This window comes from Brasilonema angustatum (assembly GCF_059505445.1).
Genome location: NZ_JCACKO010000133.1, coordinates 57,672 through 115,342 on the forward strand (window position 1 = coordinate 57,672; position 57,671 = coordinate 115,342).

The 57,671-nt window shown below is 42.4% G+C and carries 24 protein-coding genes and 2 pseudogenes (2 of these 26 cut by a window edge); 18 read left to right on the forward strand and 8 right to left on the reverse strand.

Features of this window, described 5'->3' with window-relative positions; genetic code table 11:
* Nucleotides 1-49: the 3' end of a UDP-N-acetylmuramoyl-L-alanyl-D-glutamate--2,6-diaminopimelate ligase gene (locus tag AC5JM2_RS23710; RefSeq protein WP_495837279.1), read on the forward strand. It extends 1,445 nt beyond the left edge of the window; only the last 49 of its 1,494 coding nucleotides appear in the window; its start codon lies off the left edge, out of view; its stop codon occupies nt 47-49.
* Nucleotides 50-121: 72 nt separating this feature from the next.
* Here the strand turns inward: AC5JM2_RS23710 and AC5JM2_RS23715 are convergent, their stop codons facing one another.
* A complete protein-coding gene (locus tag AC5JM2_RS23715; protein WP_495837280.1) occupies nt 122-1,339 on the reverse strand; it encodes an FG-GAP repeat domain-containing protein in 1,218 nt (405 codons plus the stop codon).
* 455 nt (nt 1,340-1,794) lie between these two features.
* Complete coding sequence (locus tag AC5JM2_RS23720) at nt 1,795-3,045, reverse strand: FG-GAP repeat domain-containing protein (protein WP_495837281.1); 1,251 nt, start codon at nt 3,043-3,045, stop codon at nt 1,795-1,797.
* Nucleotides 3,046-4,331: 1,286 nt separating this feature from the next.
* Between AC5JM2_RS23720 and AC5JM2_RS23725 the strand changes: the two genes are divergently transcribed.
* From AC5JM2_RS23725 to AC5JM2_RS23740, 4 genes are all read left to right on the forward strand, one after another.
* Nucleotides 4,332-4,499, forward strand: coding sequence for a hypothetical protein (locus tag AC5JM2_RS23725; RefSeq protein WP_495837282.1), 168 nt, complete (start codon nt 4,332-4,334; stop codon nt 4,497-4,499).
* Between the two features lie 163 nt (nt 4,500-4,662).
* Entirely contained in the window at nt 4,663-9,297 is a 4,635-nt protein-coding gene (locus AC5JM2_RS23730) for an nSTAND1 domain-containing NTPase (RefSeq protein WP_495837283.1), read from the forward strand.
* Between the two features lie 174 nt (nt 9,298-9,471).
* Entirely contained in the window at nt 9,472-10,950 is a 1,479-nt protein-coding gene (locus AC5JM2_RS23735) for a hypothetical protein (protein ID WP_495837284.1), read from the forward strand.
* 62 nt (nt 10,951-11,012) lie between these two features.
* Nucleotides 11,013-12,134, forward strand: coding sequence for a DUF1822 family protein (locus AC5JM2_RS23740; protein WP_495837285.1), 1,122 nt, complete (start codon nt 11,013-11,015; stop codon nt 12,132-12,134).
* 46 nt (nt 12,135-12,180) lie between these two features.
* Here AC5JM2_RS23740 and AC5JM2_RS23745 read toward each other — a convergent pair whose 3' ends face one another.
* The 6 genes from AC5JM2_RS23745 to AC5JM2_RS23770 form a co-directional block, all read right to left on the reverse strand.
* Nucleotides 12,181-13,065 (reverse strand): sugar phosphate nucleotidyltransferase, encoded by an 885-nt coding sequence (locus AC5JM2_RS23745; RefSeq protein WP_495837286.1) that lies wholly within the window; start codon nt 13,063-13,065, stop codon nt 12,181-12,183.
* Nucleotides 13,066-13,122: 57 nt separating this feature from the next.
* Nucleotides 13,123-14,133 (reverse strand): ferredoxin family protein, encoded by a 1,011-nt coding sequence (locus AC5JM2_RS23750; protein ID WP_495837287.1) that lies wholly within the window; start codon nt 14,131-14,133, stop codon nt 13,123-13,125.
* Nucleotides 14,134-14,184: 51 nt separating this feature from the next.
* Nucleotides 14,185-15,483: an MFS transporter gene (locus tag AC5JM2_RS23755; RefSeq protein ID WP_495837288.1), complete on the reverse strand. Its 1,299-nt coding sequence runs from the start codon at nt 15,481-15,483 to the stop codon at nt 14,185-14,187.
* A 49-nt stretch (nt 15,484-15,532) separates the two neighbouring features.
* On the reverse strand, nt 15,533-16,672 hold the full coding sequence (locus AC5JM2_RS23760) for a PepSY-associated TM helix domain-containing protein (protein ID WP_495837289.1): 1,140 nt from the start codon (nt 16,670-16,672) through the stop codon (nt 15,533-15,535).
* 89 nt (nt 16,673-16,761) lie between these two features.
* Nucleotides 16,762-16,998: a hypothetical protein gene (locus tag AC5JM2_RS23765; protein WP_495834327.1), complete on the reverse strand. Its 237-nt coding sequence runs from the start codon at nt 16,996-16,998 to the stop codon at nt 16,762-16,764.
* On the reverse strand, nt 16,958-19,549 hold the full coding sequence (locus AC5JM2_RS23770; protein WP_495837290.1) for a TonB-dependent siderophore receptor: 2,592 nt from the start codon (nt 19,547-19,549) through the stop codon (nt 16,958-16,960). Before AC5JM2_RS23770 ends, AC5JM2_RS23765 begins: the two co-directional genes overlap by 41 nt.
* 883 nt (nt 19,550-20,432) lie before the next feature.
* Between AC5JM2_RS23770 and AC5JM2_RS23775 the strand changes: the two genes are divergently transcribed.
* From AC5JM2_RS23775 to AC5JM2_RS23835, 13 genes and pseudogenes are all read left to right on the forward strand, one after another.
* Nucleotides 20,433-23,939 (forward strand): condensation domain-containing protein, encoded by a 3,507-nt coding sequence (locus AC5JM2_RS23775; protein ID WP_495837291.1) that lies wholly within the window; start codon nt 20,433-20,435, stop codon nt 23,937-23,939.
* 61 nt (nt 23,940-24,000) lie between these two features.
* Nucleotides 24,001-24,891, forward strand: a complete 891-nt coding sequence (locus tag AC5JM2_RS23780) for a hypothetical protein (RefSeq protein WP_495837292.1) — start codon at nt 24,001-24,003, stop codon at nt 24,889-24,891.
* 103 nt (nt 24,892-24,994) lie between these two features.
* On the forward strand, nt 24,995-26,044 hold the full coding sequence (locus AC5JM2_RS23785; RefSeq protein ID WP_495837293.1) for a TauD/TfdA family dioxygenase: 1,050 nt from the start codon (nt 24,995-24,997) through the stop codon (nt 26,042-26,044).
* Between the two features lie 21 nt (nt 26,045-26,065).
* The gene (locus tag AC5JM2_RS23790) at nt 26,066-34,981 is read left to right on the forward strand and encodes an amino acid adenylation domain-containing protein (RefSeq protein WP_495837294.1); all 8,916 of its coding nucleotides are present in this window, start codon (nt 26,066-26,068) and stop codon (nt 34,979-34,981) included.
* Between the two features lie 198 nt (nt 34,982-35,179).
* Nucleotides 35,180-35,503: a hypothetical protein gene (locus AC5JM2_RS23795; protein ID WP_495837295.1), complete on the forward strand. Its 324-nt coding sequence runs from the start codon at nt 35,180-35,182 to the stop codon at nt 35,501-35,503.
* A 216-nt stretch (nt 35,504-35,719) separates the two neighbouring features.
* Entirely contained in the window at nt 35,720-36,592 is an 873-nt protein-coding gene (locus AC5JM2_RS23800) for a TauD/TfdA family dioxygenase (RefSeq protein ID WP_495837296.1), read from the forward strand.
* A gap of 211 nt (nt 36,593-36,803) precedes the next feature.
* On the forward strand, nt 36,804-40,046 hold the full coding sequence (locus tag AC5JM2_RS23805) for a non-ribosomal peptide synthetase (protein WP_495837297.1): 3,243 nt from the start codon (nt 36,804-36,806) through the stop codon (nt 40,044-40,046).
* A gap of 78 nt (nt 40,047-40,124) precedes the next feature.
* A pseudogene (locus AC5JM2_RS23810) lies at nt 40,125-44,576 on the forward strand (type I polyketide synthase); the annotation flags it as partial.
* Nucleotides 44,577-44,765: 189 nt separating this feature from the next.
* A pseudogene (locus AC5JM2_RS23815) lies at nt 44,766-46,124 on the forward strand (zinc-binding dehydrogenase); the annotation flags it as partial.
* Nucleotides 46,125-46,187: 63 nt separating this feature from the next.
* A complete protein-coding gene (locus AC5JM2_RS23820) occupies nt 46,188-46,898 on the forward strand; it encodes a phosphopantetheine-binding protein (protein WP_495837340.1) in 711 nt (236 codons plus the stop codon).
* Nucleotides 46,891-51,534: a type I polyketide synthase gene (locus AC5JM2_RS23825; protein ID WP_495837298.1), complete on the forward strand. Its 4,644-nt coding sequence runs from the start codon at nt 46,891-46,893 to the stop codon at nt 51,532-51,534. The genes AC5JM2_RS23820 and AC5JM2_RS23825 overlap by 8 nt, the downstream gene beginning before the upstream one ends.
* A gap of 76 nt (nt 51,535-51,610) precedes the next feature.
* The gene (locus AC5JM2_RS23830) at nt 51,611-55,027 is read left to right on the forward strand and encodes a non-ribosomal peptide synthetase (protein ID WP_495837299.1); all 3,417 of its coding nucleotides are present in this window, start codon (nt 51,611-51,613) and stop codon (nt 55,025-55,027) included.
* Nucleotides 55,024-57,671, forward strand: partial view of an SDR family oxidoreductase gene (locus tag AC5JM2_RS23835; protein WP_495837300.1) — the start only. Its footprint extends 3,220 nt past the window's final position; 2,648 of the gene's 5,868 nt are visible here — the first part of the coding sequence; the start codon lies at nt 55,024-55,026; its stop codon lies beyond the right edge, outside the window. Before AC5JM2_RS23830 ends, AC5JM2_RS23835 begins: the two co-directional genes overlap by 4 nt.

Sequence of the window (57,671 nt, forward strand, 5' to 3'; positions counted from 1 at the left end):
TGATCGAGAACACGCACGAGAAGCCTTAGAAGAAAGGATGAAAAGATAAAAAAACATGCACGCAGATGATAACTCGATCATCTACGTGTACATTGTTTATAATCTGCATCACCACAAATTTCTAGAAAACAGACCACTCTACCGGAACAGCATCTGTAGAAGATGCAGAAACTGTAGTACCATTCATCTGCCAGATACTATTCTCACCAGTGTCGTATCTACGCCAAAAGATGTCACTCTTGCCATCACCATTGTAATCGCCAATGCTGGGTTGCCAAGCTGGATCAGTTGCGGGCAGAAAAGCTGCAGTCTCAACGGATGTGCCATCCATCAACCAAGCAGTGTTTTCACCAGTTTGAGCATTATGCCAGAAGATGTCACTCTTGCCGTCACCGTTGAAATCACCAATACTAGATTTCCAGGAAGAATCTTTCTTGTCCAGAGAACCTGAGCTGACGAAAATACCATTCATCAGCCAAACAGCATTTTCATCCGTTTGATTATTGTGCCAGAGCAAGTCGGTTTTACCATCACCGTTAAAATCGCCAAGGCTATAATTCCAAGACGGATCTACTTTCGATAGAGAATATTCTGATGTGTCGGTACCATTTACAAACCAAATAGCATTTTCTCCCGTTGTTTGATTACGCCAAAAGATGTCGCTTTTGCCATTACCATCGAAATCAACAATACTGTAAGACCATTGTGAATCAGTTTTGGGCAAAAAAGCTGCACTGGTTACTGTTGTGCCATCCATCAGCCAAGTGGCATTTTCACCAGTTTTGGAATTGCGCCAGAAAATATCGCTTCTACCATCGCCATTAAAATCAGCAATGCTAGCAGTCCACGATGGATCGACTTTCTCCAAATTAACCGCAGAAGCTATTTTTGTGCCATCCATCAGCCAAATGGAGTTCTCACCCGTAGTCTTATTGTGCCAAAAGATGTCAGTTTTGCCATCACGGTTAAAATCGGCATAAGCAAAGTCCCAAGATGAGTCTACCTTCGGTAAGGATCCGGCTGTCGGCTTTGAGCCATCCATAAGCCAAACAGCAGTTTCACCTGTTTGAGAATTGCGCCACAATCTGTCAGTTTTGCCATCACCGTTAAAATCGGCAACAATTCCCGTACTACTGAACAAACGATTAGGATTAGAATTTGTTTTTGTAGTGACAGTATCTACAGGCTGCATCGAATCTTCTAGCAGTGATGGCAAAGAAGAGCGTCCAATGCCTATAACAGAATTCAAACCATCCGTGTTTATAAAATTATCGGAGGTTGGGAGAGATTGGAGTGCACTAGTACTTTTAGAAGAGTCCAAGATCCCAGATGCAAACATAATGTTTGTTTATGACTAGTGTTCATTATTTTTTTAACTGTTTTTTTTGCATGTTTCTGTTAAGACATAACATCTGTTATTTTTGTTATTTGTGATCAAACTGTATTTGCTAATAACAAATATGTTGTTAATAACACAGATGAGCGTAGTAGTTATCAATTGCGTGTAATATAGCCTCGAATTAAATAGCTATCATCGGCTACAGTGAGCATGCCAGAAAACCAGACATATTTATACAGAAGATGCATTCTACTACTTCTATATAAAGTTGCTATAGCAGTCTTAAATCCTGAGCCGCTACGGGCACGCACTCGCGTGTGTCAACAACAAAATTCCCGACTTTTATAAGAAGTCGGGAATCTGAACATTTCAGTTAAATCTCAAATAATTTGTCATTGATGACTTGCAAGAACAAATCAATTACGAATCACAAATTACGAATTATACAAAAATTCTTAGGCAGTCTGCCACGCTTTGTCAACTGTCGGTAGAGCAGATTCAGTAGGGGTAGAACCATTCATCTGCCAAACCTTGTTCTCACCTGTTTGGTAATTGCGCCAGAAGATATCAGTCTTGCCATCTCCATCAACATCGCTAATACTTGGTTTCCAAGCTGCACTTTGTGTCGGTAAAGCAGTGTCACTGACAACATTTGCACCATCCATGGTCCAAATCTTGCTCTCACCTGTCTGCTGATTAGACCAAAGCAGATCTGTCTTACCATTACCATCAAAATCACCAACACTGGATGTCCAACCTGCACTTTGTGTCGGTAAGGCAGTCTGAGAAACAACGTTTGAGCCATCCATTAGCCAGGTAGAGTTCTCACCTGTTTTATCATTACGCCAGAGGATGTCGGTTTTACCATCACCATTGAAATCTGCAAGACTAGGCTGCCAATCTGTACCAAGGGTTGGCAATGCAGTTTTAGTAACGGTGTTACCATTGGTTATCCAAAGAGTGTTTTCACCTGTTGTTTTATCACGCCATAAGGTGTCAGTTTTACCATCACCGTTGAAATCACCAATAGTCCCTGTCCAGTTTGGATTAACCGCCTCCAAAGCAGACGAAGCCAGAACCTGTGTTCCATCCATCAGCCATACAGCATTCTCACCGGTTTTTGTATTGTGCCATCCAAGGTCGGTTTTGCCGTCACCATTGAACTCACCAGGACTGAAAGTCCAGTCTGTAGGGACATTCGCCACAGCTGCCTCTGAGGCAATATTTGTGCCATCCATCAGCCAAATGGTGTTATCACCCGTTTTGGTATTGCGCCAGATGACGTCAGTTTTGCCGTCACCGTTGAAATCTGCAAATTTAGCGTCCCAATCTGAACTCATTGTTTTCAACGCAGCCTGAGAGGCAACATTTGTACCATCCATTAGCCAGATAGCGTTTTCACCAGTTTGAGGGTTACGCCAAAACTTGTCCTTCTTTCCATCACCATTAAAATCAGGAAAAATTGCTGCGCTTGTAAATATGGGATTAGGATTAGGATTAGGATTAGCAATATTCGGAAGGGTTATTGCTGTATCATAAGACTCTTGATCTGCATCTAATAAAGATTGTGAAGAGGCACTCAGGCTCGAAGTATTATTTAAAAGACCATCTTTCTCAAAACTATTTGTGGGTTGAATATTTAATGCCCTAGAAGAATTTGCCGCTCCTAAAGTTGAAGAGCTTAAGGTATTTTGAGATTCCAACATGGTGTTTATCTATCACTAGTGTTGATCAATGTTTTAACGCCTTTTTTGATTTCGTTTTGTCATCATTTAACAAAAATGATGTTTTAATTCTGTTTCTTTCATACTTTGTTGAATCCGTGCTTATTATAAGAAAATACGACATTCAAACTGTTATTGAATAACAGTTTGAATATTTGATAAAATAGTTATAGCAATCCGTGCAGGAGTTGTGAAATTACTCGTTGAGGTAGGGAACGCTTAACGCTTAACAGGGAAGAAGAATCTACAAATTTACTTTGTTTTTTCACAAATGAAATAGGACTGCTATATTAGCCCTGAATCACTACTTATGAGTTTTTTCGGTAAATACATCAATACAGTTCAGTTAAGTAGGTGGGTGGAAAAATTTATAAGTATCTAACGAAAAATTAACCAGAGCAATTAGAGTTAAATTTAAGACGTTGCGTAATGTAGGAGTCAAAAGCGCACCTAAGCCATAAACTATTTAAGACGTTGCGTAATGTAGGAGTCAAAAGCGCACCTAAGCCATAAACTTTAGTGCCGTACTCTGTTGCTAATGCACACCATACACAGATTTTATGTTTCAATACGGTTCAGTTAAGGGTAATTTTAGGTTGGTTTGAGGCTTTGCGAAACCCAACAAATGCTTGAAGGGGAGTTCCCCCCGTTGTAGCACGTGCCGTTCCATTTTAATGGACTTTACCTATTAGCCTGGGACTTATACCCTTTCACAAAAATCTTGATACATTTGACTCCCCCTACTTCCCCCTTCGGGTTCCCGATAGCCTTTTGCCGTGGCGGAGCGCCATAGGGCGTTGGAAACCCTACCAAGAGCGCTGTCTCACCTACTCCCCCACTTACCCGCGTTTGTTCTAACTTTAAAGTGAAACGGTATTACAGTCCTAGGCGGACAAAACGGAGTGAAATAAAATGTAATACTTTTGACATTTTTGACCAGGTGCAAGATATAAATTGACCTACTACGCACTGGTGAAGTTGTATTATGAAAAGTTTTATCAAGGAGAAAAAATGAAATCATAATATGTTATTATTTCGTTACTATAGAATTCCTATTTGATTTTTGAACGGAATTCAGTACAGTTTATGTTAAGCGTTCGGGTGTTCCCTATTAAGCTTTCCCTGTTAAGCGTTAAGCGCGATGCACTGAGCTTGGTCGTTGTGTTCCCTACCTCTACTTTGTCAATTCACACTCATCAAACCGGATTCCTATAGTAGGAATAATAACTGTATCCGCTAACTATGCAGAGACACATAATTTATTGCTCTTGCAAAATACACCTCGAACCGTCAAAACTATTAAACAGAATCAGATACAAGCTCGAATACCACCTAATCGCGGGGTTCCAACTCGTCGTGAGAGTAGTGATGCTCGCAGCATCAAGCAGGCTGAATTTAATATAAATCAGCAACAATTAATAGCAGCGGATAAATAGAAAAGCAGGGTTGCATGCTACCTTAAAAAAAGACAAGGATAAAAAAAGTAATAGTATTTTCTGCAGTTTGTTAATCTTTTTTTGTTTTTAATTATTGATTTTAGGATTTTTTTTAGAACAAAAATAGTCATGCTTTAAGTCAACTAATTTAGGCTGGTTGTTTATGGAAATATGGGTAAACTTGGAGTTTGGTGACGGAAACTTTGAGTGCGGGTTTGGTAATCTCAATCTTGAGGTGATGATCGCAAACGCACAGCGTAACATCACACAACTAGAAGTACAATTACCCCCAAATCCGGAAATTCCAGTTTCCTATCAACGTTGGAAAGAGCAATACTACTTGTTACTACAGCATTCTAGAGGTGGTTTTAAAAAGAACCAAGTTACTCATATTTCCAATACAGATTGTTACGATTCTGCCCAGCGTTTATGTAGTCACCTTCATCAGTGGCTTTACCCTATTCAATCAGAATTAAAACAAGCATTGCCAAAACACCCCCAGCCAGAAATTCGTTTGGTTATCAACACACAGAAAGTTGGCTCACAGACAACCAAGGATATTTTACATCGACTGCCTTGGCAGGAATGGGATTTTTTGGCTCAAAATTTCTCTTGTGAAGCGGCTGTTCGTTTTCACTCGTGTGTTGCAAGTTCTACCACGTCTAAAAAATCATCGACTGCTAGTAAAATTAGAAGAGCTAGAATTCTCAGTATTTTTGGAGATAGTACAAACATTGATACTAATGTAGATAAGGAATTGCTCCAAAAATTGCACAAACGAGCAGCGGAACTTATTGTTCTTACTGAACCAAATCGTTCAGAATTTAACGCCCTCTGGGAAGAACCTTGCGATATTCTGTTTTTTGGCGGTCATAGTGAAACTCAAGCTGATGGTCAAATAGGTGTCATCAATATTAATCCTAATGATAGTTTAAGTTTAGCAGAAATCAAAAGAACCCTCTCGACAGCAATTAACAAAGGTTTAAAATTAGCCATCTTCAATTCTTGTAATGGTTTAGGTTTAGCAAGGCAATTAGCTTCTTTAAATCTTCCCTACATTATTGTCTGGCGCGAAGAAGTACCAGATAAATTAGCACAAAAGTTTCTCCAATATTTTTTAAGCTCTTTTTCTCAAGGGGAATCTTTATTTAATTCCGTCCGCCAAGCCAGAGATAAACTCTCTGAACTTGCAGATGAGCGAGATATTGCAAAGCAGCTACCAGGAGTAAACTGGTTGCCAATTATCTGTCAAAATACCACTGAACCGCCACCGAGTTGGGAAGATTTAGGAGGACTTTCTGGTGAACTTCCTGAATGTCCTTATCACGGTTTATCTGCGTTTGGGGAGAAAGACGCAGACTTCTTTTTTGGTAGGGAGAAATTTATTGCTTCTTTAGTGGAAGCAGTAAACAGCAAACCGCTAGTTCCTGTAGTTGGTGCTTCTGGGAGTGGAAAGTCTTCTGTAGTGTTTGCAGGGTTGATTAAGCGTTTAAGATGTGTTGAAAATGTGGGGATAGTCAGTTTTCGTCCGGGGAAAAATCCGTTTGATTCTTTGGCGATCGCCCTAAACAAATATTGCCAGTCTTCAGTACAACGACAACCAAAAGTATCAGGAGAAGCTAATAGTAGGTTAGCAGAATTAGAATTTGAAGTAAACCTGCGACATGATGAGACAGCATTATGCAATTTTCTCGAAAATATCATTCACTCCTCAGGGTATCAGCGTTTGGTGTTAGTGGCAGATCAGTTTGAAGAACTTTACACTCTTGCTACCCAGGAAGAACGTGACAGTTTTTTGAATGTACTACTTTTGGCTGTAAAATCTGTTCGAGCGTTGACGCTGGTATTGACGCTGCGAGCAGATTTTTTGGGAATTGTGCTTGATTATCAACCAATGGGGAAGGCTTTGCAAAAATACACTCCATTGTTATTGACTCCAATGGACAAAGAGGAATTGCGAGATGCAATTGAAAAACCTGCTTTAAAAATGAAGGTGGAATTGGAGGAGGGGTTAACAAGTAAACTTATTAATAGTGTGGGCGAATGCCCCGGTCGTTTACCTCTTTTAGAATTTGCTTTAACTCAGCTTTGGTCAAAACAGAAAAATTGGTATCTGACTCACAAGGCTTATGAAGAAATTGGCGGTTTAGAAAAAGCTTTAGCAAAACACGCTGATGAAGTTTTAAAAAACCTATCTGAGGAAGAGAAACAACAAGCGCAAAGAGTTTTTATTCAGTTAGTGCGTCCAGGGGAAGGGACGGAAGACACTAGGCGTGTGGCGACTCGCAACGAAGTGGGGAATGAAAATTGGGGTTTGGTGCAACGTTTAGCTGATGCGCGTTTGCTGGTGACTGGGTGGGATGAAACTGAGCAAATAGAAACAGTAGAAATTGTCCATGAAGCGTTGATTCGGGAATGGGGAAATCTGCGTGGGTGGGTGAACGCTAACCGTGAGTTTCGTATTTGGCAAGAAAGACTCAAGCAAGAAATACGTGACTGGGAAAATAGCAATCAAAACCCAGAAGCCTTATTACAACGAACGCAGCTAGCAGTAGCAGAAGATTGGTACAAACAACGGAGAGACGAACTAACACCACGAGCACGACGCTTTATTAACGCTAGCATTAAATGGCGCAAACAAGAGCAGCAAAAACAGAGGCGCAGACGACAGCTAACTGTTTTTGGGCTTACTGGTGGTTTGGTGGTAACCTTAATACTAGCTGGGGCAGCTTGGTGGCAATGGCAGAATTCAGCCAAGAGTGAAATCAAAGCGATTAGTGAATCCTCAGCAGCCCTGTTTGCTTCAAATCAAAAGTTGGACGCGCTTAAAGAAGCAATTAGGGCGAGGCGAAAACTACAAAAGTTAGTAGCGGTAGACGCCGACACTCAGAATAAGGTTGAATCGGTGCTGCGGCAGGTAGTTTATGGGGCGATTGAGTACAACCGCTTGTTAGGGCACAACGGTGAAGTTAAAAGTGCAGTTTTCAGCCCAGATGGTAACATAATCGCCTCGACGAGTGACGACAGTAGCATTAAACTATGGAGCAAAGATGGCACATTGCTGAGAACCTTAGAGGGGCATGGGGCTACGGTTTACAAAGTTGCAATAAGCCCGGACGGTCAGACTCTAGCTTCAGCAAGTGCAGACAAGACTATTAAATTATGGAAGCGTGACGGCACGTTGATAACTACTCTTAAGGGACATGAAGCTGGGGTTTTAAACGTTGCCTTCAGCCCTGACGGTAAGACAATTGCTTCGGCAAGTGACGACAGTAGTGTCAAACTCTGGAGAGTGTCGGGCAAGGTATCTGCCTTATTGACTACCTTAAAAGGACATGGATCTTCAGTTCAGGCAGTTACTTTTAGCCCCGACGGAAGTACCATCGCCTCGGCTAGTAAAGACAGCACCATCAAACTATGGAACAAAAACGGCACGTTGCTGACCACGCTTGCTGGGCATAAAAGTATAGTTTGGGATGTTGCAATAAGCCCTGACGGTAAGACTCTAGCTTCGGCTAGTGGGGACAGCACTGTCAAATTGTGGAACAAGGACGGCACGTTGTTAAAAACTCTTGAAGGACATCAAGGTTCAGTTTCGAGTATTGCTTTCAGCCCTGATGGTAAGACAATTGCTTCGGGAAGTTGGGATGATACTATTAAACTGTGGAACAAAAACGGTGAGTTGTTAACTACGCTTAATGGACATAGCGATAGAGTGTGGGGAGTCGCTTTTAATCCTGACAGCAAAATTCTAGTTTCGGTCAGTGGGGACAAGACTATCAAACTCTGGAAACTAGATAGCGCGTTGCTGACTACCTTCAGAGGTCATAGTGCAGCAGTTATCGGAGTTGCAATCAGTCCTAACGGTAAGGCAATTGCCTCGGCAAGTGATGATGGAACGGTTAAACTCTGGAAGCAGGATAACATTTTACCTGTGACGCTGGATCACAAAAATGCAGTTTATGGAGTAGCTTTCAGTCCTGATAGTAATACAATCGCGTCGGTGGGCTTGGACAGTCCAGTCAAATTGTGGAATAAAAACGGCACTTTGCTAAATACTTTTAAGGGACACAAAGCTGGGGATTGGGGAGTTGGTTTTAGCCCCGATGGGAACACTATCGCTTCAGCGGGTTGGGAGAGCACGGTGAAACTGTGGAACAAAAACGGCACTTTGCTGAAAACTCTTGAGGGGCATCTACAACCGATTTGGGATGTTACTTTTAGCCCTGACGGTGAGATGATTGCCTCAGCAAGTGCAGACAAAACGGTGAAACTGTGGGACAAAAATGGTACATTGCTGAAAACTCTTGAAGGGCACAAAGCTGGAGTTTGGGGAGTTGCAATCAGCCCCGACGGCAATACAATCGCCTCGGCAAGTGAGGACAAGACGGTGAAACTCTGGAAGCCAGACGGCACTTTGCTGACTACTCTTGAAGGACATGGGGCTACGGTTTTTGGAGTTGCAATCAGCCCTGACGGCAAGATGATTGCTTCGGCGAGTGCAGACAACACGGTGAAACTCTGGAAAATGGAGACAGGCAAGTTACCTGTTTTACTGGTTACTCTCAATGGACATAACAAAAGGGTTTGGGGAGTTGCTTTCAGCCCTGACGGTAAAAAGCTCGCTTCGGCAAGTGACGACAAGACAGTGATTTTGTGGAATTTGGATCAAGTCGTTGATTTAGATAAGGTAATGGCGTATGGTTGCGACTGGGTGCGTGATTATCTGAAGAATAATCGTGATGTTAGTGAGAGCGATCGCACTTTATGTGACGGTATCGGCACTCAGAAACGTTAACCAATATCTTGCACTAGTCGCCGACTCTCGCCAAGGGTTATAAATATAGCTGCATATCTTCCCAAAATAAAAACCTATATGTAAATATAGCCCCCAGAAGATGAATCAAAAAATAGTCTCTGGTGCTGCTTCGTAGTATCGTGTTTTACCAGGCGTTAAGTAATTTAAATTACTATGGCATCACCAACTAAATATTGGCAAATGCAGATACTTCCTATAGGGGAAGATGTTCATCTAAAACACCACAGGGAAATCTCTAAAGCTAAGGAGTTTTTTAAAACACAATTCCCTCATTTCAGCACTAAACCCACGCTATCGACAGAAGAAAATAAACAAGTTCAAACAGTTTTGTGGAACATTTTTCGTTTAGATGACGACATTTACCAACGTGCGATCGCCGGACTTTGTCTACGCTGCTATGTTTCACACAAAATTCTCATCACCTGCAAAACCATCCCTCACATCTACAACGTCAGTGCAGAAAATCTTTTTAAGTACACGGATTTACTTCCCTTCGTTTTAAACGACGATGGTAAAGCACTGGTGGTTTTAGATAGTGAGGGTAAAACTCAACATATCTTGAATAACCATGATGGCACAACTCGACCCATTGCAAAAGGCGGAAAATTTTTTAGCGTTGACATTTTGCGCAGCTTTAATCCCAACTTAGGTTCTAACGAAAGCTTAGATAATTGGATTCACAGACTCACCCGTCAAAATGAAGACATCAAGTCATTTTTGTGGGAGTTTGGGTTAGCGACTCCTAGTGATTGGGGACTACTATGTAAATCTATAACCCGTTCTTTGTCTGGGCTTCTTTTAACAGAAGACTATGAAATTGTAAATGCTTTTAAAACAGTGTACCAACGAGACAGACTAAAAACACGCCAAAAAGGACGCTGTTCTGAACCAACAGCAAGCCAACTGCAAGAAATGCAGTATTTGTTGCAGCAAAAAAATATTATGATTTCTCATAATACATTAATTTATCATCTCAAACGCATAGCAGAAATCTTGCGTCAAGACTGGCTTTACAAAAAAACAGGTAGTACCAAAACTGTACCTATGGAAGTGTATGATAATTCAACCAATGATTATTTTCCTAATCCAGAATTACCTTATCACACAGACCGTGAGCCAGAAGACGTAGAATTAGAAAAATTACAAGAAATCTGTAAAGACTTGTTTGAACAAGTGTTATCTCAAACAATCAAAGAGGTGATTCACCAGCGGATTGAAGATTTGAAAAAAAGTAGAGGTTACAAAAATTTTGCTCAACGATTACCAGAAGGCTTGCGACTTTATTACCAAGAGAGTATATCCTTAAGTGAAATTGGTAAACATTGGGGAATCGAATGGAGTAAAGCCAGACGTATTATGCAGTTAGAAAATTTTTTGGAAATTGTCCAGTATCGAACAGAGGAGATTTTTTTAGAGAAACTTTTACAATCGCTGAATCAATCTCAGTCAACAAGAATTTCTCAGGAACCTGAATATCTAAAAAATCTTGTTGCAGAAATTAGAGATTTTGCCTGGAATCAAACATTCAAACAGGCAAAAGCAGAATTACTTAGTGGTAAAAAACAAAGTAAAAATAGCTTATTCGCTAAAAAAATCTGCGTTTATCTTAGTGATTCATCCTACGCAGCATAAACCAGATATATGCTAACAAATATACATTGCTTTTTCATGAGATAATCAATGGGGGAGAAAAGATGAATATATCTGAAAAATCTATACTTAAAACACAAAATAGGAGAATAATATTTTCCCCAAAAGTTGTTTTGCTAGAAGCAGATTTTTTTGAGGAAGCACAAGTCATCAGCGAGAATCATTTTAACCAATTCGGCGATATAAGCCAATGGAAATTTTATTTAAACGCATTAGCACGACTTGGGTTTGAAAATTACCTGAAAGAACGAAATCCAAATCTCAAAATTAATCAAGACAGTGGTGCTAATCTAATTGATGAATTTTGTTATCTCAATCTTGGTGAATTTCGGCTTTGCTTAATTATCATAGATAATCTGATTGATGATTTTGTCACTGTACCAGAAGAAGTCATCACTTCACCAAAAAGGGTTGCTCACTTCTATGTATTGTTGGAAATTTTAGAAGAGGAAGAACAATTAAATATTCATGGTTTTTTGCGTTACGACGAACTCGTAAAATATTGCCAATCAATTAATTTGGAGCCAAAATCTGATAGTTATTATCAGCTACCGCTTTCTTGGTTTGATTCTGAAATAAACAATCTCTTGTTATACTCACGTTTCTTGTCACCAACTGCTATTCCTTTACCATCAGTAGTTGAAGTCAATAATACAGCGACACAAAATCTAACTCAGGCTACAAGCATTCCTACTAAAGTAGTAGTTAACCTAACCAATTGGTGGCTTGAAGTTTTTGAAGAGGGTTGGCAATCTACCAAAAATATTCTGAAAATGCTTGATAATAACTATGTTTGGGGTTATGCAAGAAGTCACTCAATAGCTGATCATTATTCTGGGGCGAAAAAATTAGATTTTGGACTACTACTAAATGGTCAAACCTTAGCTTTAATTCTCAATCTAAAACGGTTGGAAAATAATGAAGTCGATGTGCTTGTACAGGTTATTCATTGCTATGAGGAACATCGCAATGAGGAATCTCTACCGCCTGGTTTGAAGCTGAAAGTGACTCTTAATCCCAACACATCTGAGTCAGAAAGTCAGGAAGTCACTGCGAGGGAAGCTGATAAAGTCATTCAGTTAGAATTTAGTGAAGCCTCAGGCAAACTATTTAAGGTTGAAGTCAGTTTCAACAATCTTGTGGTTACTGAGGATTTTTTGTTGTAAATTTCATCACTGGTGTTTCGCCTAAAGTAGGCGAATCGCCAAATATCTAAATTCTAAAATCAATGATTGTCTGCCGATACGCATCTGGCAATCCCGTGTCAAAGCACTTTCCTTTGATAACATATCCTGTCATTCCCTCTTGTTGACGCACTTTATCCAGACAGGATGTTAACTGAAATTCCCCTCTTTCCCGAAAATTTTGATGAATATGTTCTTCCAAAAAGTCAAATATTTTAGGTGTCAGTACATACAACCCAAAGATACAGAGAAACTCATCATCTGTCATTCCCTCTACACGCAGATGTTGACGGGCATAATCAATAGAAGGTTTTTCATAAACTTGGGTTAGTGAAAGCAGGGAGTTAAATAAGTGCCAAACTCCTGTCACACAGCCAGCTTTATGGATAATGTCTGCTGGCATAACTGTCAACCCAACAACGCTTTGATTGACTTGTTTGTAAACATCTAGAACTTGACTTGTGCAAGATTTTTCAGCATCTGATGAGTAAATATGGTCACCTAACATCAGCAAAAATGGCTCATCTTTCACCCATTTCTTAGCACAAAAAACGGCATGACCATAGCCTTCTTGTTCTTCCTGCGTCAAAATTGTGATTCTGCTGCCTAATTCTTGAAGATATTTGCTGTATTCTTGATTTTGGGGTGAAAGTTTGTCGAAAAGTTCTTTTTTAGGTGGACTTTTAAAAAACTCTGCAAAAATTTCTTTATCTGGTGGTTGCACCACAATCCCAACTTCTTCGATTCTTGCACTCATAGCTTCTTCAACAATCGCCAGAATCACAGGTTTTGCCCTGCCATCTTTATCGATAATGGGGAAAAGTTCTTTTTTTACGACTTTAGTCGCTGGAAACAACCGAGTCCCAAAACCAGCGGCTGGAATCACGGCTTTTCTTACTTTATTTTGTTGCATAAATCGTCAGTTTTAAAGATTGCATCTGTGGAAAATTATATTCAATTTGGCGCAGAGCTACCTCACTTTGACCAAACGACTGACGCGATACTGCTTCACCTCTTCTAAGGGTTGCTTATCCCCTGAATTCCAAGCTGTCATGACAGAACCGTTTACTTCCACTCTAGCTTCATAAGCACCTTTAATACTTCCATCTTCTGCCGAGAAATTAATGCGTACTTCAGCCCACTCTTCATCTGCTTCATCTATTGCTATTACTTGACCAGCTTTGTGATAATTGAGCCAGTCCCAACCCTCTTGCATCCAAATCTCCCGTTCCACGATTTGCTCAAACTTTGATAAACCAGCCCAACCTCGGTAGAACGGGTATAGCCCTGTGACAGAACCATTGCGCCAAACCAAGAGTTCCAATATTTCTGGCTGCAAATGACCCCAGTACTGTCCATAAGGCAAGTCAATGAGGGTAGGTGCGAACTGGTGTCCTCCGAAATGGCTGCATCGCCACACACGCAGTTTTCCATTAGAAGTAGTAGCAAACTCAGAACGCAACTTACGATAAATAGGATAACCAAACCTGGCACAGGCAACATCAACATTACCATCAGTACAGACCATTAACTCACGAATCTGACTGGATTGTTGCTGATACTGCTCCCAATCAGGCAGCACAGTTGGCGAGTGAAGCAATGTTTCCAATAACGCCATCACAAAAGAGCCAACTTCAGAATCAGGGATGAGAAACTCATACTTTTCAAACTTCGCAAAAAGCTTTGTGGGTCGGCGGTAATACATCACGCGAGTATAACCAGGACGAGAGTATTCCCTATCTGGGACGAGCAACTGACCTCGAATCTTGATCCCATGCTCAACAATTAGCTTTTCGATGAGAGCGATCGCCCTCGCGAGCAAGGGATTTTCCTGCAAATATTTTTCAGTCCAAGGAAGTCCTATCTCCATCGCCACCCAGTGTTCGTAAGTGGATGCCGAGCCAATCGGATCTTCGCCATTAGCTTTAGAGACAATACAGCAGAAACGGCAATTATTGTCCAGGGAATTTTGGGTAACCATGTTCACTTCCGAATGAAAGGATTCAAAGCTCGTTTGATACGCCGCCACCAACTATTCAGCACTGGGATCATAGTCTGGCAAGATGATTTCCACATCACGCAGTGTGCGGAAGGCGTATCCACTTAAACCAACAACTAATAAACCGAGTGAAGAGATAACATACAACACTGCCATGCCCGCGCCTTTTCCCGTGCCAAATATCCAACCCAAGATCGGTGCCAGACTCCCGCCAGACATCATTGCCGGTTCAAAAACGTAGTCGGCTAGTGGCCCAGCTATCAAGTATGCTACTGTTGAAGCAACTCGCTCAACTAGGGAGTGGGTAGATAAAACACGCCCCTGCACGTTAGGTCTTACCTTCCTCAGCCATATAGCCTCATCGGCACTGCCAAGTATTGGAAAATTGAGAGATGAACAGAATTGGGCAGGAAACCAAATCAACGGTACTCTCCCCAGACCAAACAGTGTTTGGCTCAAGCCAGCACCCACCATACTCAGCAGCACTCCATGTATTCGACGCTTGAAACCACCCCAAGTGCTGACGAGCAAGGCTCCAATAATGCCGCCCAACCCTGCTGCTGAAGCTACAGTACCTAATACTTTGGCATCATTACCACTGCGTGCCAAAATCAGAGGAGAGGAAAGTGAATTGCCAAGATTATAGGTAAACCAAAACAGCGACATCAATGCTAGCATAGCAAGCAGACTGGGGCGTGCGGTAATATAGTGCCAGCCAAAGTAAAGCTCCTGCTTCAGGTTTGTGTGACTTTGCGTTTCTGCTTGTGCAATAGTAGGTTGTGGGATACGTACTAGTAGCAGTGTGCTGACAGCAATCACAAAAGTCGTGATATCGATAATTAAAATACCAGCAAGACCAATGACTACGTAGAGAACACCTGCCAATGCTGGTGCAATGATAGCAGAGCTGGAATCTGCCAGGAAGGCAATGCTGCTAGCGCGACTATACTGCTGTTTGGGCACGATCATTGATACTGATGCCAAGTACGCCAGTTCTTGAATTTGCACAAATGTGCCCTGAACTGCTACAGCCAAGTATAAATGCCATAATTGTAAATTATGACTTAAGTAAAGTAGTAAGACAGTGATGGTCAACAACCCGCTGACCGTGTCGCCAAGCATCATTAAGTATTTACGGTTCCAGCGATCCACAATCACCCCAGCTATGGGAGTGATTAAGACTTGCGGCACTTGCGTAAATAAACCAAACAATGAAAGTGCTGTAGCTTGACCTGTTAGTTCCCACACCCAGAGAGTGAAAGCAAATGCGGTCATGCTACTACCAATTATGGAAACAGCCTGACCAAGCCAGATAATAATGAAAGTACGCACTTATATAATTTTGGATTATAGATTTGCAGTGGTCAGTTATTAATTCAATTCAAAGCTTGTGTGATAATTCCTTTGCACGGTCGCCTCTTTTAGGTTTAGCCCAGTATCGATACCACGACATCATAAAGGCAGTAAGAAATAGAACTAACGGTGCAAGTCCGACAAATACGTAGAGAATGCGAGTAGGTAAGCCACCAAAAGTACCATAGTGTAGGGGAACAAAGGAGTTGAGGACGCGATCGCCCAACGGCAATTTTAAAGCATTATCAACTCTTAAAATCTCACCCGTATACTGGTCAAGATAAACATTACTGTTACCATAATCTGAACTTTCCTGCGGCAGCTTCATGCGAATTTGTAGGGCATCTTCTGGTTTTCCAGGGAAGTAAATGCTTTTGGTAACAGCACTCGGTAAAGCAGCATTAGCAATTTTTAGTTGTTCTGTTAGATTTAAAGTCGATTTACCAGGAATTGACTTAGATACAGGTTCGGATGGTTGTGGGGTGAATGTCACGGCGTAGATAATCGGTGAAGTGAAGCTGAAGTTCCAACAAAAACCAGTAAAGCCAGTAAAGAATATAAACACCACAGTGATCATCCCAGCCACTTTGTGAATATCAAAGTTTGCCCTTTGGGGATGAGCATCAAGCTTGATTTTGAAGCCTGCAATTAGCTTACGCCAACCAGGCCAAAGAATTAAACCTGTGATGCTCAGCATACACATTAAAAAGGCAGCAATGCCAACGATAATAACTCCGGTTTCACCTGCCATCAAGCTGTAGTGCAGACTCAACAGTATACCGATTAGGGTGTTATTCGATATACGCTCACCCATAATTTTGCCTGTATAAGGATTGAGAAAAACTTCTGTTCTTTGATCATTAGTTGTTGACAACTGTCCTATATAGGGAGAAGAAGCAGTATCTGGCAAATAAATACGAAAAAGATGCAGATCACTTCGCGCGGCATATTTTGCCTCAATTGTATTCACCACATCTTCTGGGGATACTACCTGCACCTGTTGGGGAGTAATTTTTCCATAGTGTCTCGCAATCATAAAGCGGTCAAAATCCTGCTCGAACACTAACAAGCTACCTGTCAAGCCAATGACAATTAGCAACAGTCCAACAAAAAAACCGATATATTGGTGCAGGTAAAAAACGATATCGCGTAGTTTTTTCCGGTTCATAATTGCCACAAAGCAAGTTGAATTTTTTACCCCCCGAAATCCCCCGATGTATCTGGGGAAGTCCCAATGCATTTTCGAGTTTACAATAATCAAAACTCCACAGAAATTGTTCCCAGGACTGTAAAAGGCGCACCAGGACGCAGATAGTAATAGTAGCCCTGAGAATCGTAATAGCGAGTATCAAAAAGATTCTTAAAGTTCAGCCCAACCCTCCAGTTATCGCGTTTGTAGAAAATGGTGGCATCAGCACGCACATAGGAGGGGATTTTAAACGTATTGGGGAGTTCAGCTTCGCGATCGCCCGTATACAAAGAATCCTCCACCAAAACCCAATCCTTTCCAATTACCGTTTTGAATTTCATAAGTTGTCCACAGACTAGCCCCACTACCGGCAGCATTTACCAGGGAGTCGCCCACTGGCAGGCTGTTATCTTTACTTACAAAAGCATCGTTGATAAAGGCAGAAGCAATCACATTCCAGCCTGGTAGAATTTGCCCAGAAACGTCAAATTCCAAACCGCGACTTTTGACTTCTCCAGCAGCAATAGAAAAGTCAGAGTTACCTGGAGTGGGATCGGTTGTAGCGACATTTTCCTTGGTGATATCATAGGCGGCAAAGGTAGCAGATAGCCTGTCTTTAATCAGTTCGGCTTTGACTCCGACTTCATACTGAGTGCCGCGCTCTGGTGGTAGTTGAGTTCTATCTACCGTCCGCGAGTCGCTGGGATTAAACGAGCGGGTGTAGCTGGCGTAAATAGAAATCGGCTCAATCGGTTGATAAACAATGCCAACGCGAGGTGAAAAAGCCTCATCATACAAGTGATCGACCGTGGCATCATCAATTGGATCTCTACCCAAAGAATCCAGCTGTTGCGCGCGATTTTTGCGGTGAACAAAGTCATACCTGCCGCCTATTAATAACTTCAGATTTGGCAACAATGTCACTTGATCTTGCAGATAAATGGCAATGGTATTGCGATCAAAACGATCCCGTTCTGCTGCTTCATCAAATTCTGCTGGACGGGAAGCGCCATACACAGGATTGAATAAATCAATACTGGGAGTCAGTGAAACACTGCTTCGCAGATAATCGTAGCCACGGATATTTTTATTCCATTCCAACCCCACAAGAACTTGATGTTGGATGGAACCAGTATTGAAATTAGTGATCAGATCGTTTTGCAGAGAATAGTTTTGGTAATAAGCAGGACCAGAACCAAGTCTTCGCAACACAGTACGACCATCTACAATGTTATCCGGTTGAAACGCTAATTCTTCAGAATTAGTAAGCGTAGCGGAAAAGCCACTGCGGAACTGAATATTTTTACTAAAGCGATGATTAACGTTAAAAAATATAGAGTTTGTCTCTCTGGAGAAATAATCGTCTGGCTCCCCTAAGAAACGATTAACAGGAGCTTTAAAAACGATTGGATCGGCTGTAAGACCACGATAAAAGGTGCGATCAACTTTGAGGAATTCATACTCCAGTGTCAATGTTGTCGCATCACCAATTTTGTAGGTCAGTGCAGGTGCGATCGCGAATGTTTCTTGATTATTAAAATCGATAAAACTACCAGAGTTCTCGTATGCAGCATTCAGGCGGTACAGCAACGTTTTGTCTGAGTTCAGCGGTCCAGAAATATCAATGGAGGGACGATAAGTACTAAAACTTCCGGCTGTAAATTCAGCGGAGTAGTAAGGCTCGCTGAGTGGTTGTTTGGTAATGTAATTCACCACACCTCCCGGCTCAAACTGTCCATACAGCACTGAAGCCGGACCCTTGAGAACTTCGATCCGCTCAATGTTAGTCGGATTCACAAGGTCGTCTTGAACGGAAAAACCGTTTCTCAAGTTCTGATAGGTTGTAAATCCCCGAATATTGAAATTATCCGAACCCCCACCATAGCCCCCTTGCTGAGTCACGCCACTAACATTGCGTGTTGCATCGCCAATCCGTGTGATTTGCTGATCTTTGATGATTGTTTGCGGAATGGCTTGAATTGACTGAGGAATATCACGTGGATCCGTGTCGGTTCTAGTGGCAGTTGTGGTATTGGAAACACGATAACTATCTTGCTGTCCTGTGACCACTAGTTCAATCGGTTCGTCACCAGAAGCTGATGGTTGACTTGGCTGGGTTTGAGTTTGTGGCTGAGTTTGTGGCTGAGTTTGTGGCTGAGTTTGTGGCTGAGTTGGTTGTGTTTGCCTTTGTTGTTGTGCAATGGAAGCAGCAGTTGACACGCTGAATATCAGACCTTCTTTTGGACTGTCATACAACTCAACTGTTGGTGCACTCGCTTCACCTATCACCGTCACTCGGATAGTATTGGCATCAAAGTTTGTGACTGTGATCTCAGTAACACCCGCAATTGGCTTTTGTGAGCGGAATGTGAAGGGTCTGTCGCCTGGTAAACGCAGTTGAGCATTGGGAATGTCAACGATGAAGCTATTACTATTAACCTGAGTACGATTCTGCAGTTGCAACGTAGCAGCTTTGGAAGTTTGTAAAACCACCTCCACACCTCTAGATGTAGGATTTGCCTTCACGAAGCTGACTTGCACGATTCGTGAGGCAGGTGTTGCTTGTGGGGTTGGTGATTGCACCAGCATTCTGGCACTCCTAGCTGGACGTTCTATTTCACTGACTCGGGGAATGTCTGTTATCGGTTTAACGAACCCGGAATTGGTTGCTAGACGTGGTTGTTGATTCTTTGCATCGCCAAGAGCGGGTTCTAAAGGAGCATCGCTTTTTTCACCAGATGCTGTGCTCTTGTCAACTGGAATTGATGATATTTCCTGGCTTCTTGTAGGAGCGCTGAGCAACGTTACTAGAGCGCTACTCAGCAACAGACTGGGAACAAGTTGCTTAAATTTCATAGTTTTTCTCTGACTCCATCATGCCACGAAATCTCTAGTTAACGATGCTAGCTTCAGAATTTATTGAAATTCATTTGCATCCACAAAGCAAGCCTCATCAAACGACAACAAATAAAAATTTACATATAATACGTAAATGTGAAGTAGACTGTTGCCACTAATTAACACTAATTTGTTCATAATACTTCATCATCTCACGCAAAGTCAGAGGCAGCGATTAGTTCCTCCGCTTCCGCCCAAAACGTGCCGCCCCTAAGAAATCCACCAAGTTTGTTTGTGATTCCGTCAACAAGCAGGACTACTAGAGTTGGCAAGAGGCTGCCCGATTTTTGTATGTGTAAGACCGCCTCAAGTCGATATTCAGAAAATCCTCAAGCTGCATGTTCATTTCTAGACTTGAGAATTCTTTGTATGAAGTTTAGATAACATTTACCAGTCAACACTTTTGGCTGAGTTTACATGACTTGACTGAGATGACATGGAATCATTAAGTCAGATATATGAAATTTTAGTTTAGATAAAATATATTTTCGCATCTACCAAAAGTTATAAAAAAACAATTAAAGAAATTATTATATTTCATTCAATTTTTGATAAGTATTCTCTATTAATAAAGTGTTGCTAAAGACAATAGTTTTCTTCTAGAGTAAAAGGTGCTAATTAAAAATAACTTGCAACTCATCTCAGCCAAGATTTGCGTGACTGACCAAGTCATTGCACTGCATATTTGTATAAGACAGTTATTGAGGTTTATCCAAAAAGAATTATTGCCATTGAATAAAAGCCGTGAAGGCAGCATTCTAACTTACATAGAGTGAAATTTGCCATTGGGCTTGCCTAATTCAACCATTGTTTGTGTGCATCTGATTGCTTGAAACGAAAAATGACTGTAATTTTCAATAGATTTCCAAAAATTCCCCATCAATGTGCGACTGTCGTTGATATTGTGCGTTATCGCAGCTCAACACAACCGCACGCACAAGCGTTCACCTTCCTCGAAGATGGAGAAACTCAGGAATCAACGTTAACTTACCATGAGTTGGATCGACGCAGTCGGGCTATAGCCTCTCAACTCCAAACCTTAGGTTTAACCGGGGAACGTGCTATATTGCTTTATCCACCAGGGCTAGATTACTTAAGTGCTTTTTTTGGTTGTCTCTACGCTGGAGTTGTGGCGGTTCCAGCTTATCCACCTCGCAATCAACGCAATACACCCAGAATTCAAGCAATCATAACAGATGCACAAGCAGCAATTATCCTGACGATAACAACGATTCTCCCTACTGTACAGTCTTTACTTGCAAAAGAAACAGACCAGAGTCATTTACGTTGGCTGACTACCGACAACCTGGCACAGGGTATAGAAGATTCTTGGCAACAGCCTGAAATCAATGCAGATACCCTCGCGTTCTTGCAGTACACATCAGGTTCTACAGGCACACCCAAAGGTGTCATGCTGAGTCATGGCAATCTGCTGCACAATGCCGCCGTGACTTACCAACTCATGGAACATTCTCCCAGCAGTGTATTTGTCTCCTGGCTTCCCGTGTACCATGATATGGGGTTGATTGGTGGGATTTTGCAACCTTTGTATGGTGGGTTTGGTTGCATATTAATGTCTCCAGCATCTTTTTTGCAACGTCCATATAGATGGCTACAGACCATTTCTCGCTACAAAGGCACTACGAGTGGTGGTCCTAACTTTGCTTATGAACAGTGTATTCAAAGAATTACCCAACAACAAAAAGAAACTCTTGACTTAAGTAGTTGGAGTGTTGCATTTAACGGTGCTGAACCAATCCGGCAAGAGACTTTAGAGCAATTTGCTGCAACCTTTGCAGAATGTGGTTTTCGTGGGTCAGCATTCTACCCTTGTTATGGTATGGCAGAAGCAACACTGATGGTTTCTGGTGGGATCAACAAAGCTTTACCTCCTTGCAAAACAGTTGCAAAATCTTCATTAGAGAAAAACCTCCTCGTTGAAGCAAATATCAATAGTGAAGATACCCAGACTTTTGTTAGCTGCGGTCAAAGTATTCCTCAACAGCAGATTGTGATTGTCAATCCCGAAACATTAACTCGTTGTTCATCAGATGAAGTAGGAGAAATCTGGGTATCAGGGCCTAGTGTTGGTCAAGGTTATTGGAATCGGAAAGAACAAACAGAGCAAACATTCCACGCCTACCTTAAAGACACAGGATCTGAACCATTTCTACGCACTGGTGACTTAGGCTTTTTAGACAATGGAGAACTGTTCATTACAGGTCGAGCCAAAGATTTAATCATTATCCGTGGTCGCAACCTCTACCCACAAGACATAGAGTTAACCGCAGAACGCAGTCATCCATCATTACGTTCAGGTAGTGGTGCAGCTTTCTCGGTAGAGGTAGAGAATGAAGAACGACTGGTTCTAGTTCAAGAGTTAGAGTTTCGTGCTAAACCTAATCTTGAGAAAGTCACAGCAGCAATTCGTCAGACAGTTGTTGAAGAGCATGAAATACAAGTTTATGGAATATTACTAATAAAACCAGGTACTATCTCCAAAACCTCTAGTGGCAAAATTCAACGGCGTGCAACTCGCGCACAGTTTCTCGCGGGCGAATTGGAGATCATAAACAGCAGTATCCTGGATGATACAGATGAGTTGGGGAGCCAAACGAGTTTAAGCCGCGAGGCAATTCTTGCAACTCCACCAGAAAAACGTCCGCCACTGCTAATACCTTATCTTCAAACACAGATTGCTCGCGTACTAAAAGTTGCACAATCCAAAGTGAACTCAGAGCAGCCACTAAGTACTTTCGGACTCGATTCATTGATGGTCTTTGAACTCAAAAATCAGATTCAAGTAGACCTTGGAGTCACAATATCTATCGAGGATTTCTTCAAAGATGCCAGTGTCGTCCTGCTAGCAAGACAAATACTAACTCAACTAACAACAAAAACAGCGTTAGAACCCAAACTGGAGCCTATTTCCCGAAATCAAGAACTACCTGTGTGCCTTGCTCAAGAACGCTTGTGGTTCCTTGATCAATTAGAACCTGGAAACCCTTTCTACAATGTTCCTATTGCTGTGCATTTAACTGGGGAACTTAACCTCACAACCTTAGAAGAAAGTCTTAATCAAGTTGTGCGGCGTCACGAAGCATTGCGGACAAGTTTTTCAGAAGTGCAAGGACGACCCATCCAAAAGATCGCCCCCACCTTAAAAATAACCTTGCCAGTCACAGATTTATTGGGAGCAAATATAGAGTCAGCTTTGTCCATCGCCACTGAGTTTGCCCAACAGCCTTTCGACTTGTCCCAAGCACGACTGCTGCGAGCTAAACTCCTACGTTTGACACAACAGGAGCATATGCTGCTGTTAGTCATGCACCACATTATTTCGGATGGCTGGTCTATTGGTATTCTTATTCAAGAACTGGCAGAGATTTACAAAGCTTTTTCTAAAGGCTTACCATCCCCACTTCCTGAACTTCCGATTCAATATGCAGATTTTGCTTATTGGCAGAAACAATGGTTGCAAGGAGAAGTACTCAACAATCAGGTTACTTACTGGAAGCAGCAATTAAGCGGCAGTTTACCTGTACTGCAACTTCCCACCGACCGACCGCGACCAACCATACAAACCTTTACTGGCGAAAAACAATTTTTTGCATTTCCTAAGGCTCTAAGTGAGGCGGTCAACAACTTGAATCGACAAGAAAGTGTCACTCAGTTTATGACACTTCTGACAGTGTTTAAGATTTTGTTATACTGCTATTCAAACCAAGAGGAAATAATAGTAGGTTCGCCCGTTGTCGGTCGCACCAGAAGAGAAACAGAAAAACTCATTGGCTTTTTTCTCAACACATTGGTATTGCGTACCAACTTATCAGGCAATCCGACTTTCCGTGAGTTATTAGGGCGGGTGCGCGAAGTTGCTTTGGGAGCTTATGCTCATCAAGATTTGCCCTTTGAAAAGTTGGTAGAGGAATTGCAGCCGGAACGAAATTTAAGTCATAACCCGCTGTTTCAGGTAATGTTTATTCTCCAGAATGCTCTTATACCAACTATAGAACTTCCAGGGTTGACTCTGCGTCCGTTGGAAGCCGACAGCGGCACTTCAAAATTTGATTTGAAGCTAAGTATTTGGGAAAGTCTAGAAGGTTTTAATGGTTCATTGGAGTATAAAACAGACTTGTTCGATGCCACTACTATTGCTCGAATGATAAGTCATTTAGAAATACTTTTACCCCATGTTGTTGAACAGCCTGACATTAGAGTGAATGAGCTAGCCAAAGTACTCGCCAAAGCTGACAGAGAACAACAGCTAATAAAAGAACAAAAACTAGAACACACTTCTGTGCAAAAACTCAAGCTGACAAAGCGTAAGGCAATTCATGGAGTCTGAAAAAATCTGAAAAGATTTCATGCTTAATTCTTAATATTTTATTGAACTGAGGAGTATATCAATGAAATTCAACAATTTTCAGCGTAAAATGATAGCATTTATCGCTCCTTACAATTTAAGTAAAACAGCAGCTATTTATTCTAATGATGAATGGCCAAGACTTCGGTTTGCTCATCGCTATCAAAGTCATTTTGCTCCATTGAAGTGGAAAAAACTAAAGATTCTTGCGATTGGTGTAGGGGGTTATGAAGACCACACATATGGAGGGGAGGCTTTAAAAACGTGGAAAACCTATTTCCCAAACAGTATGGTTTACGGTCTTGATATAATAGACAAAAGGTATTTAGAAGAAGACCGTATTAAAATATTTCATGGTGACCAAAATGATAAAGATTTCATTCAAGAAGTTTTAGCCGAAACTGGCGAACTAGATATTATAATTGAAGATGGTAGTTCTGCAAATGAACATCATATCAACGCCTTCTATACTTTTTTTCCAGCACTTAAAGATGGTGGCATTTATGCAGCAGAAAATATCCACCACTCATATTGGCCAAGTCTTAAAGGTGAAAAGTGGTCAAACTTAGCCAAAGACAGTTTTGAGTTACAAAACTGGATAACTGTTGGTGGTAGCCTCGACCTAAACGATCCAACAACCGTGATGAATATGTTTAAAAGACTGGTTGATGGATTAAACTATCAGGAATTTTTAAATCCAGGATACACTCCTTCATACTTTGATGAGAACATTTTATCCATACAATTTTATCATAATTTGGTCATCTTATATAAAGGTAAAAACGATGAGGAAAGTAATTTTATCGAAAACAATACATTGCACCCTTTTGTTTTGGAAACACTGGGTGTGAAGTCATTAGAGGAATTAGATTTAGATTTTTCCAAAGCTAATAAGTCAATTAATGAATACACCACTATTGAAGCAAGACAGTGACACCAAGAAATCAATAAGTTTGTCTTCCTGGATTAGTTTGACTTGTCGTAATAGAAAAAGCAGAAGATCATTCTGGAAGTTGAAAAAATGTAAGAGATAAATAATGAAGATTCCAGACTATCCAAAAATCAGCCTCAACCAAATAAGGTCAAAAAGACGGCAAGGCGTTAATCTCTCGGATGCAGAATTGATCAAAGCAATACCTTTGTCGCTTGAGAAATCCTTACCTTTGCTGTTACAACCTGTTGTAGAAGGAATTAATTTAGTAACTTGGGCAGCAAGTAATCAGGAGTTAATTGCAAAAAATTTACTGAAGCATGGCGGTATCCTGTTTCGTAACTTCCAAGTCACAGATGTGGTTGAGTTTGAAAAATTCATCCAGACAGTTTCTGGAGATTTGCTGGAATATCGCGATCGCTCTTCACCGCGCAGTTTAATTCAAGGCAATATTTATACTTCAACTGACTATCCAGCCAACCAAACTATCTTTTTACATAGCGAGAATTCCTACGCTGCCGCATGGCCCCTAAAAATCTTCTTTTATTGCGTAACACCAGCTATTCAGGGAGGAGAAACACCCATCGCTGATACTCGAAAATTATATCAGCGGATTGATTCCAAGATTCGCGATCGCTTTATCGAAAAGGGAGTGATGTACGTCCGTAACTTTGGCGATGGTTTTGGCTTGGCTTGGCAGACAGTGTTTCAAACAACCAATCCTACAGAAGTAGAAACCTTCTGCCGTCACAATGGCATTGAGTTTGAGTGGAAAGAGGGCAATCGCTTGAGAACCCGACAAGTGCGGCAGGCTGCTGCCACACATCCACAAACAGGTGAACAAGTATGGTTTAATCACGCAGCTTTTTTTCATGTGTCAACTTTGGAACCTACCATGCGTGAAGCATTGTTAGCTGAATTTCCAGAATCAGACTTGCCACACAATACATATTATGGTGATGGTTCGCCAATTGAAGCAGCCGTGTTAGATGAAATTCGTGCTGTCTACCAACAAGAAACGGTTATTTTCCCTTGGCAAGCTGCAGATATTTTAATGCTCGATAATATGCTCGCTTCCCACGGACGGATGCCATTTGTGGGAGAGCGAAAAGTCGTAGTCGGAATGGCAGAACAATTGAGTAGTCAAGATATTTAGTGCCTAGTACGGAGAATGAGAATGATTTCACAAATGCAGGGTTTTCGACTCTCACCCCAACAAAAACATCTGTGGCATTTACAGGAAAGTGACAACTTCCCTTATTGTTCACAGTGTGCTGTTTTGATAGAAGGGAATGTTGAGATCGACACCTTGAAAATAGCTTTAGAAGAAGTTGTCAATCGGCATGAAATTCTCCGTACTAATTTTCATTGCTTGCCTGGTATGACTATACCTTTGCAAGTTATTGGAAATAACGACATAATTTGGAATGAAAACCACGACTTGAGTAGTTGCACACCTCAAGAACAAGAAGAATTTTTATCAGCTTTATTTGATCAGGTTCACAAACAGCCGTTCAATTTAGTAGAAGGTTCCCCATTACACCTATCTTTAATAACTCTGTCACCATCTAAGTATGTTTTGCTCATTAGCTTACCAGCACTTTGTGCAGATGCAGCAACGCTAAAAATTTTAGTGCAAGAAATCAGCCAGTCTTATGCAGCTTGCCTTCAAGGTAAAGAACTAGACGATGAACCATTACAATACGCAGATTTGGCTGAATGGCAAAACGAATTGTTAGAAGGGGCAGATACAGAAGCAGGTAGAGACTATTGGCGGAAACAAGATTTTTCAACGCTGACAAAATTAAAGCTACCTTTTGAAAAACAATCTCTAGAGCAACTAGAATTTCAGCCTCACACGCAAAGTTTTACAGTTACCTCTGCTCTGTTAGAACAAATTGACACACTGACTCAGCAATATAATATTTCAGTGGCTGAGTTTTTCTTAGCTTCCTGGCAGATCTTACTTGCGCGTCTTACCAAACAGCAAAATTTGAGTATCGGTGTGGCTTATGAGGGACGCAAATATCAGGAACTAGAGAAGAGTTTCGGATTATTTACTAAATACTTACCGTTAATTTTAAATATAGAATTTGAATCAAGTTTTATTGATATTTTACATAAAAATCATGCATGTACAGAGCAGCTTTATAAGCTACAGGATTACTTTACTTGGGAATCATTAGCACAATCGTATCCCAATACCTTAGGTTTTTTCCCATTTAGTTTTGATTTTGAAGAACTGCCAGGAAATCATGTAGCCGCTGATGTATCTTTTTCGATTGACAGACTGTCTACTTGCATTGAAAGATTCAAAGTAAAGCTTTCCTGTACTCGTCAGAATGATACCCTAAGTATAGCATTTCACTATGACTCAAACTTATTTGATGTAGAAGATATCAAACGCTTAGTCGGACAATTTCAGACGTTGTTAGCTAGTGCGAACGCTCATCCAGAGACAGCAATTAGTCAGTTAGATATTCTTAGTCAAATGGAGAGACAACAACTGCTTGACCTGGTAAACAACACCAAGCGCGATTATCCTCACAATAAGTGCATTCACCAACTGTTTGAGGAACAAGCACGAAAAACCCCCAATAAACTTGCTATTGTTTTTGAAGACCAACAACTGACTTACCACGAACTCAATCAACGGGCTAACAAAATAGCTCACTACCTGCAAAAGCAGGGGGTTGGACCAGAGGTGTTAGTGGGGCTGTGTGTAGAGCGATCGCTCTCCATGATAGTTGGACTTTTAGCCATCCTCAAAGCTGGTGGGGCGTATGTGCCACTAGATCCGGCATTGCCCAAAGAAGGTTTGGCATTACGATTGCAGGATGCCCAGGTGTCATTAGTTATTAGTCATTCGTCATTGGCAAGTAACTTTGAGCAAATAACAGTAATCTACCTGGATAGGGACTGGGAAACTATTGCCCAGGAAAATGAAGTTAATCTCAATACCAAGGTAACAAGTGAAAATCTAGTATATGCACTGTTTACCTCTGGCTCTACAGGCAGACCCAAGGGGGTTGCGATTGAACACCGACAACTGCTCAATTATCTATATGCCATCATCGATAGGTTAAACCTGCCAGGTGGAGCTAACTTTGTACTGGTTTCTACATTCGCTGCAGACTTAGGCAACACGGTTATCTTTCCTTGTCTGTGTACGGGGGGATGTCTGCATGTCATCTCCTACGAACGTGCTACTGACCCTGCAGCTTTAGCAGAATACTGCCACAGACATCCGATTGACTGTCTCAAAATTGTTCCCTCTCACCTTGCTTCCCTCTTAACATCTTCTTCACCTAAGTCTATCCTGCCTAGAAAACGACTTATCCTGGGTGGTGAGGCTACCAGTTGGGAGCTGATCGAGCAGATCCAAAGGTATGCACAAGATTGCCAAATCTTCAATCACTACGGTCCGACAGAAGCCACTGTAGGTGTACTTACTTATCAAGTAGAACTTGGTGACGAGCTTGACTGCGATCCAAAATCTAAAACAGTTCCCCTCGGTCGCTCAATTCCTAACACGCAGGTCTATGTCCTAGAAGAAAACCTACAGCCTGCTCCCATAGGAGTTAGTGGCGAAATATACATTGGTGGGACAACTCTCGCGAGATGCTATCTGAATCAGCCCCAACAGACAGGTGTTAAATTTATTCCCAATCCATTCAGTCAAGAAGAGGGAGCACGGCTTTACAAAACCGGCGATCGGGCACGCTATTTGCCAGACGGCACGATTGAGTTTTTAGGTCGGAGCGACCACCAAGTTAAAATTCGGGGCTTCCGCGCAGAATTAGGAGAAATTGAGGCAGTACTCAGTCTCCACCCAAATGTGCGCGAGGTTGTCGTCTTAGTAAGAGATTCAGAGTCTGGTCAGAACTATCTGGCAGCTTACGTCGTACCATCTCAAGAATCGCCTGTCCTTATTAATGAACTGCGTAACTATATGCAGGCGAGGTTGCCTGAGTATATGGTGCCGTCAACGTTTGTCATCCTCAAGGCGCTACCGCTTACTCCCAACGGCAAAGTAGACCGTCAAGCCCTGCCAGAACCCAACCAAGTACGTTCTGAGTTAGAAACAAGTTTTACAAATCCCCGCACGCCAGTTGAGGAGGTACTTGCTGGAATTTGGGCTAGAGTTCTTGGTACTGAGCACGTAGGTATCCACGATAACTTTTTCGACTTGGGAGGACACTCGTTACTAGCAACGCAAGTTGTTTCCCAAATACGCGAAACCTTCCAAGTGGAGTTGCGCTTACGTAGTTTGTTTGAAACACCCACACTGGCGGGACTAGCTGAAGTGATTGAAACCGCAGTCAGGGCTGGGCAGAACTTAACAACTACGGCTATTGAGCGGGTGAAACGGGAAGGCGAATTGGCACTGTCGTTTGCTCAACATCGATTGTGGTTTCTTGACCAATTAGAGCCAGGTAATCCTTTTTACAACATTTCTAGTGCTTTAGTATTGAAAGGTTTGCTCAATGTGCTAGTTCTAGAGCAGAGTTTTAATGAAATTGTGCGACGCCATGAAACTTTGCGGACAAGCTTTGCAAGCGCAAACGGGCAACCTGTGCAAGTTATTGCTTCAACACTAAACATTACCTTGCCAATAGTGGACCTTCAGGCATTACCTTTAGACAAACGGGAAGCTGAGGTTCGACAACTGGCTAAATTACATGCGCGATATTCTTTTGACTTAACTCAAAGTCCTTTGCTCAAAAGCAGTCTTTTACGACTGAAACAAGACGAGCACATATTGCTATTCACGATACATCATATAATTGCTGACGGATGGTCAGCAGGTTTGCTAGTGAATGAAGTGGCTGCACTTTACGAATCATTTAGTCATGGCAAACTCTCGCCGTTGCCCGAACTGCCTATTCAATACGTAGATTTCGCGGCTTGGCAGCGGCAGTGGTTACAAGCAGAAGTACTACAATCTCAGATATCTTACTGGAAAAAGCACTTAGAGGGTGCACCAGCGGTACTAGAGTTACCCACTGACTATCCACGACCTGCTGTTGGAACCTTCCGGGGTGGTAGTTATTCATTCGAGGTCCCTGTTGAGCTATCACAAGCCCTGAAGAAATTGAGCCAGCAGCAGGGAAGTACCCTATTTATGATTTTGTTAGCAGCTTTTCAGACGCTGCTATGGCGTTACACGGGCAGTGAAGATATTGTCATAGGTTCGCCCATCGCCAACCGTAACCGTGCAGAAATAGAAGGGTTAATTGGATTTTTTGTCAATACTCTAGTACTGCGAACGAACTTTGCAGGTAATCCCACTTTTGAGGAGCTACTGACTCGCGTACGGGAAGTAGCCCTGGGAGCGTATGCTCACCAAGATTTGCCTTTTGAGCAGCTTGTAGAGGAACTGCAACCACGCAGAGACTTAAGCCACACGCCACTGTTCCAGGTAATGTTTGCGCTTCAGAATGCACCAATGTCGGCGTTAGAATTGCCAGGTTTGAGTTTAAGTCCCCTGGAAAGTAATAGTGGCACGGCAAAGTTTGATTTGACCCTGGATATGACAGAAACAGCACAGGGACTAGTTGGCATTCTGGAGTACGATACCGATTTATTTGAGTCAAGCACTATAAGCAGGATGGCTGGACATTTGCAAACCCTTCTTCAAGGGATTGTTGATAATCCACAGCAACTCGTATCGGAGTTGCCACTGTTGACCGAGCCTGAGTGGCAGAGTTTGCTGATAGAGTGGAATGATACTCAGTTGGAGTATCCTCAACACCAGTGTATTCATCAGCTATTTGAGGCTCAAGTAGAGCTTACACCCGATGCAGTCGCATTGGTGTTTGAATCGGAGCAACTAACCTACTGTGAACTGAACGCTAGAACCAATCAGCTAGCGCACCACCTGCAATTGCTTGGAGTAAGACCAGAGGTACTGGTGGGAATTTGTGTGGAGCGATCGCTCAACATGATCATTGGACTTTTAGGCATCCTCAAAGCAGGTGGCGCTTATGTACCGCTCGACCCCACTTATCCCAAAGAGCGCTTAGCTTTCATGCTTAAAGATGCGTGTGTGTCGATGCTGTTGACTCAGCAAAAATTGCTTGAAAGTCTTCCAGTTCATGATACACGCGTGGTTTGTTTAGACAAAGACTGGCAGGTAATTTCTCGTAATAATGAAGCAAATTTAGTTAATATTGCTACCTTCCATAATTTAGCTTATGTAGTTTACACATCAGGTTCTACAGGCAAGTCTAAAGGGGTGGCGATCAATCATTGCAGTCTGATTAATGCATATCAGGCTTGGGAAAACGCATATCGGCTTCGGTCTGTTACTAGTCATCTTCAAATGGCTAGTTTCTCCTTTGATGTCTTTTCAGGGGATCTAATTCGCGCGCTTTGTTCTGGAGCCAAGTTAGTGTTATGCCCGCGTGAGTGGCTTTTAGAGCCGGAAAAACTGTATAAACTCATGCGCCAAGAGAAGATTGATAGCGCAGAATTTGTTCCAGGTGTTATGAGGAACTTAGTTCAGTATCTGGAGAAAACCAAGCAAGATCTTCACTTCATGCGGTTGCTAGTAGTAGGTTCAGATAGTTTCTATCTCCAGGAGTATAAGGAATTTAAGCATTTGTGCGGTTCAGATACTCGCTTGATTAATTCCTATGGGGTGAGTGAAGCCACTATTGACAGTACGTATTTTGAGAGTGAAAAGGTCAACTTCCCTGTTAATGGGTTAGTCCCGATTGGTCGTCCGTTCGCCAATACGCAAACGTATATTTTAGACAGCCATCTCCAACTCGTCCCCATTGGAGTTACAGGTGAACTGCACATTGGAGGTGTTGGTCTTGCACGGGGCTACATCAACAGAGAAGACTTGACCTCGCAGAAATTCATTCCTAACCCCTTTGAACATTCTCAATTTCCAATTTCCTATTCCCCATTCAATCGTCTGTACAAAACAGGCGACTTAGCCCGTTACCTTCCTAACGGCAACATTGAACTTCTTGGTCGGATCGATCATCAGGTCAAAATCCGTGGTTTCCGCATTGAGTTGGGAGAAATTGAAGCTTTACTCAATCAACATTCTGCTGTTAGAGAAGCTGTGGTGATTTCTATTGATGTGTCAGACTACAAACGTTTGGTAGCCTATGTAGTTCCGAATTTGAAATCTGATGTTGTTGTAGAAGGACAGATGTCAGCAGCAGATTTGAACACTCAGCAAGTTTCGCAGATGTCTACTACTCAGTTTGTGCCCCTATTACGGCAGCACTTAGAGTCAAAGTTGCCAAACTACATGATGCCAGCAGCTTTTGTCATTCTAGAAGCACTACCACTTACACCTAATGGTAAGATAGATCGCAAAGCTCTGCTTGTAATGAAAATTGATAGATTTGATGTAGAAACAGTTTTTGTTGCACCTCGAGATCCAGTTGAGGAAGTGGTAGCCGGAATTTGGATTCAAGTTCTTGGTTTAGAGCAGTTAAGTGTCTATGACAACTTCTTTGAGCTAGGCGGACATTCATTATTAGCTACCCAAGTTATTTCCCGCATACGGAAAGCTTTCGAGGTAGAGTTACCGCTACGCCTCTTATTTGAATCACCCACAGTAGCTGAATTAGCTAAAAGTATCCGAGAGGTAATCAAGGCAGAACTGGTACAACAACTCCCTCTCATTAATCGCGTCTCCCGAGATGGAAATTTACCGCTCTCCTTTGCTCAAACCAGACTATGGTTGCTGGATCAATTACAACCAGGTAGCTCTATGTACAACTCAACAGTTGTCGTGCGCCTTGTTGGTTCTCTGAATGTAGCTGTGCTGGAGCAGGCTTTGACTGAAATTGTATGTCGCCACGAAGCTCTACGTACTACCTTCCCTGCGGTAAATGGACAACCGTTTCAGGCGATCGCCCCCGCTAGCCTAACTGTGAAACTACCAGTTGTGGACTTGCCGGAGTTACCAGAAGCTGAAAGAGAAGCTTTTGTTCAACAACTGACCGCAGAGGAATCCCAACGCACCTTTGATCTAGCCCAAGATCCATTACTGCGATGTACGCTTCTGCACGTCCGCGAGGAAGAGCATATAGTATTATTCACCATCCACCATATTGTCTCAGATGGCTGGTCTAGGGGTGTGTTCGTTCGGGAGTTTGCAGCACTGTACGAAGCCTTTTCTACCGGAAAACCCTCCCCACTGCCAGAACTGCCCATCCAGTATGCAGATTTTGCTGTGTGGCAACGACAGTGGATGCAGGGTAAGGTATTGGAAGCCCAACTTGCTTACTGGAAGAAGCAATTGGGTAATAACCTCCCAGTACTGCAATTACCTACAGATCGTCCACGCGCAGAAGTTAAAACCAACCCTTGCGCTACTCAATCCTTCATCATTCCCTTCAAAGAGTCCAAAGCACTGCAAACACTCGCACGCCAAGAAGGTGTCACCTTATTCATGACCCTGCTGGCAGGTTTTCAGGTGTTACTACAACGCTACACCAGTCAAGATGACATCGTTGTTGGCACTGATGTTGCTAACCGTAATCAAGCAGAAATGGAATCATTAATTGGCTTTTTTGTCAATCTGCTTGTCTTACGCACCGACTTGAGCGGAAACCCCAGTTTCCAGGAATTGCTTAAACGAGTACGCTCTGTAGCATTAGGAGCTTATGCTCATCAAGATTTGCCTTTTGAGGAATTAGTTAAGGCTTTGCAACCCGAGCGTAATTTGAGCAACACGCCACCACTATTTCAGGTATTATTTGTACTCCAGAACACACCCATGCCACCCTTAGAATTGCCAGGGCTGACATTAAGCATGTTAGAATTTGAAAACAAAATAGCAAGGTTTGATATAGCGCTATTTCTGACAGAAACAGAGCAGGGTATCTTAGGCGAATGGCAGTACAACGCTGATCTTTTTGATGCCACCACCATCACTCGTATGACAGACAACTTCCAGACGCTGCTCAACAGCATTGTGTCCCAACCTGATGTCCGAATTAACAGTCTAGAAATGCTGACTGACGATGAAATAAAACAACAAACCGTGCAAAAAAGAGAGCGCAAAGTGTCTAAGAGAGAAAAGTTTATTAGCGTTGCTCCCAAAGCGGTAACTTTATCACAAAAAAGATTAATCAAGACTACTTATCTCCAACCAGGACAAACATTTCCTCTTATAATTCAGCCAAATGCTGACGAGATTGATTTTGTGGCTTGGGTTAAGACTAACCAACAATTTATAGAAACAGAATTGTTGAAACATGGAGCTATTCTATTTCGAGGTTTTAATGTAGATTCTGTCTCAGAATTTGAAAGTGTTGCCCAGGCAATTTGTCCAGACTTATTCGGTGAGTATGGCGACTTACCTCGTGCTGGAGAAAGCGGTAAAGTTTATGGTTCTACTCCTTACCCCCCTGATACAGCTATCCTTTTCCACAATGAAAGCTCTCACTTACATCAGTTTCCTTTAAAAATTTGGTTTTTCTGCGTACAACCAGCTAAGCTTGGTGGAGAAACGCCGATTATAGACTGTCGAAAAGCTTATCAACTCCTCAATTCCAACCTCCGAGAACGATTGGCAGAAAAAAAATTAATGTATACTCGTCATTACACAGATGGTCTAGATGTAAGCTGGCAAGATTTCTTTCGCACTAACGACAAATCTATAGTAGAAAATTACTGTCGTCAGGCTGGAATTGATTTTGAATGGTATCATAATGATAATTTAGTGACTCGTCAAATTCGTCCAGCAGTCGCAGTACATCCTAAAAGTAGCGAGCGTGTATTTTTCAATCAAATACAGTTACACCACATAGCATATTTGGATACAGAAGTTCGAGAATCTCTGTTGTCTTTATTTGGAGAGAAGAAGCTACCACGTAATGTTTATTATGGAGACGGAACTCCCATAGAAGACGAAGTCATTGCAGAAATTAATGAAGTTTTTCAGCAGTCGAAGACAAGCTTTCCTTGGCAGAAAGGAGACATTTTGATGCTAGATAATATGCTTGTTGCACACGGACGCTACCCGTATGAAGGGCTACGTAAGATTGTGGTAGCAATGGGAGAAATGATTCAAAGCCAAGACATTGCACTTGATGGTATGAAACCAGGAGGTAAATGATAACTTACGCTACTATTAACCAGGGTAAACGTATCGCAATTTGAGTTGACAAGTATAAAGTAGTGTATTGTCTTTGAAAAGGATCTATCTCAGATCGGGGGCAGTCTCATGGCATCAGGAAAATATGAAAATGTTGTCAGTGTTCTGTAGATATGCTTGCGATCATACGATCATCTTTGCATTGAATTAGGAGTAACAATGAAAAATAGCAATAACTCTCAAATACCGCATGCTGACCGAGTGAGCAACCTATCAAAAGAAGAATTTATACAAAAGTACGGAATACCTAATAAACCTGTAATAATTTTAGATATTATGGATAATTGGAAAGCGAAGACGTGTTGGACACCAGAGTTTTTTAAATCCAAGTATGGTGCTATCCATGTGACCACTGTGAAACAAACTGAGACAACAGATGAGCAATGTACAATGAGATTGGGTGAGTATATCGATTATATGGAAAGCAGTGAAGAAGAAAATCCTTATTATTTAAGGTTTCAGGCGAAAAATTATGCAAGTTAAATGTGGAACAGCTTAGCAATGGGTGAAATGATTTTTAGTCAAGATACTTAAGGAACTGCGTTAGCGAAGCAGGATGTTATCGCTTGAATAAACTAAAGACTATAAACAAAGCAATTAACTAGACTTGATATGACAATACAATCACTGTTAAAGAATCAAAAATATTGTTTTATTGTCAAATAAAATTTGAAGTTCTACAAAAAAAGGAGTATAATCATGAGAAATAAAATGGAGTCACTAGGAATCAGCACTGGAAAGATAATCTATAGTTGTGACGATTCCCAAGATATTCTTAGCCTTTCTGTAGCGAAAATTATAGAGCTATTTAAATCATCTGGGGTTCTTCTTTTTCGAGGATTTAAAGTCACTCATGAACAAATGAAAACGTTTGCAGAACAATTCAGTTCTAAATTCATTCAACATTTTACAAGACCCCAGGTTGATTCGGATAGATTTGTTCAATTTGTAGACGCAGGAATGGGTAGTAGTGATCTTCATAGCGAACACGCATATTCTCCCTTTCGCCCCGACGTTATTTACTTTTGCTGTGCTGTACCAGCAGCACAAGGTGGTGAAACTACATTCTGTGATGGCGTTCGAGTGTGGGAGGAACTGAGTGAAGAAACGAGACAGTTATTTCTTTCAAAAAAACTAAAGTTTTCTTTTGAAGAAATCTCGGCAGATATATTAAAGAGAGTTGCTGGGTCAGAGACTACCACAGCTAATATTAAGCGAATACTGGATAGTTTTGAGGGTGTGAAATATCAGTTCAAGGAAGATAGCTCTATTTCAATGGAATATGTTTGCTCATCTGTAGTTAAAACCAAATATTGTCACCAAAATGCGTTTGCGAACAGCATTTTGGGGACTTACGCAGACAACGGAAAAGTAACTTTTGAAGACGGTTCAATTGTCCCAGATGAAGTGATCGACGAAATCGAGAAAGTCACAGACAGCTTGATGGAGACAATACCGTGGCAAGCAGGCGATTTGGCGATGATTGATAATTCAAGATTTATGCATGGTCGCAAAGAATTTAACGATAATCGACGGCAGGTTTTTAGTACTCTAAGTAATCTTCAGTTTTAATATACCCTACCGTAACTCGTGTGAAAATTGTCATGTATCTAAAAGCTGAGGGGCAGTGTTACAAAGTCAGGGTATTTAACCTCTGTGGGATTATTATAAACAGCACTTAAGTGACAATTTGCTTGTATTGAACCTGCTAACTGATCGTTCGCAATAGCCAGTTCAAATTTTCAAAGGTATTTGTACTTCGTGGAAGGGAAGGAGGAAGTAAATGATGACTGACACTATTAAAGGTTTTAGGCTGTCTCCCCATCAGAAACGTCTTTGGTTCTTGCAGCAAGATAGTTCTGCTTACTTAACTCAAGGTGCTATTCTGATACGAGGCAATCTTCAACCAAATATTTTAAAAGCAGGATTACAGCAAGTCGTCAATCGCCATGAAATTCTTAGGACAAATTTGTGTCGTTTGCCTAGTATCAAGACTCCTGTCATGGTTGTTGCCGATACCAGTTTTCCTTTCTGGCAAGATATTGATTTAAGTCATAGTCATGAGCAGGAACAGTTATCCAAAATTGAGGATCTTTTTCAGCAGGCGAGACACCAAGGCTTTAACTTTGATCAAGGTTCAATATTGCGTTTGTCTTTACTGAAACTGTCACAAAAATCGTATATTCTACTTGTCTCCTTGCCTGCACTTTGTGCAGATTCCTGGACAATCAATAATCTATTTAATGAAATTAGTCATTCATATTCTAATTGTTTAGAAGATAAGGAATTATGTGATGAAGTTGTGCAATACCTGCAATTTTCCGAATGGCAAAATCAATTACTCGAAGACGAAGATGCAGAGGCGGCTAAGAAATACTGGCAAGAGCAAAAGCTTCCTTCCCAAGCTACATTAAAACTGCCTTTTGAAAGCCAACCTTCAAAACAATCACAATTCCAGCCAGAGTGTTTGCGACTGGCGATCGCTCCCGAACTAACAGCCAAAATTGAAACTTTAGCCCAAAAATATAATACTTCCACTGCTGTCGTCTTACTAGCTTGCTGGCAAGTCTTGATTTGGCGACTGACAGCACAGCCAGATATTGTTATCGGTATGGCTTGCGATCGCAGAGATTATGAAGAACTACAATATTTACTAGGACTTGTTGCTACCTGGTTGCCAATTAAAAGCCATTTGACACCAGACTTACGCTTTAAAGAACTTTTAGAACTAGCAGAACAAACTATAGAGGCTGGTTCAGAATGGCAAGATTATTTTGTTCCAGAACCACTAGAAAATAATAATACACTAGCTTTTCCTATTGGTTTCGAGTTTGAGCAACTACCGGAACAACTCATTGCTGCTGGTGTCTCATTTTATCTTGACAAATATTACAGTTGTATTGAACCTTTTAAAGTAAAACTTACTTGTACTCAAGGCAATAATTTGCTTACAGCAGAATTTTATTATGATGTCAACTATTTTTCGGCTGATGCTATTGAGCGTTTAGCTGGACAGTTTAAAACTTTATTAAGCAGTGCAATTGCAAATTCAGATAAGAAAATTAGTCAATTAGAGATTCTTAGCGAAAGCGATCGCCAACAATTACTAGTTAAGTTTAACCAAACGCAGATTAATTATCCACTAGACAAGTGTATTCACCAACTCTTTGAAGAACAAGCACAAAAAACACCCAATAGCATTGCCGTTATATTTGAAGACCAGCAACTGACCTATACAGAGCTTAACCGAAAAGCCAATCAACTAGCTCATTACTTGCAAACGCTGGGAGTAAAGCCAGAAGTTTTAGTTGGGCTTTGCGTAGAGCGATCCTCTGAAATGACTATTGGACTTTTGGGCATCCTCAAAGCTGGTGGAGCATACTTACCCTTAGATCCAGCATTACCAAAGGAGAATCTTGCCTTCCGGTTGCAGGATGCCCAAGTACCAGTGCTATTGACACAACAGCGATTAGTAGATACTCTACCAACAGATGCATCGCAGATCGTCTGCTTAGATACGGACTGGGATATTATTGCTCACTACAGTGATGAAAATCCCACAAGTGTTGTGACAAGTGAAAATCTGGTCTATGTATTGTTCACCTCTGGCTCAACTGGTACACCAAAAGGGGTGGCGATTGAACATCGACAACTGCTAAATTACCTCAACGGAATCATAGATAAGTTGAATTTATCAACAACAACCAACTTCGCTACTGTTTCCACCCTTGCAGCAGATTTGGGTAATACTGTTATCTTTTCTTCTCTTTGTACTGGAGGGTGTCTGCATGTGTTATCTACCGAGTGTGCTACTGACTCAACAGTCCTAGGAAAATACTGCCGCAAACATCCCATTGACTGTCTCAAAATTGTACCCTCCCACCTTGCGACTCTGCTTGCATCTGCACCATCCGAGTCCATTTTGCCCCGCGCCAGACTGATTCTTGGTGGTGAAGCAGCAAGTTGGGAACTAATTGAGCAAATCCAAGCTTCTGCACCAGACTGCCTTATCTTCAATCACTACGGTCCCACAGAAGCTACCGTGGGGGTTACTACTTTCGCCGTTGGGGATAAACAAGCTAACTATAGTTCACAAGCAGTTCCACTTGGTCGTCCACTTGCTAACACGCAGATTTATTTGCTTGATGAGCAACTGCAACCTGTGCCCATAGGTGTCCCAGGTGAATTATACATCGGCGGTGCTTGTTTAGCTCGCGGCTATCTGAATCGGTCTGAGCTAACAGCACAACGGTTCATTCCCAATCCCTTTGCACAGACGGGATTGATTGCATCTGAGTCAGGATCGCGCTTATACAAAACTGGTGATCAGGCACGCTACTTAAGCGACGGCAATATTGAGTTTCTTGGACGGGTTGATCATCAAGTCAAAGTCAGGGGTTTCCGTATTGAGCTAGGAGAAATTGAGAGCATACTATGTCAACACCCGCAAGTACAACAGGCTGTAATTACAGCTTGGGAAAAAGAATTGAGTAACCAGTACTTGGTAGGTTATATTGTTCCTAAGCACAAACAAACACTTAGTGTTAGTGAACTGCACAAATTCCTAAGACACAAGCTGCCGGAATACATGGTGCCCTCAACTTTCGTGATGTTGAAGGCTCTACCACTTACGCCTAATGGAAAAGTCAACCGTAACGCGCTACCAGAACCAGACGATCATCGTCCAGAATTAGAAGCAACTTATGAACCACCTCGAACTGAAGTAGAGCAAACCATCGCTAATATTTGGCAGCAGATGCTTCATGTTGAAAAGGTGGGCATTCATGATAATTTCTTCGACCTTGGTGGTCATTCATTACTTCTTGTTCAAATTCATGCCAAATTACGAGAAGTTTTAAATACAAATATATCAATAGTTAATTTGTTTGAATATCCAACTATAAACTCCCTGGCGAAATATTTAACACAAGAACAAACTGAAATATCAACATCTTCTTTTGAGGAAAGCGATAAACGAGCACAAAGCCGCATTGCCTCAAGGCAGTCAAGAGCAGCATCTCGGTAAAATTATCTAATTTATAAACAGAATTTAGGATAAATACCTAAATAACCATCAGTGCAAATCATCAAGAAGGAAATTGTCATGAATAGCCTAGAAACACAAAATCAAATAGGCGATTTAGATATAGCGGTTATCGGTATGTCTGGACGGTTTCCTAAAGCCAGGAATATTGATGCTTTTTGGCAGAATTTGCGCTCAGGGGTAGAATCAATTTCGTTTTTTTCAAATCAAGAACTAGAATCATTCGGGGTAGATCCATCTTTACTGACTGACCCTAATTATGTTAAAGCAAATGCTGTACTGGAAGATATAGAATTATTCGATGCTTCATTCTTTGATTACTCTCCCAGAACAGCAGAAATAATGGATCCACAGCACCGGCTCTTTTTGGAAACTGCCTGGGAGGCTCTTGAAAATGCTGGCTATGATTCTAAAACCTATGATGGTCGGATTAGTGTTTATGGTAGTGCCAGTATTAGCAGCTATTTTTTATTCAATCTTTTCTCTAATACCGAACTGCTAAAATTAGTCGGTCTTGACCAAATTAGGCATAACAATCGTACAGATAACCTGACAACCCGAGTCGCTTATAAGTTGGATCTTAAGGGGTCAGCTATCACTGTTCAAACTGGATGTTCTAGCTCATTAGTTGCTGTTCACTTAGCTTGTCAAAGCTTGATAGATCGTGAATGTGATATGGCTTTGACTGGTGGAGTTTCTGTAATAGGATTGCAAAAAGCTGGCTATATTTATCAAGAAGGGGGAATTTTGTCTCCTGACGGACACTGTCGCGCTTTTGATGCTCAAGCAAAAGGAACTGTGAGCGGTGATGGTGTGGGCATAGTCGCTTTAAAGCGATTAGCAGATGCTCTCGCTGATGGAGATAATATTCATGCTGTTATTAAAGGTTCAGCTATTAATAATGATGGTTCTTCAAAAGTTGGCTATACAGCTCCAAGTATCGATGGTCAAGCAAAGGTGATTGCTGAGGCTCTTGCGATCGCCCAAGTTGAACCTGAAACAATCAACTATGTTGAAACTCATGGCACTGGGACTGTTTTAGGAGATCCTATTGAAGTTGCAGCGCTTACCAAATCTTTTCGCGCCAAAACTAAAAAAAAGGATTTCTGCGCTCTTGGTTCAGTAAAAACCAACATCGGACACCTAGATACTGCGGCTGGTGTTGCTGGTTTAATCAAAACCATTCTCGCACTCAAACACAAACAGATACCACCCAGCTTGCACTTTCAAGAGCCTAATCCCCAGATTGATTTTGCCAACAGCCCCTTTTATGTTAACAGTACGCTCTGCCAATGGAAGACAAACGGAACACCACGCCGTGCAGGCGTCAGTTCCTTTGGCATTGGCGGTACTAATGCCCATGTGATTCTTGAGGAAACCCCAAAGATTGAAGCATCTAGTCCTGGGCAGACATATAAGTTGTTGGTACTCTCCGCTAAAACTAGTTCAGCACTAGAGACTGCTACAGCAAATCTGGTTAAGCACTTGCAGCAGCATCCTGAAATCAACTTGGCAGATGTCGCTTACACTCTTAGTGTAGGTCGTCGAGTGTTTGATCATCGCAGGATGGTGGTTTGTCAAGATATTGACGATACAGTTAAAATTTTAGAAACAAAAGACCCGCAACGAGTTTTTACCCATTTCACCGAACCTTGTGAGCAAGAAGTTGTGTTTATGTTTCCTGGTCAGGGGTCTCAGTATGTAGAGATGGGTCGAGAACTATACCAGAGTGAGCCAATTTTTCGGGAACAAGTTGATTATTGCTGTAAAATACTTATACCTATTTTAGGGCTAGACTTACGCACTATTCTGTATCCAAGCGAAGAACAGCAAACAGTAGCAGCACAGCAGCTGACACAAACCCATATTACCCAACCGGCGCTGTTTGTGATTTCGTATGCTTTAGCACAATTGTGGATGGCCTGGGGAGTGCGTCCTTCTGCAATGATTGGTCATAGCATAGGAGAATATGTGGCAGCCTGTTTGGCTGGTGTTTTTTCTCTGGAAGACGCATTGGCGCTGGTAGCAGTTCGTGGACAACTGATGCAGCAAATGCCTGCTGGCGATATGCTAGCTGTACCCCTAAGCGAGAAACAAGTGCAATCAATGCTTGGCGAAGAACTTGCCCTAGCTGCAATCAACGCACCATCTCTGTGCGTGGTTTCAGGACCAAGGTCGGCGATTGATGAATTGCACAACTCTTTGACTGAAGAAGGGGTTGACTGCCGTCGGCTGCATACATCGGGTGCCTTTCATTCTCAAATGATGGAGCCAATCATTGAGCCGTTCATAGCACAGGTCAAAAAAATTAACCTAAAGGCTCCGCAAATTCCGTTTGTATCCAACATGACTGGTACTTGGATTACTGTAGCAGAGGCAACCGACTCAAGCTATTGGGCAAAGCATCTACGGCAAACGGTGCGCTTTGCTGAGGGTATTGCTCAGTTGCTGCAAAAGCCAGAGCAAATTCTTCTAGAAGTAGGTCCTGGACGCACGTTGAGTACATTAGCTAGACGACATCCAGATAAAGCGGCAGAGCAAGTTATGTTAACTTCGTTACGCCATCCACAAGAACCGATCTCGGATGTAGCGTTTTTGTTAAATACATTAGGTCAGCTATGGCTTGCTGGAGTACAGGTAGATTGGTCGAGATTCTATACCCATGAGCGGCCTCGTCGCCTACCCTTGCCAACTTATCCCTTTGAGCGTCAGCGTTACTGGATTGAACCTAAAAAACAAGCAAACGCTGTCAAGACGGATGTAGAGACTCAACCTACAACCTCTCCACGCAAAAATCCGGAAATGGCAAACTGGTTCTACATTCCATCTTGGAAACGCTCCCCACTACCCGTTAATCAACCAAGTGAGAATCCAGTTTTGTCCTGCACTCTTGTGTTTATCGATGAGTGCGGCTTGGGTGAAGAACTGGTGAAACGACTCGAACTTGAGGCGCGGGATGTGATTGCTGTGAGGATCGGGTCAGAGTTTTCCAAGCTCAGCGAGCACAGATATGCTATCAATCCTCAACAACGTCATGACTACGAAACTCTGCTTAATGAACTTTTAGCACAAAACAAGTTCCCAAAAACAATTGTTCATTTATGGAGTGTCACCCCTGTTGATCGCATAGATTTAGAACTGAAAACAGTTGACAAATCTCAAGAAACAGGATTTTATAGTCTGCTGTTTCTAGCACAGGCACTTGGAAAACAGAATTTTACTGATGAGCTTCAAATCGCGGTTATTTCCAATAATATGCAGGAAGTGGCAGGCGAAGAGTTATTGTGTCCAGAAAAAGCTACTTTACTTGGACCTATTAGGGTCATTCCTCAAGAATACCCAAACATCAGCTGTCGTAGCATTGATGTTGTTATTCCTAAAGAAGCAAACTGGAGCAAGCAAAAACTCATAGACCAACTGCTTGTTGAGCTACAGGTTCATACTTCTGACCGAGTTATTGCTTACCGTGGTTTTCATCGTTGGGTGCAAAATTTTGAGCCGGTTCAATTGGATGAAGCAAAGGAAGAAAAACCAAGATTAAGGGAAAGGGGAGTTTATCTGATTACAGGTGGACTCGGAGGTATTGGACTTGTGCTGGCTGAACATCTGGCGCTTCAAGTACGAGCTAAGATGATTCTGACTAGACGCTCAGCTTTTCCTGCTAGAGATGAATGGGAACAATGGTTGACCACTCATGATGAGCAAGATGTTATCAGTTGTAAGATTCGGAAAGTGCAGGAACTTGAAGAACTGGGTGCAGAAGTTTTGGTGATCAGCGCTGATGTGACCAACTCTGAACAAATGCAACAAGCGATCGCTCAAGCACAAGGACAATTTGGTCAACTCAATGGTGTCATTCATGCAGCAGGGGTTCCCGGTGGTGGGGTGATTCAGCGAAAAACACCGGAAATGGCAGAAAGTATTCTAGCACCTAAAGTAAAAGGCACCTTGGTTCTTGATAGTATCCTCAAGGATGTTCACCTGGATTTCTTTGTCCTTTGTTCAGCACGTACTGGAATCCTAGGGGGATTTGGGCAGGTCGATTATGTTGGTGCAAATGCCTTTCTTGACGCCTTCGCTCACCATAAGACTCAGCAAGATGGCACATTCACCGTATCCATTGACTGGTGTGCTTGGCAGGAAGTGGGAATGGCAGCAGAGGCGGCTCAGCAACGAGTTCAAACTTCGGATATTTCCCAAACTCGTCAATTCAAAGAAGTCACCCACCCTTTATTTGACCAATGTATCATTGAGAGTCCACAGCAGGAGATATACGTTTCCCATTTAAGTGTAAATAAGCACTGGGTTCTGGAAGAACATAGGGTCAGAGGGAAAGCGACACTTCCAGGAACAGCTTATTTAGAAATGGCCAGAGCCGCTTGTGAGAATCATGCTCAGGACAAAACGATTGAAATTAGAGAAGTCTATTTCTTGACACCTTTAGTTGTAGGAGATGACGAGGAAAAAGAAGTTCGTACGCTTGTGAAGAAGCAAGGAGATGGCTTTGAGTTTTTGATTATAAGCCAATCTAACTTAGGGTCAGAGCAATGGCTTGAACATGCTAGGGGAGAAATAGTTTGTCTAGAGCCAGAATCACTACAAAAACATGACATTAAAGAAATTGAGGCAAGATGTCATGAGCAGGAAATTATTTTTACGCAAGATCATCAACCTCAATCAGGATACATAGAGTGTGGTCTTAGGTGGAACAACTTCAAGCAGGGAAAGCTTGGAATAAACGAGGGGCTGGCTATCATAGAACTGCCCGAAGTCTTCGCTACAGACATTAATTCATACCAGTTGCATCCAGCCTTATTAGACGTTGCTGTTAGTTCCTTGGCTACCAAATTTAAAGATGGAGCTGCTTACCTACCCTTTTACTACAAAAGGTTAACGATAAAAAGACCACTGCCTACAAAAGTATATAGTTATATAAAATATCTAGAGAACAATCAGTCCCAAAAAGAAATCCTGAAATTTAACATCACAATTATGGACGACCAGGGAACAGAACTGGTCGAAATAGAAAATTTCACTCTGAAGAAGGTAGACATTGACATACTTTCTACTAAACAGTCTGGCAGTCAAAGCGAAACAATACCTCCCATTCCTGAAAGCCAAAACTTCTGTTTAAAAATCTCTTCTCCTGGCATCTTAAGTAGCCTAACATTTGAGCCAACTACACGCCAGAAGCCAGGTTATGATGAAGTGGAAATCTCCGTTGGTGCAACGGGTCTCAACTTCAAAGAAGTACTTATAGCGCTGGGACTGCTTCCTGTTCCACCCAATGTTCCTGTCAAGTTTGGTTTGGAATGTGCTGGAAAGATAGTCGCACTGGGAGAAGGCGTTGAGAGTTTTGAGATAGGAGATGAAGTCATTGCTTTTGGCTATTCATGCTTTAGCCCATTTATAACAACTTCTGCAAAGTGGGTTGTACCAAAACCAGATCATCTCAGTTTAGAGGAGGCAGCAACAATTCCGATTGCCTTTGCAACCGCCTACAATTCTCTAATCAAAGTGGGCAAGCTTTGCCAGGGCGAGAGCGTTTTGATTCATGCCGCTGCTGGTGGTGTAGGTATGGCTGCAGTGCAAATTGCCCAGTGGGTAGGAGCTAAAATCTTTGCTACAGCAGGTAACGCAGAAAAACGGGCGTTTCTGCATTCATTAGGCATTGAGCATATCATGGATTCTAGGTCTTTGGCTTTTGCTGACGAAGTGATGAAACGCACTGACGGCAAAGGTGTAGACGTGGTTTTGAATTCATTAGGGGGAGAATTTATACCCAAAAGCCTTGCGATTCTAGCACCCTATGGACGTTTCCTAGAAATTGGTGTGCGGGATATCCTCAACAACAGTCAATTGGGTCTGCGACCTTTTGAGAAAAGCTTATCGTTCTTTGCTACTCCGCTAAACCGTGAACACCCCAACTTCAGTAACCTGTTGAATGAAGTTATACAACACTTCCACGATGGAAATTTTAGTCCTCTTCCCCATCATGTTTTCCCAATTACGTCTGTGGCTAGTGCCTTTGAGTACATGGCTGCAACCAAGCATATTGGCAAGATTGTGGTATCCTTGCAGGATAAAGAGGCTTTCAGCAATTTAGTAACTGCGGAAGATGAGATGAGTCAAGAAGCAACTTTGACTGTAGCTTCTTCTGTCCAGTCGGGTACTCCATCTCCCATTCTGTCTTCAGCTAGTTCTGGCTTATTCAAAAAACCAGGATCATCCACAAACAGATTTCAAAGACAACTTCTCAAGGAAGAACTTTTACCAACAGAAGGAATAGAAGTCTTTCGACGAATTTTGGGGAGTACGCTATCCCAAGTTATTGTATCAACCTACGAGCTACAGAGTCGTGATTTTTTAATTCAAGGTAAACAGGATAATGGTTTTAAAGCTAAATCTTACCCTACAGTGTTAGAGACGGCTAACCTATCCAAACCAACACAACAACGACCATCACTAATTAATCCTTATGTTGCTCCCAGGAATGAAACCGAGCAAACGCTTGCTGACATTTGGCAAGAACTTCTTGGGATTGAGGCGATAGGAATTCACGACAACTTCTTTGAGCTTGGTGGCGATTCACTTCTTATAGTTCAAGTTCGCAGCAAACTGCGAGAAAAGCTTAACAAAGATATATCAATATCCGACTCATTTGAATATCCGACCATAAATGCCTTGGCAGAACATCTCATCGGCAAAGAGGATGAACAACCTGCCTATCAGCAAGCCTCGGACCGCGCCAAGAGGCGAAATGAAGCTATTGAAGAAAACAGCCAACAGATGAAGCGAAAACTAATCAAGCAAAATAAGAAGACAAATGGATAATCAAGAATCTCACGATTCCTTAAAAGGAATAGCTGTTATCGGGATGGCTGGTCGTTTTCCTGGAGCCAAAAGTACTGATGAGTTTTGGCAGAATTTGTCCCAAGGACGGGAGTCGATTTCATTCTTTACTGATGAGGAATTACTGTCAGAAGGTGTAGATCCGACTTTGCTGCATAACCCTCACTATGTAAAAGCAGGAGTTGATCTGTCAGACATAGAGATGTTTGACGCTTCATTCTTCGGCTTCACCCCTAGGGAAGCTGAAGTTATGGACCCACAACACCGTCTTTTTTTGGAGTGTGCCTGGGAAGCTCTTGAAAATGCAGGTTATGACCCTGAAACATATGAAGAGTTGATAGGAGTTTACGCAGGCAGCAACCTAAGTACTTACCTACTGAACAACCTGATCTCAAATCATGACCTTCTCAAATCGCTAAGTGGGACAATCATTGTTAGTGGTAATGATAAAGATCATATACCTACACGAGTTTCTTACAAATTGAACCTCAAGGGACCGAGCCTTAACGTCAGTACTGCTTGTTCCACGTCATTGGTAGCAATTCATCTAGCATGCCAAGGATTATTGAGTTACCAATGTGACATGGCGCTAGCTGGTGGCATTGCAGTACGAGTTTTGCAAAATAAAGGTTATTTATATCAAGAAGACGGAATGACTTCTCCCGATGGTCATTGTCGCACTTTTGATGCTAAAGCACAAGGCACCGTTTTCGGTAACGGTATGGGCATTGTTGTGCTAAAGAGGTTAGAGGAAGCACTGGCAAATGGCGACTGCATTTATGCAGTTATTAAAGGTTCAGCCATTAATAATGACGGTTCTTTAAAAGTGGGTTACACAGCACCCAGCGTCGATGGACAAGCTGCAGTGATTGCTGAGGCTCAGGCGATCGCTGAGTTTGCTCCTGAGACAATTACTTATGTAGAATGCCACGGAACAGGTACAGTTTTGGGCGATCCTATTGAAGTTAGGGCGCTGAAAAAAGTATTTAGTGCAGGAACAAACAAAAAGCGCTTCTGCGCCATTGGTTCAGTAAAAACTAATATCGGACATTTAGATAGGGCAGCTGGTGTTACAAGCCTTATCAAGACCGTCCTTGCACTCAAACACAAGCAAATACCACCCAGCTTGCATTTTGAGCAACCTAATCCCGAAATTGATTTTGCCAACAGTCCTTTTTACGTCAATACCAAATTGTTTGATTGGAAAACGAACGGTACTCCTCGCCGTGCGGGAGTGAGTTCTTTTGGCATTGGTGGGACTAATGCCCATGTGATTCTTGAAGAAGCTCCAGTTGTTGAACCATCTGATCCCGCTCGTCCCTGGCAGTTGTTGTTACTGTCTGCCAAGACTAGTACAGCACTAGAAACCGCCACAGCTAATTTAGCTACCCATTTAAAGCAGCATCCTGATTTGAATCTTGCTGATGTAGCTTACACTCTGAGTGTGGGTCGTCGAAATTTCGACCATCGCCGGATGCTGGTGTGCCAAGATCTTGAAGATGCGGTAAAGGCACTATCAACTCAAGATCCTCAACGACTTTTCACCCACTACCAAAAGCCCTGTAATCGCTCTGTCGTGTTCATGTTTCCCGGACAGGGTGCACAGTACGTGGAGATGGGTCAAGAACTCTACCAGAGCGAGCCAATTTTCCGAGAACAGGTTGATAAATGCTCGTACTTTTTAAAGCCTCACTTGGGAATTGATTTGCGCTCTGTGCTGTATCCAAGTAAAGAACAGATCCAAAAGGCGACACAGCAGTTGAAACAGACTCATATCACCCAGGCAGCGATATTTGTGATTGAATACTCGTTGGCTCAATTGTGGATGGCGTGGGGAGTACGTCCTTTTGCAATGATTGGTCACAGCATTGGGGAATATGTTGCAGCCTGCTTGGCTGGCGTTTTTTCTCTAGAAGACGCATTGGCGCTGGTAGCAGTTCGTGGACAACTGATGCAGCAAATGCCTGCTGGCGATATGCTAGCTGTACCCCTAAGCGAGAAACAAGTGCAATCAATGCTTGGCGAAGAACTTGCCCTAGCTGCAATCAACGCACCATCTCTGTCTGTGGTTTCCGGATCAAGGTCGGCGATTGATGAATTGCACAACTCTTTGACTGAACAAGAGGTTGACTGTCGTCGTCTGCATACATCAGGTGCTTTTCACTCCCACATGATGCAGCCAATCATCGAGCCGTTCATGGCACAGGTGAAAAAAATTAACCTTCAGGCTCCGCAAATTCCTTTTGTGTCTAATGTAACTGGTACTTGGATTGCTATAACAGAGGCAACCGATCCGAGCTATTGGGCAAAGCATTTACGGCAGACGGTGCGCTTTGCTGAGGGTATTACATTGTTGCTGCAAAAGCCAGAGCAAATTCTTCTAGAAGTAGGTCCTGGGCGGACATTAAGTACCTTAGTTAGACAACATCCCGAACAAGACGAACAACAGATTGTACTTTCTTCGTTACGCCATCCAAAAGAGCAACAATCGGATGTCGCCTTTTTGCTCAATACACTCTCGCGGCTCTGGCTTACCGGAGCAGAGATAGATTGGTCAGGCTTTTACGCCAATGAACGGCGTTATCGGATTCCCTTACCAACATATCCATTTGAGCGACAAAGATACTGGATTGAACCACAACCCTCAACCGTCTCTGTGACTACGTACCAAGAACCGTTACACAAAGAGCGCAATCTTGCCGATTGGTTCTACATCCCAGTCTGGAAAGAATCCCAACCGCTTGAATTTGTTGAAAATGCAGAACTGACAAAGCAGAAGTCGTGTTGGTTAGTTTTTGTTGATAACTGTGATGTGGGTTCACTTATAGTAAAACGCCTGCAACAACAAGGTCAAGACGTCATTACCGTGATGGTGGGAGATAAGTTTACTAAACTGTGCGATCGCGCATATTGCATTAATCCTCAACAAAAAGATGACTACGACGCTTTGCTCCAAACCCTTAGAGAACGGGATTTTACCCCACGAATGATTGCCCACTTATGGGGCATTACAGCGAACAATCAGACACCCTTTGAAATCGAGTCTTTTGAAACGAATCAGGCTCTTGGCTTTTACAGTCTGCTTTTCCTAGCCCAAGCACTTGGACAACAAGGTATTACCGATCCTCTTCAAATCCTGGTCGTGACCAACAACATTTACGATGTAACGGGCGACGAGAGCTTATGCCCAGACAAAGCAACTGTATTGGGACCATGTAAAGTGATTGGGCAAGAATATCCGAATATCACCTGCCGCAATATTGATATTGTTATTTCTAAATTTCCAACCTGGCAACAGGAGAAACTCATAGACCAACTTGTAGCGGAATTTACAGCACAGTCAAATAACTCAGTAATTGCCTACCGAGGTCATCATCGCTGGATACAAACTTTTGAAGCAGTCGGCTTAGGGGAAGCAAGCCCAGCAAAAACACGGCTGCGGCAAAAAGGAGTTTACCTAATCACTGGTGGACTGGGAGGTATTGGTCTGATACTGGCGGAGTATTTAGCTCAGACAATGCAAGCCAAACTGGTTTTGGTCGGGCGTTCTGGTCTTCCTGAAAAAGATGAGTGGGAAAAATGGCTAGCAACTCATGATGACCAGGATGCAGTCAGCCGTAAAATTAAGAAAGTACAGGCGTTAGAGCAGCTAGGTGCAGAGGTTTTAGTCAAGAGCGCTGATGTCGCCAACCTCGAACAGATGCAGTCAGTAATAGCGTTAGTCACTGAGCACTTTGGCGAGATTCATGGTGTGATCCATGCTGCAGGGATTGTTGGAGAAAACTCACAAAGAGCTATTCAAGAAACTTATATAACCGATTGCCAGTGTCAATTTCAACCAAAGGCCCATGGACTCTTCGTACTCGAAAAAGTTTTGCAGGGAAAAGCGCTGGATTTTTGTGTTTTGCTATCCTCTTTAGCGTCGATTTTGGGGGGATTAGGGTATGTCGCTTATTCGGCAGCGAATATCTTTATGGATGCTTTTGCCCACAAACAAAGTCAAACAAATCCTGTCCCTTGGATAAGCATTAACTGGGACATGTGGCAACTTAGAGAAAAAGAAGAACAAAATACAACTTATCAAACAACTTTGGCTAGATTAGCTATAATGCCTACTAAAGGTGTAGAAGTTTTTCAACGCATTTTATCCAAGAGTACAGTAAATCAAGTAGTTGTTTCTACAGGGGATTTGCAAGCAAGGATTGAGCAATGGTTAAAGCTTGAATCATCACGAAATATTGAGCAGAACAATTCTTCGCAAGACGAATTAGCGCTGTCGAGTATCGCCAAACCAACTCATCCCCGCCCCAATTTGGGGAATGATTACGTTGCTCCCCGCACTCATGTTGAGCAAACCATAGCCAACATTTGGCAACAACTTCTTGGCATCGAGCAGATAGGCATTCATGACAACTTCTTTGAGTTGGGTGGGCACTCACTGCTAGCAACCCAAGTTATTTCTCAGTTGCGAAAAGCTTTTCCAGTAGAGTTATCTCTACGCAGTATCTTCTTTGAATACTCTACTATTGTCGAGTTAGGCGAACTTATTGAAAAAATGGTTATGGAGAAAATAGAACAATTATCTGAAGAGGAAGCTCAACTTCTTTTAGGAGTTTAATTTTGACTAAAACCTGTTTTTCTGCGAAGTACAAATTAATTTTCATTTGTGATTAAAACAGCAATAGAGTAGTAACATGTCTGAACCAGATGCGCTTTTTGGGCAAAAATCTAATTTATCACCAGCAAAACGGGCGCTTTTTGAAAAGTGGATGCGAGGTAAATTTACAGATCAGGGTATTCCTCGCCGTTCACAACAGAATCCTGCTCCTTTGTCGTTTGCCCAAGAGCGCCTGTGGTTCCTCGACCAGTTGCAACCCGCTCAATCCTTATACAACGAACCCTACGCTTTTCGTCTCAAAGGTTCTCTCAAGTTAACGGCGCTGACGCACAGCCTCAACGAAATTGTGCAGCGTCACGAAATTTTACGTACCAATTTTACTATGGTAGATGGGCAACCGTTCCAGGTCATAGCCCCAACCTTAGCTTTGGCTCTACCGATAGTAGATCTACAGTTGCTTCCAGAAGATGAGCTGGAGGCAGAGGTACAACGCCTTACAACTGACGAGCAAGCGCGACCCTTTGATTTAGCTAACGATCCACTAGTGCGAGTCACTCTACTGCAATTAGACGAAGCTCAGTACGTGTTGCTGTTCACAATGCATCACATTGTCTGTGACCAATGGTCTTTTGGGGTAATCATCCAAGAAATAGTGGCTTTCTATAAAGCCTTCTCCAAAGGTCAGCCCTCTCCACTCCCAGAACTCCCAATCCAATATGCAGACTTTGCTGTCTGGCAGCGACAGTGGCTCCAGGGAGAAGTGCGAGAGGCTCAGTTGTCATATTGGAAGCAGCAGTTGAGCAGTACTCCAAGCATACTAGAATTACCCACTGATCGTCCTCGGCCAGCAGTTCAAACCAACCGAGGTGCAAAACAATCTCTGATTCTGTCGAAGTCCCTAACTGAAGCTCTTAAGATACTGAGCCAGCAGGAAAAGGCGACGCTATTTATGACATTACTAGCAGCGTTTGGGACGTTGCTCTACCGCTACACTGGTCAGGATGACATCTTAGTAGGCACTACCATCTCTGGTCGTAACCGATCTGAAATAGAAGAGCTAATTGGTTTTTTTGTCAATACCTTGGTCATGTGTACTGACCTTTCAGGTACCCCAAGTTTTCGGGAGATTTTGAACCGAGTGCGAGAGGTTGCCCTAGGGGCTTATGCTAACCAGGACTTGCCCTTTGAGCAGCTTGTGGAGAAACTGCAGCCAAAGCGAAACCTGAGCCACACACCATTATTTCAGGTGATGTTCCAACTCCAGAATACCCCAACTACAACTTTGGAGTTACCAAGTTTAACCTTAAGCCCTTTGGAGTTCGACAAAGAAACGGCGAAGTTTGATCTGACCCTAGGTATGGTAGAAAAAGAGCAAGGGTTGATCGGAACTTTAACGTACAATACAGATTTGTTTGATGCCGCCACAATTCACCGGATGCTAGGGCACTTTCAAACCTTGCTCTCCAGTATTGTCGCTAATCCCGACCAGCAAATATCAAAGCTGTTAATTATAAGTGAGGCAGAACGGCATCAACTGCTGGTAGAGTGGAATAATACACAAGTTGACTATCCTCAAAACGAATCTATTCATGAGTTATTTGAGGCTCAGGTAGAGCGATCGCCTGACACCATTGCCGTAGTCTTTGAAAACCAACAGTTGACCTACCACGAACTTAACCAGCGAGCTAATCAGCTAGCACACCACTTGCGTTCTCTAGGAGTAGGACCAGAGGTACTGGTGGGCATTTGCGTGGAGCGATCGCTCGATATGGTCATCGGGCTGTTGGGCATCCTTAAAGCTGGTGGGGCATATGTGCCGTTAGATCCAGCATATCCACAAGAACGTTTAGCTTTCATATTGCAGGACGCTCAGGTGTCAGTGTTGTTGACGCAACAACGCTTAATAGAGAATTTGCCAAAACATCAGACCAAAGTTATTTGCCTAGACACCAATTGGGAAAGTATTGCTCAGGAAAGCCAAGAGAACTTAATCAGTGAGTGTACAACTGATAATCTAGCTTATATCATCTACACCTCAGGCTCAACAGGTCAACCCAAAGGCGTCTTGGTAAATCACGCCAATATTGTTCGTCTGTTGGCAGCAACACAGTCCTGGTATCACTTCAACCAACAGGATGTTTGGACACTGTTCCATTCAACTGCCTTTGATTTCTCTGTTTGGGAACTCTGGGGTGCCCTGCTCTATGGTGGAAAGTTAGTGGTAGTACCCTATTGGCTGAGTCGTTCACCCGAAGATTTTTATAAATTCTTGTCAATGCAGCAAGTGACAGTACTCAACCAGACACCTTCAGCTTTCCGCCAACTTATACAAGCAGAGGAATCGTTGGGAGGTCCTAACAAGTTGAGACTGCGACTGGTCATTTTTGGTGGAGAAGCGTTGGAACTTCAGAGTTTAAAACCCTGGTTTGAGCGCCACGGCGATCAGTTTCCACAGTTAGTCAATATGTACGGCATTACGGAAACAACCGTGCATGTGACATATCGTCCACTGACAATAGCAGACTTAGAAGTTGCCCAAGCAAGTGTTATTGGTTGTCCAATTCCGGACTTGCAAGTTTACTTGTTAGACCAATATCAACAACTAGTACCGATTGGAGTTAGGGGTGAAATGTACATTGGTGGTGCTGGTGTAGCACGAGGTTATTTAAACCGACCAGAACTAACTGCCCAAAGGTTTATCCCCAATTGCTTCAGTGATAAACCAAACGCACGCCTTTATAAATCCGGCGATCAAGCACGATACTTGCCTAATGGGGACATTGAATACTTAGGACGCATTGACCATCAGGTTAAAATCCGAGGTTTCCGCATCGAACTTGGAGAAATTGAGGCGATGCTAGTTCAACACCCAGCGGTACGGGAGAGTGTGGTACTTGCTCAGGAAATCCAACCTGATGACAAGTACTTAGTATCCTATGTCGTCCCCAGCAACAACCACACACTTACAACCAGTGAACTACGAAACTTCCTTCTGAAGCAGCTGCCCGAGTATATGGTGCCTTCTGCCTTTGTGATGCTACAGGCGCTACCGCTAACGCCTAATGGCAAGGTTGATCTGCGATCGCTACCTGCACCGGAAAATCTTCGTCCGGAGTTGGAAGTTGCTTATGTGATGCCTCAAACTGAGCTAGAACAAACAATTGCTACTATTTGGCAAAAGGCTCTTAATATTGAAAACATAGGGATTCATGATAACTTCTTTGAACTCGGCGGTCATTCATTGCTTATGGTTAAGGTTCATAGCCAATTGCGTGAAACATTCAAAGCCGACGTATCAATCCTCGAAATGTTTAGATACCCAACCATAAGCTCCCTAGCAGAGTACTTAAATGCATTAAAAAATCAAACAACATCATCTTCTCATAAAACTGATATTCAAACTGAAAATATTGAAGCAGGTAAGGCTCAACAAAGGAAACGTCTTCAAAAATTAAAGTCAATCGTCAATAAGAAAGAGGTCAACGAGTCATGAATTCTCCTATAGCATCTCCTACTATCAATGGCTCAGAAATAGCAATTATTGGTATGGCAGGACGTTTCCCTGGAGCCAAAAATGTTGAAGCATTTTGGCAAAACCTACAAAACGGCGTAGAATCTATTTCTTTCTTCAGCGATGAAGAACTGTTATCTTCCGGAATAGAAAAAGCTGTGCTGAGTGACCCTAACTATGTCAAAGCACGGGCTGTATTAGAAGATGTAGAATTATTTGATGCTTCCTTCTTTGGCTTTAATCCTAGAGAAGCAGAAGTTAGCGATCCACAACAACGTCTCTTTTTAGAATGTGCTTGGCAAGCTATTGAAAATGCTGGCTACAATTCTGAAACTTACGAGAAATCGATTGGTGTTTACGCTGGAACCAGCATAAACAGCTATTTTTTCAACCTTTATTCAAATCAAAATATTATAAATTCTGTTGATAGTTTCCAACTTTTGATTGGAAGTGATAAAGATTTCTTGACTACACGCGTTTCTTACAAACTTAACCTAACTGGACCAAGTTATACAGTTCAAACCGCCTGCTCAACTTCATTAGTTGCTGTCCACCTAGCCTGTCAAAGTTTGCTAAATGGTGAATGTGATATGGCTTTGGCTGGTGGTGTTTCAATCTCTGCATCAAGAAAAGCTGGCTATTTTTATAAAGATGGGGCAATTGGATCAAAAGACGGACACTGTCGCGCCTTTGATGCTAAGGCACAGGGAACTGTTAGCGGCGAAGGTGTAGGCATTGTAGTTTTGAAGAGATTAGAAGATGCTCTAGCAGATGGAGATACCATCCATGCTGTCATCAAAGGTTCTGCTATCAATAACGATGGATCTTTCAAGGTTAGCTACACAGCACCTCGTATAGATACTCAAGCCAAGGTGATTAGAACCGCTCAAGTTGTTGCCGAGGTTGAACCTGAAACGATTACTTATATTGAGGCTCACGGGACAGGGACATCCTTAGGAGACCCGATTGAAATTGCCGCACTGACACAAGCTTTTCGCAGTAGTACTGAGAAAAAGGGCTTTTGTGCGATCGGTTCAGTCAAAACAAACATCGGACATTTGGACGCTGCGGCTGGGGTTACTGGTTTGATTAAAACAGTCCTAGCTCTTAAGCACCAAAAAATACCTCCCAGTTTACATTTTGAGCAACCCAATCCCCAGATTGATTTTGCCAACAGTCCTTTTTACGTTAATTCCACGCTTTCCGAATGGAAAACAAACGGCATCCCCCGACGTGCAGGTGTCAGTTCCTTTGGGATTGGTGGGACGAATGCCCATGTGATTCTCGAAGAAGCCCCAGCTATTGAAACCTCTGCTACTTCTCGTCCTTGGCAGTTGTTACTGCTTTCAGCTAAGACGAGTACCGCTTTAGAAACTGCTACAACTAATCTAACGACTCACCTCCAGCAGGATCCTGATTTAAACCTCGCCGATGTTGCTTACACTCAGAGTGTTGGTCGTCGAGCTTTCGACCATCGCCGAATGGTGGTCTCCCAAGACATTAACGATGCAGTGAAGGCGCTTTCTACTATAGATCCACAACGAGTGTTCACTCACTACCAGCAGCCTTCCAATCGTCCTGTCGTTTTTATGTTTTCCGGTCAGGGAACACAGTACGTGAATATGGGTAGGGAACTCTACCAAAGTGAGCCAATCTTTACTCAAGCAGTTGATAACTGCTGTGAACTGCTCAAACCCCATCTAGGTCTTGATCTACGCCATGTACTGTATCCCAATGAAGCACAGAAAGATAGGGCAACAGAGCAACTACAACAAACTTTTGTAGCTCAGGCAGCGCTGTTTACCATTGAGTACGCTCTAGCTCAATTGTGGATGGCATGGGGTGTACATCCCGAGACGATGATTGGTCACAGTATAGGAGAATACGTAGCTGCCACTTTAGCTGGAGTTTTCTCCCTCGAAGACGCTTTAGCGCTAGTCGCAATCCGAGGACGACTGATGCAGCAACTCCCCACTGGGGAAATGCTTTCTGTTCAACTTCCTGAACAGGAGGTACAACCCCTGTTGGGAACGGAAATGTCTTTAGCCGCAAGCAATGGACCTGCGTACTGTGTGGTTTCTGGTCCAACCGGGGCGATAGAACGATTGCATCAAAAGCTACAAGATAAAGGTGTTGGCTGTCGGCAGCTGCATACATCCCATGCCTTTCATTCCCCAATGATGGAGCCAATTCTTGAGCCATTCTCTCATTCGTTACAAAAAGTCACACTAAATCCCCCTAAAATTCCATTTGTGTCTAACGTAAGTGGCACTTGGATAACTACAGCCGAAGCAACAGATCCTAAATATTGGGTCAAGCATCTACGGCAAACTGTGCGCTTTAGCTCAGGGATAGCTGAATTGATCAAGACACATGAGCGCATACTGCTAGAGATTGGCCCAGGACAGACTTTGAGCACTTTTGCCAAGCAGCATCATGTGGATGAACTGGTGGTACTAACTTCACTTCGCCATCCACAGGATCAACATTCAGATGTAGCATTTTTACTCAACACTTTGGGTCGGCTCTGGCTTTTTGGTGTGAAAGTAGATTGGTCTGGTTTTTATGCCAATGAGCAACGCCATCATATCCCCTTGCCAACCTACCCATTTGAGCGCCAGCGTTA

Excerpts from the sequence above, each read along its gene's own strand:
- AC5JM2_RS23715 (WP_495837280.1), bottom strand. The coding sequence starts at position 1,339 with ATGTTTGCATCTGGGATCTTGGACTCTTCTAAAAGTACTAGTGCACTC.
- AC5JM2_RS23720 (WP_495837281.1), bottom strand. The coding sequence starts at position 3,045 with ATGTTGGAATCTCAAAATACCTTAAGCTCTTCAACTTTAGGAGCGGCA.
- AC5JM2_RS23730 (WP_495837283.1), top strand. The coding sequence starts at position 4,663 with ATGGAAATATGGGTAAACTTGGAGTTTGGTGACGGAAACTTTGAGTGC.
- AC5JM2_RS23735 (WP_495837284.1), top strand. The coding sequence starts at position 9,472 with ATGGCATCACCAACTAAATATTGGCAAATGCAGATACTTCCTATAGGG.
- AC5JM2_RS23740 (WP_495837285.1), top strand. The coding sequence starts at position 11,013 with ATGAATATATCTGAAAAATCTATACTTAAAACACAAAATAGGAGAATA.
- AC5JM2_RS23745 (WP_495837286.1), bottom strand. The coding sequence starts at position 13,065 with ATGCAACAAAATAAAGTAAGAAAAGCCGTGATTCCAGCCGCTGGTTTT.
- AC5JM2_RS23750 (WP_495837287.1), bottom strand. The coding sequence starts at position 14,133 with ATGGTTACCCAAAATTCCCTGGACAATAATTGCCGTTTCTGCTGTATT.
- AC5JM2_RS23760 (WP_495837289.1), bottom strand. The coding sequence starts at position 16,672 with ATGAACCGGAAAAAACTACGCGATATCGTTTTTTACCTGCACCAATAT.
- AC5JM2_RS23770 (WP_495837290.1), bottom strand. The coding sequence starts at position 19,549 with ATGAAATTTAAGCAACTTGTTCCCAGTCTGTTGCTGAGTAGCGCTCTA.
- AC5JM2_RS23775 (WP_495837291.1), top strand. The coding sequence starts at position 20,433 with ATGACTGTAATTTTCAATAGATTTCCAAAAATTCCCCATCAATGTGCG.
- AC5JM2_RS23780 (WP_495837292.1), top strand. The coding sequence starts at position 24,001 with ATGAAATTCAACAATTTTCAGCGTAAAATGATAGCATTTATCGCTCCT.
- AC5JM2_RS23785 (WP_495837293.1), top strand. The coding sequence starts at position 24,995 with ATGAAGATTCCAGACTATCCAAAAATCAGCCTCAACCAAATAAGGTCA.
- AC5JM2_RS23790 (WP_495837294.1), top strand. The coding sequence starts at position 26,066 with ATGATTTCACAAATGCAGGGTTTTCGACTCTCACCCCAACAAAAACAT.
- AC5JM2_RS23795 (WP_495837295.1), top strand. The coding sequence starts at position 35,180 with ATGAAAAATAGCAATAACTCTCAAATACCGCATGCTGACCGAGTGAGC.
- AC5JM2_RS23800 (WP_495837296.1), top strand. The coding sequence starts at position 35,720 with ATGAGAAATAAAATGGAGTCACTAGGAATCAGCACTGGAAAGATAATC.
- AC5JM2_RS23805 (WP_495837297.1), top strand. The coding sequence starts at position 36,804 with ATGATGACTGACACTATTAAAGGTTTTAGGCTGTCTCCCCATCAGAAA.
- AC5JM2_RS23820 (WP_495837340.1), top strand. The coding sequence starts at position 46,188 with ATGAGTCAAGAAGCAACTTTGACTGTAGCTTCTTCTGTCCAGTCGGGT.
- AC5JM2_RS23825 (WP_495837298.1), top strand. The coding sequence starts at position 46,891 with ATGGATAATCAAGAATCTCACGATTCCTTAAAAGGAATAGCTGTTATC.
- AC5JM2_RS23830 (WP_495837299.1), top strand. The coding sequence starts at position 51,611 with ATGTCTGAACCAGATGCGCTTTTTGGGCAAAAATCTAATTTATCACCA.